This window comes from Pseudomonas entomophila, assembly GCF_029193575.1.
GTDB classification, from domain to species: domain Bacteria; phylum Pseudomonadota; class Gammaproteobacteria; order Pseudomonadales; family Pseudomonadaceae; genus Aquipseudomonas; species Aquipseudomonas entomophila_G.
Genome location: NZ_JARGCS010000031.1, coordinates 54,781 through 111,699 on the forward strand (window position 1 = coordinate 54,781; position 56,919 = coordinate 111,699).

52 protein-coding genes (2 of these 52 cut by a window edge) are annotated in these 56,919 nt (G+C 64.6%); 18 read left to right on the forward strand and 34 right to left on the reverse strand.

Features of this window, described 5'->3' with window-relative positions; genetic code table 11:
- The 14 genes from fliI to P0Y43_RS14460 form a co-directional block, all read right to left on the reverse strand.
- A protein-coding gene (gene fliI, locus P0Y43_RS14395; RefSeq protein ID WP_275637922.1) for a flagellar protein export ATPase FliI crosses the window boundary here: on the reverse strand, positions 1-48 show its 5' end (the start). Its footprint begins 1,311 nt before the window's first position; the window shows 48 of its 1,359 coding nt (coding positions 1-48); it begins with the start codon at positions 46-48; its stop codon lies beyond the left edge, outside the window.
- Positions 38-793 carry a flagellar assembly protein FliH gene (gene fliH, locus P0Y43_RS14400; RefSeq protein WP_275637923.1) on the reverse strand — a complete coding sequence of 252 codons (756 nt, stop codon included), beginning with the start codon at positions 791-793 and terminating at the stop codon, positions 38-40. The genes fliI and fliH overlap by 11 nt, the downstream gene beginning before the upstream one ends.
- A gap of 108 nt (positions 794-901) precedes the next feature.
- Positions 902-1,921 (reverse strand): flagellar motor switch protein FliG, encoded by a 1,020-nt coding sequence (fliG, locus tag P0Y43_RS14405; protein WP_275637924.1) that lies wholly within the window; start codon positions 1,919-1,921, stop codon positions 902-904.
- The gene (gene fliF / locus P0Y43_RS14410; RefSeq protein WP_275637925.1) at positions 1,914-3,692 is read right to left on the reverse strand and encodes a flagellar basal-body MS-ring/collar protein FliF; all 1,779 of its coding nucleotides are present in this window, start codon (positions 3,690-3,692) and stop codon (positions 1,914-1,916) included. Before fliF ends, fliG begins: the two co-directional genes overlap by 8 nt.
- A gap of 14 nt (positions 3,693-3,706) precedes the next feature.
- A complete protein-coding gene (gene fliE, locus P0Y43_RS14415) occupies positions 3,707-4,039 on the reverse strand; it encodes a flagellar hook-basal body complex protein FliE (RefSeq protein WP_275637926.1) in 333 nt (110 codons plus the stop codon).
- A 105-nt stretch (positions 4,040-4,144) separates the two neighbouring features.
- A complete protein-coding gene (locus P0Y43_RS14420) occupies positions 4,145-5,515 on the reverse strand; it encodes a sigma-54-dependent transcriptional regulator (RefSeq protein WP_275637927.1) in 1,371 nt (456 codons plus the stop codon).
- Positions 5,515-6,732, reverse strand: a complete 1,218-nt coding sequence (locus tag P0Y43_RS14425) for a sensor histidine kinase (protein WP_275637928.1) — start codon at positions 6,730-6,732, stop codon at positions 5,515-5,517. Before P0Y43_RS14425 ends, P0Y43_RS14420 begins: the two co-directional genes overlap by 1 nt.
- A gap of 111 nt (positions 6,733-6,843) precedes the next feature.
- Complete coding sequence (gene fleQ / locus P0Y43_RS14430) at positions 6,844-8,319, reverse strand: transcriptional regulator FleQ (RefSeq protein WP_275637929.1); 1,476 nt, start codon at positions 8,317-8,319, stop codon at positions 6,844-6,846.
- A 167-nt stretch (positions 8,320-8,486) separates the two neighbouring features.
- Positions 8,487-8,783 (reverse strand): flagellar protein FliT, encoded by a 297-nt coding sequence (gene fliT / locus P0Y43_RS14435; protein WP_275637930.1) that lies wholly within the window; start codon positions 8,781-8,783, stop codon positions 8,487-8,489.
- A gap of 16 nt (positions 8,784-8,799) precedes the next feature.
- Positions 8,800-9,195, reverse strand: coding sequence for a flagellar export chaperone FliS (gene fliS, locus P0Y43_RS14440; RefSeq protein WP_275637931.1), 396 nt, complete (start codon positions 9,193-9,195; stop codon positions 8,800-8,802).
- 133 nt (positions 9,196-9,328) lie between these two features.
- On the reverse strand, positions 9,329-10,747 hold the full coding sequence (gene fliD, locus P0Y43_RS14445; RefSeq protein WP_275637932.1) for a flagellar filament capping protein FliD: 1,419 nt from the start codon (positions 10,745-10,747) through the stop codon (positions 9,329-9,331).
- A gap of 80 nt (positions 10,748-10,827) precedes the next feature.
- On the reverse strand, positions 10,828-11,187 hold the full coding sequence (locus P0Y43_RS14450; protein WP_275637933.1) for a flagellar protein FlaG: 360 nt from the start codon (positions 11,185-11,187) through the stop codon (positions 10,828-10,830).
- 72 nt (positions 11,188-11,259) lie between these two features.
- Positions 11,260-12,102, reverse strand: a complete 843-nt coding sequence (locus tag P0Y43_RS14455; RefSeq protein ID WP_275637934.1) for a flagellin domain-containing protein — start codon at positions 12,100-12,102, stop codon at positions 11,260-11,262.
- Positions 12,103-12,452: 350 nt separating this feature from the next.
- Complete coding sequence (locus P0Y43_RS14460; RefSeq protein WP_275637935.1) at positions 12,453-13,388, reverse strand: ketoacyl-ACP synthase III; 936 nt, start codon at positions 13,386-13,388, stop codon at positions 12,453-12,455.
- 317 nt (positions 13,389-13,705) lie between these two features.
- Here P0Y43_RS14460 and P0Y43_RS14465 point away from each other — a divergent pair, with 317 nt between their 5' ends.
- From P0Y43_RS14465 to P0Y43_RS14500, 8 genes are read left to right on the forward strand one after another with little or no spacing between them, the layout of a single operon-like run.
- Entirely contained in the window at positions 13,706-14,473 is a 768-nt protein-coding gene (locus tag P0Y43_RS14465) for a class I SAM-dependent methyltransferase (protein WP_275637936.1), read from the forward strand.
- Positions 14,470-15,072 (forward strand): HAD family phosphatase, encoded by a 603-nt coding sequence (locus tag P0Y43_RS14470; protein WP_275637937.1) that lies wholly within the window; start codon positions 14,470-14,472, stop codon positions 15,070-15,072. The genes P0Y43_RS14465 and P0Y43_RS14470 overlap by 4 nt, the downstream gene beginning before the upstream one ends.
- On the forward strand, positions 15,048-15,719 hold the full coding sequence (locus tag P0Y43_RS14475; RefSeq protein WP_275637938.1) for an NTP transferase domain-containing protein: 672 nt from the start codon (positions 15,048-15,050) through the stop codon (positions 15,717-15,719). Before P0Y43_RS14470 ends, P0Y43_RS14475 begins: the two co-directional genes overlap by 25 nt.
- Positions 15,712-16,860: a CDP-glycerol glycerophosphotransferase family protein gene (locus P0Y43_RS14480; RefSeq protein ID WP_275637939.1), complete on the forward strand. Its 1,149-nt coding sequence runs from the start codon at positions 15,712-15,714 to the stop codon at positions 16,858-16,860. The genes P0Y43_RS14475 and P0Y43_RS14480 overlap by 8 nt, the downstream gene beginning before the upstream one ends.
- On the forward strand, positions 16,857-17,339 hold the full coding sequence (locus P0Y43_RS14485) for an acyltransferase (RefSeq protein ID WP_275637940.1): 483 nt from the start codon (positions 16,857-16,859) through the stop codon (positions 17,337-17,339). The genes P0Y43_RS14480 and P0Y43_RS14485 overlap by 4 nt, the downstream gene beginning before the upstream one ends.
- Entirely contained in the window at positions 17,323-18,459 is a 1,137-nt protein-coding gene (locus P0Y43_RS14490; RefSeq protein WP_275637941.1) for a DegT/DnrJ/EryC1/StrS family aminotransferase, read from the forward strand. Before P0Y43_RS14485 ends, P0Y43_RS14490 begins: the two co-directional genes overlap by 17 nt.
- Before the next feature lie 2 nt (positions 18,460-18,461).
- Positions 18,462-18,878 (forward strand): sugar 3,4-ketoisomerase, encoded by a 417-nt coding sequence (locus P0Y43_RS14495; RefSeq protein ID WP_275637942.1) that lies wholly within the window; start codon positions 18,462-18,464, stop codon positions 18,876-18,878.
- Positions 18,875-23,287: a glycosyltransferase gene (locus tag P0Y43_RS14500; RefSeq protein ID WP_275637943.1), complete on the forward strand. Its 4,413-nt coding sequence runs from the start codon at positions 18,875-18,877 to the stop codon at positions 23,285-23,287. Before P0Y43_RS14495 ends, P0Y43_RS14500 begins: the two co-directional genes overlap by 4 nt.
- Positions 23,288-23,376: 89 nt before the next feature.
- On the opposite strand, the gene P0Y43_RS14505 is transcribed toward P0Y43_RS14500, so the two are convergent.
- The 13 genes from P0Y43_RS14505 to flgB all read right to left on the reverse strand — a co-directional run bounded on the left by P0Y43_RS14505 (position 23,377) and on the right by flgB (position 38,727).
- Positions 23,377-26,946 (reverse strand): glycosyltransferase, encoded by a 3,570-nt coding sequence (locus tag P0Y43_RS14505; RefSeq protein ID WP_275637944.1) that lies wholly within the window; start codon positions 26,944-26,946, stop codon positions 23,377-23,379.
- Positions 26,947-27,020: 74 nt separating this feature from the next.
- The gene (locus P0Y43_RS14510; protein ID WP_275637945.1) at positions 27,021-28,589 is read right to left on the reverse strand and encodes a flagellar hook-associated protein 3; all 1,569 of its coding nucleotides are present in this window, start codon (positions 28,587-28,589) and stop codon (positions 27,021-27,023) included.
- Positions 28,590-28,602: 13 nt separating this feature from the next.
- Complete coding sequence (flgK, locus tag P0Y43_RS14515; protein WP_275637946.1) at positions 28,603-30,648, reverse strand: flagellar hook-associated protein FlgK; 2,046 nt, start codon at positions 30,646-30,648, stop codon at positions 28,603-28,605.
- Positions 30,649-30,660: 12 nt separating this feature from the next.
- A complete protein-coding gene (flgJ, locus tag P0Y43_RS14520; protein WP_275637947.1) occupies positions 30,661-31,854 on the reverse strand; it encodes a flagellar assembly peptidoglycan hydrolase FlgJ in 1,194 nt (397 codons plus the stop codon).
- A gap of 11 nt (positions 31,855-31,865) precedes the next feature.
- Positions 31,866-32,975: a flagellar basal body P-ring protein FlgI gene (locus P0Y43_RS14525; protein WP_430540252.1), complete on the reverse strand. Its 1,110-nt coding sequence runs from the start codon at positions 32,973-32,975 to the stop codon at positions 31,866-31,868.
- 12 nt (positions 32,976-32,987) lie between these two features.
- Positions 32,988-33,683 carry a flagellar basal body L-ring protein FlgH gene (gene flgH / locus P0Y43_RS14530; protein ID WP_275637949.1) on the reverse strand — a complete coding sequence of 232 codons (696 nt, stop codon included), beginning with the start codon at positions 33,681-33,683 and terminating at the stop codon, positions 32,988-32,990.
- 33 nt (positions 33,684-33,716) lie between these two features.
- Positions 33,717-34,502, reverse strand: coding sequence for a flagellar basal-body rod protein FlgG (flgG, locus tag P0Y43_RS14535; RefSeq protein WP_275637950.1), 786 nt, complete (start codon positions 34,500-34,502; stop codon positions 33,717-33,719).
- Between the two features lie 47 nt (positions 34,503-34,549).
- On the reverse strand, positions 34,550-35,290 hold the full coding sequence (flgF, locus tag P0Y43_RS14540) for a flagellar basal-body rod protein FlgF (RefSeq protein WP_275637951.1): 741 nt from the start codon (positions 35,288-35,290) through the stop codon (positions 34,550-34,552).
- A gap of 233 nt (positions 35,291-35,523) precedes the next feature.
- On the reverse strand, positions 35,524-35,709 hold the full coding sequence (locus P0Y43_RS14545; RefSeq protein ID WP_275637952.1) for a hypothetical protein: 186 nt from the start codon (positions 35,707-35,709) through the stop codon (positions 35,524-35,526).
- Between the two features lie 69 nt (positions 35,710-35,778).
- A complete protein-coding gene (gene flgE, locus P0Y43_RS14550; protein ID WP_275637953.1) occupies positions 35,779-37,131 on the reverse strand; it encodes a flagellar hook protein FlgE in 1,353 nt (450 codons plus the stop codon).
- Between the two features lie 31 nt (positions 37,132-37,162).
- Positions 37,163-37,858 (reverse strand): flagellar hook assembly protein FlgD, encoded by a 696-nt coding sequence (flgD, locus tag P0Y43_RS14555; RefSeq protein ID WP_275637954.1) that lies wholly within the window; start codon positions 37,856-37,858, stop codon positions 37,163-37,165.
- 15 nt (positions 37,859-37,873) lie between these two features.
- Complete coding sequence (flgC, locus tag P0Y43_RS14560) at positions 37,874-38,317, reverse strand: flagellar basal body rod protein FlgC (RefSeq protein WP_275637955.1); 444 nt, start codon at positions 38,315-38,317, stop codon at positions 37,874-37,876.
- Between the two features lie 2 nt (positions 38,318-38,319).
- Complete coding sequence (flgB, locus tag P0Y43_RS14565) at positions 38,320-38,727, reverse strand: flagellar basal body rod protein FlgB (protein WP_275637956.1); 408 nt, start codon at positions 38,725-38,727, stop codon at positions 38,320-38,322.
- Between the two features lie 347 nt (positions 38,728-39,074).
- Here flgB and P0Y43_RS14570 point away from each other — a divergent pair, with 347 nt between their 5' ends.
- Positions 39,075-41,684, forward strand: a complete 2,610-nt coding sequence (locus tag P0Y43_RS14570) for an autotransporter outer membrane beta-barrel domain-containing protein (RefSeq protein ID WP_275637957.1) — start codon at positions 39,075-39,077, stop codon at positions 41,682-41,684.
- Between the two features lie 79 nt (positions 41,685-41,763).
- On the opposite strand, the gene cheR is transcribed toward P0Y43_RS14570, so the two are convergent.
- Positions 41,764-42,591: a protein-glutamate O-methyltransferase CheR gene (gene cheR, locus P0Y43_RS14575; protein WP_275637958.1), complete on the reverse strand. Its 828-nt coding sequence runs from the start codon at positions 42,589-42,591 to the stop codon at positions 41,764-41,766.
- A 51-nt stretch (positions 42,592-42,642) separates the two neighbouring features.
- Positions 42,643-43,572, reverse strand: a complete 930-nt coding sequence (locus P0Y43_RS14580; RefSeq protein ID WP_275637959.1) for a chemotaxis protein CheV — start codon at positions 43,570-43,572, stop codon at positions 42,643-42,645.
- Between the two features lie 68 nt (positions 43,573-43,640).
- Between P0Y43_RS14580 and flgA the strand changes: the two genes are divergently transcribed.
- From flgA to P0Y43_RS14600, 4 genes are all read left to right on the forward strand, one after another.
- Entirely contained in the window at positions 43,641-44,393 is a 753-nt protein-coding gene (flgA, locus tag P0Y43_RS14585; RefSeq protein ID WP_275637960.1) for a flagellar basal body P-ring formation chaperone FlgA, read from the forward strand.
- Between the two features lie 162 nt (positions 44,394-44,555).
- The gene (gene flgM, locus P0Y43_RS14590) at positions 44,556-44,870 is read left to right on the forward strand and encodes a flagellar biosynthesis anti-sigma factor FlgM (RefSeq protein WP_275637961.1); all 315 of its coding nucleotides are present in this window, start codon (positions 44,556-44,558) and stop codon (positions 44,868-44,870) included.
- 47 nt (positions 44,871-44,917) lie between these two features.
- Complete coding sequence (locus tag P0Y43_RS14595; protein WP_275637962.1) at positions 44,918-45,385, forward strand: flagella synthesis protein FlgN; 468 nt, start codon at positions 44,918-44,920, stop codon at positions 45,383-45,385.
- 81 nt (positions 45,386-45,466) lie between these two features.
- Positions 45,467-46,210, forward strand: a complete 744-nt coding sequence (locus P0Y43_RS14600; RefSeq protein WP_275637963.1) for a flagellar brake protein — start codon at positions 45,467-45,469, stop codon at positions 46,208-46,210.
- Positions 46,211-46,292: 82 nt separating this feature from the next.
- On the opposite strand, the gene P0Y43_RS14605 is transcribed toward P0Y43_RS14600, so the two are convergent.
- The 3 genes from P0Y43_RS14605 to bkdR all read right to left on the reverse strand — a co-directional run bounded on the left by P0Y43_RS14605 (position 46,293) and on the right by bkdR (position 49,688).
- Positions 46,293-47,633: an MFS transporter gene (locus tag P0Y43_RS14605; protein WP_275637964.1), complete on the reverse strand. Its 1,341-nt coding sequence runs from the start codon at positions 47,631-47,633 to the stop codon at positions 46,293-46,295.
- Positions 47,634-47,757: 124 nt separating this feature from the next.
- Positions 47,758-48,999 carry a glutamine synthetase family protein gene (locus P0Y43_RS14610; RefSeq protein ID WP_275637975.1) on the reverse strand — a complete coding sequence of 414 codons (1,242 nt, stop codon included), beginning with the start codon at positions 48,997-48,999 and terminating at the stop codon, positions 47,758-47,760.
- 203 nt (positions 49,000-49,202) lie between these two features.
- Complete coding sequence (gene bkdR, locus P0Y43_RS14615) at positions 49,203-49,688, reverse strand: Bkd operon transcriptional regulator BkdR (RefSeq protein ID WP_275637965.1); 486 nt, start codon at positions 49,686-49,688, stop codon at positions 49,203-49,205.
- Positions 49,689-49,885: 197 nt separating this feature from the next.
- On the opposite strand from bkdR, the gene P0Y43_RS14620 reads away from it, so the two are divergent.
- The 4 genes from P0Y43_RS14620 to lpdA are packed head-to-tail and all read left to right on the forward strand — an operon-like array spanning position 49,886 to position 54,832.
- A complete protein-coding gene (locus tag P0Y43_RS14620; RefSeq protein ID WP_275637966.1) occupies positions 49,886-51,118 on the forward strand; it encodes a 3-methyl-2-oxobutanoate dehydrogenase (2-methylpropanoyl-transferring) subunit alpha in 1,233 nt (410 codons plus the stop codon).
- Between the two features lies 1 nt (position 51,119).
- The gene (locus P0Y43_RS14625) at positions 51,120-52,178 is read left to right on the forward strand and encodes an alpha-ketoacid dehydrogenase subunit beta (protein WP_275637967.1); all 1,059 of its coding nucleotides are present in this window, start codon (positions 51,120-51,122) and stop codon (positions 52,176-52,178) included.
- Positions 52,179-53,450: a dihydrolipoamide acetyltransferase family protein gene (locus P0Y43_RS14630; RefSeq protein ID WP_275637968.1), complete on the forward strand. Its 1,272-nt coding sequence runs from the start codon at positions 52,179-52,181 to the stop codon at positions 53,448-53,450. It begins immediately after the preceding gene.
- A 2-nt stretch (positions 53,451-53,452) separates the two neighbouring features.
- Positions 53,453-54,832: a dihydrolipoyl dehydrogenase gene (gene lpdA / locus P0Y43_RS14635; protein WP_275637969.1), complete on the forward strand. Its 1,380-nt coding sequence runs from the start codon at positions 53,453-53,455 to the stop codon at positions 54,830-54,832.
- A 97-nt stretch (positions 54,833-54,929) separates the two neighbouring features.
- Here lpdA and P0Y43_RS14640 read toward each other — a convergent pair whose 3' ends face one another.
- Positions 54,930-55,928 carry a sensor domain-containing diguanylate cyclase gene (locus tag P0Y43_RS14640; protein WP_275637970.1) on the reverse strand — a complete coding sequence of 333 codons (999 nt, stop codon included), beginning with the start codon at positions 55,926-55,928 and terminating at the stop codon, positions 54,930-54,932.
- A gap of 176 nt (positions 55,929-56,104) precedes the next feature.
- Between P0Y43_RS14640 and P0Y43_RS14645 the strand changes: the two genes are divergently transcribed.
- Positions 56,105-56,674: a hypothetical protein gene (locus tag P0Y43_RS14645; protein WP_275637971.1), complete on the forward strand. Its 570-nt coding sequence runs from the start codon at positions 56,105-56,107 to the stop codon at positions 56,672-56,674.
- A gap of 39 nt (positions 56,675-56,713) precedes the next feature.
- Here the strand turns inward: P0Y43_RS14645 and P0Y43_RS14650 are convergent, their stop codons facing one another.
- On the reverse strand, positions 56,714-56,919 hold the 3' portion of the coding sequence (locus P0Y43_RS14650; protein WP_275637972.1) for an Lrp/AsnC ligand binding domain-containing protein. The gene runs 82 nt beyond the window's last position; 206 of the gene's 288 nt are visible here — the last part of the coding sequence; the start codon falls outside the window, past its right edge — the gene reads right to left on this strand; it ends in the stop codon at positions 56,714-56,716.

Genomic DNA, 56,919 nt, shown 5'->3' on the forward strand with positions numbered 1-56,919 from the left:
GGCGTAGGTGCCCAGGCGCCTGGCGAAGCTGGTGCGGTCAAGGCGCATCTGTTGCGTCCAGGTCGATGGACAGGTCCGGCGCGGCCGGGTGCAGGGCCTGGTCGTGCAACTGGTCGAACAGCTGCGCCACGGCTTTCTCCATGCGCGTTTCCATGGTCGCGTCGATACGGCTGTGGGCGGTCTCGATGCGGCAACCGCCGGGCAGCAGGGCTTCGTCTTCGAGCAGCTTCCAGCTTTCCTCGTGACGCTCGCGCAGGGCCTTGGCCTGTTCGAAGTCCTGCGGATTAAGGTGGATGCGGATATTGTCGGCGCCCATCGGCAGCAGCTTCAGGGCCTCGCGTAGCACATGGGTGATCTGGCTGGAGTCGCTGCGCAACTCGCGGCCGATCACCTGGCGGGTGATGTGCGCGACCAGATGCACCAGGGTCTTCTCGATCTGCGTGTCCTGCTCGGCGATGGGCTCGAACAGGTGGCTCATCAGTTGCTCGAGGCTGGCCAACTTGGCGGCCAGTGCCGTTTCGGCCTCCTGGCGCACCTTCAGCTGGGTGCTGTGAAAACCCTCGCGCTCGCCGGTGGCAAAGCCTTCGTTGTAGGCCTCCTGGCGGATGGCTTCGAGCTCTTCGAGCGTCAGCGGCTGGACTTCCTCCAGCGGCACTTCCTCGACTTCTTCCTCGACAACCTCAGGCTCCGGCTCGGGCTCAGGTTCCGGGTCGAAGCTGGGTAGAGCCCAGACGTCGACGCCCTCGAGGTCGCGGGCGCGGATCAGGTCGCTGGGGTGTTCTTTCGTGGACATGCGTTCGGGTACTCGAAAACCGGTTGCAAGGGGAGCGAGCGCGCCGCCCTCCTGCAGGAGCGGGCTTGCCCCGCGCCTCCAGGGGTGGCGTCGGCATCAATCTCGGCGTCAGATCATTTCCTCGGCGCCCTTGCCGCCGAGCACGATCTCGCCGGCCTCGGCCATACGCCGGGCGATGGTGAGGATTTCCTTCTGCGCCGTCTCCACGTCGCTGACGCGCACCGGGCCCTTGGCCTCGAGGTCGTCACGCAGCAGCTCCGAGGCACGCTTGGACATGTTCTTGAAGATCTTGTCCTTGACCTTCTCGTCGGCGCCCTTGAGCGACACCACCAGCACGTCCGAGGACACCTCGCGCAACAACGCCTGGATGCCTCGGTCGTCGACGTCGGCCAGGTTGTTGAAAACGAACATCAGGTCTTCGATCTGCTCGGACAGGTCGGCATCGATCTCGCGGATCGAATCCATCAGCTGGCCTTCCACGGAGCTGTCGAGGAAGTTCATGATGTCGGCGGCGCGCTTGATGCCACCCAGGGTGGTGCGCGCGGCGTTGGAGTTGCCCGAGAACTGCTTCTCGAGGATCTGGTTCAGCTCCTTGAGCGCCGCCGGTTGCACGGTATTGAGCGACGACACGCGCAGGACGATGTCCAGGCGCACCTTGTGGTCGAAGTTGCTCAGCACCTCACCGGCCTGGTCGGGGTCGAGGTAGGCGACCACGATGGCTTGGATCTGCGGGTGCTCGTAACGGATGACATCGGCCACGGCGCGCGGCTCCATCCACTTGAGGCTGTCCAGGCCGCTGGTGTTGCCACCGAGCAGGATGCGGTCGATCAGGCCGTTGGCCTTGTCCTCGCCGAGGGCCTGGTTGAGCATCTTGCGGATGTAGCCGTCGGAGCCAACGCCCAGGCTGGTCTGGTCGCCGACGATCTCGACGAACTCGCTCATCACCTGCTCGACCTGCTCGCGGTGCACGTTGCCCATCTGCGCCATGGCCACGCCGACCCGCTGCACTTCCTTGGGCCCCATGTGGCGCAGCACCTGGGCCGCGTCGGTCTCGCCCAGGGACAGCAGGAGAATCGCCGCCTTGTCGACGCGGCTCAGCTTGGCGGTAACGGCTCGGTTGTCACTCATCGGCGTTGATCCACTCTTTCACGACCTGGGCCACGCGGCCCGGGTCTTCGGCCACCAGGCCCTTGATTGCGTTCAGTTGCGCCTCATAGCCTTCGCTCGGGCTTGGCAGCAGGATGCTGCTCGGGCCGCCGAGGCTGACGCGGTCGTTGCCCAGCTCGCCATCCAGGCCGATCATGCCGCCCAATTCCATGTCGCTGTCGCTGGCCGCACTCTTGTTGCCGCCGGTGATGTTATTGAGCACCGGACGCAGCACGCCGAACACCAGCACCAGGATGAACAGCACACCCAGCAACTGCTTGACGATGTCCCAGAACCACGGCTGCGAGTAGAACGGAATGTCGGCCAGCTCCTCGCCACGGTCGGCGGCGAACGGCACGTTGATCACGGTCACGCTGTCGCCACGGCTGGCATCGAAGCCTACGGCGTCCTGCACCAGTCGGGTGAAGCGCGCCAAGTCCTCGGTCCCCCACGGCGCACGGGTGGCGGCGCCGGTGGCGGCGTCGAGCTTGACCTGGTCGTCGACCACCACGGCCACCGACAGGCGGGTCAGGCGACCCTGCTGCTGGCGGGTGTGGCTGATCGAACGGTCCAGTTCGAAGTTCTTGGTGCTCTGGGTGCGCTTGTCGGCCGGGTACGGCGCCAGCATCGGCTGGCCCGTGGCCGGGTCCATGATCTGCTGGCCGTTGGCGTCGACCAGTGGCTGGCCAGGCTGAATGGCACCTGCGGCCGACGCGGCGGTGGTGGCGTTTTCCGGGGCGTTGGCGCCGGTCGGCGGCTGGTTGCTCAGCGCGCCCGGCACGCCTTGCGGGCCCTGGCTGCTGGAGCGTTGTTCGTTGACCGACTGCTCGCTGCGCAGGGCCGGCTGGTCGGGGTTGAACTGCTCGGAGGTGGACTCCACGGCGCTGAAGTCGACGTCGGCGGACACTTCCGCCTTGTAGCGGTCGTTGCCCAGCACCGGTTGCAGGATATTGTGCACGCGCTGGGTCAGCAGGCCTTCCATGCGGCGGCTGTAGTCGAACTGCTTGCCGGCCATGGTCAGCGCGGTGTCTTGCAGCTGGTCGGAGAGCAGGTTGCCTTTCTGGTCGACCACGGTGACCTGGGACTTGTCCAGCTCCGGCACGCTGGTCGCCACCAGGTTGACGATGGCCATGACCTGCCCGGCTTCCAGGGCACGGCCCGGGAACAGCTCGACCAGCACCGAGGCGCTGGGCTTGCGCTCGTCGCGCACGAACACCGAACTTTTCGGAATCGCCAGGTGCACGCGGGCGGCCTTGACGTTGTTCAGGCTGGAGATGGTGCGCGCCAGTTCGCCTTCCAGGCCGCGCCGATAGCGGGTGGCTTCCATGAACTGGCTGGTGCCCAGGCCCTGTTCCTTGTCGAGGATCTCGAAACCGATGTTGCCGTCACTGGGCGCGACGCCCGCGGCGGCCAGTTTCAGGCGGGCGCGGGAAATATCGTCAGCCTTGACCAGCAAGGCGCCGGAGTTCGGCTCGACGGTATAGGGGATGTCGGCCGCGGCCAGGGTTTCCATGACCTGCTTGGTGTCCATCCCGGCCAGGCTGCCGTAAAGCGGCCGGTAGTCCGGCTGCTGCGACCACAGCACCACGGCGAAACCGATCGCCACGCTGGCGGCCAACCCGACCAGCAGGCCGACCTGACGCAGCATGGGCATCTGCGAGATGTTTTCCAGGAACGCCATGCCGAACAGCGGTGGCTTGGCCACGGGCGGGCCACTCTTGGCGGGGGCGTTATCGACGACTGCTTCGGCCATGACTCAATTCGTCCTCAAACCGGCATCTGCATGATGTCCTGGTACGCCTGCACCAGCTTGTTGCGCACCTGGGTCAGGGCCTGGAACGACACACTGGCTTTCTGTGAGGCGATCATCACGTCGGTGAGGTCGACGCCACCCTTGCCGATCTCGAAGGCGTTGGCCAGCTGGCTGGAGGCCTGCTGGGTATCGCTGACCTTGTTGATGGCCTGGCCGAGCATGTCGGCGAAGCTGCTTTGCCCTGGCGCCAGTTCCGGCGCGGCGGAAACCTTGGGCAGCGACATGGCGTCGGCCTGCATGGCGCGCATGTCCAACATCAGACGATTGAATTCAACACCTTGGCTCATGAACTTCTCTCTCCGGCGGCCGCATTTTCTTGACGCTCATGCGGCGGATACCCAGAGCTAGCAACAAAAATGCCAGCCCCCGGCAACTCCCTTGAAAACTGTGTTTCAGCCGTACAGGCTGGCTTCGACGTCAAACCCCGCGTCACGCATCTGCGCCAGCTTGTAGCGCAAGGTGCGCGGGCTGATGCCCAGGCGTTCGGCGGCCTCCTTGCGGCGGCCGCGCTCGGCGCGCAAGGTATCGATGATCATCTGGAACTCGTGGCGGCGCATGTCATCGCCCAGGCCACTGGACTCGGCGGGCGTTTCAGAGGATGATGGCTCAATGACATCATTCCTTGCATTCGCCAAGGGAATGACGCCCGCCAGACAGAAATCCGCCGCCTCGATCACCCCGCCCTGCTGCAGGATCAGCGCCCGCTGCAAAGCGTTGTCCAGCTCACGCACGTTGCCCGGCCACGCATAGCCCTGCAGGCACGCGCGCGCCTCGACGCTGAGTCGTACCGGGGCATGCTTCATCTTGCCCACATGGCGTGCCAGCAGGCGCTCGGCCAGCGGCAGGATATCGGCGCTGCGCTCGCGCAGTGGGCGCCAGGCCAGTGGAAATACCGACAGGCGGTAGTAGAGGTCTTCACGGAAGCGCCCGGCAGCGACTTCGCCAGCCAGGTCGCGGTTGGTGGTGGCCAGCACGCGAATGTCCAGGGCGATCGGCTTGCGCCCACCGACCCGCTCCACCTCGCGCTCCTGCAGCACGCGCAGCAGCTTGGCCTGAAGCCCCAGGGGCATTTCCGAGATCTCGTCGAGCAGCAGGGTGCCCCCTTCGGCCTGCTCGAATTTGCCGGCCTGGGCGGCGATGGCACCGGTGAAGGCGCCCTTTTCATGGCCGAACAGGGTGGCTTCGAGCATGTTGTCGGGAATCGCCGCGCAGTTGATCGCCACGAATGGCTGCGCCGCCCTCGCCGACCGCTGGTGGATGTAGCGCGCCAACACTTCCTTGCCGGTGCCCGACTCGCCGGAGATCAGCACCGTGGAATCGCTGCGCGCCACCCGTGCGGCCAACTCCAGCAACTGTCGACTGGCCGGCTCGAACGCCACCGGCCCCTCCTCTTCACCTGCCGCCCGCCCTGCGCCATGGCGCTCGACCAGGCTGAGCAAGGCCTTGGGCTCGAAGGGCTTGACCAGGTAATCCACCGCGCCCTGGCGCATGGCCTCCACCGCGCGCTCCACCGCCGCGTGGGCGGTCATCAGCAGCACCGGCAGTTGCGGGTGGTGGCGGCGCAGTTGCGCCAGCAACTGGTGACCGTCCATGCCCGGCATGTTCACGTCGCTGACCACCAGGCCATAGATGTCGGCGCTCACCGCCTCCAATGCTTCTTCGGCACTGCCCACGGCACGGTAATCGAAGCCACCGATCTCCAGGGTGTCGGACAGCGCCTGGCGCAGGACCCGATCGTCCTCTACCAACAATACCTTGAGCATTACGCCTCCTGCGCCGGTTGCGCATCGATCAGCGGCAGCACAACGCGCACACGGGTGCCACGCCCGACCTTCGAACGCAGTTGCAGATCACCTTGGTGCGCACGCACCACGGCCTTGACCACCGCCACCCCCAGACCTGTGCCGGTGGCCTTGGTCGTGAGGAACGGCTCGCCCAGGCGTGCCAGCAACGACGCCTCGATACCGCTGCCGGCATCGGTGACGCAGAGGTGCACGCTCGCCCCACGGCGGTACAGGTGCACCTTCAGGCGCGCAGGCTCGGCACTGGCCTGCAGGGCGTTGTCGATCAGGTTGAGCAAGGCGCCGACCAGGGTGTCGCGGTTGCACAGCAACTCACCCAGGTGGGTGTCGCACTGCCAACGCACCGAGTGCCCTTGCACGTGAGACTGGGCGGCCTGCTGCAAGGCCTGGAACAGCGCCTTGGGCGTCAGGCGGTCACCCAGTGGCAGCTCGCCACGGGCGAACACCAGCATGTCGCGCACCTGGTGCTCCAGTTCGTGCAAGCGCTCCTTGAGGTTGCCGGCGAAGCGCAGGCGGGTTTGTTCAGGCAGCTGTTGCTGCTCGTCGGCCAGGTGACTGGCGTAGAGCATCGCGGCAGACAACGGGGTGCGGATCTGATGGGCCAGCGAGGCGACCATGCGACCCAGTGACGACAGGCGCTCGTGGCGCGCCAACTGATCCTGCAGGCGGCGGGTTTCGGTAAGGTCGTTGAGCAGCACCAGTTGCCCGGGCTCGGCATCCAGCGAACGGGTCGCGATGGACAGGCGCCGGCCATCGCGCAGCGACACTTCATGGCCGTCGTCCTTGCGCGGGGCGAAACTGCGGGCGATCACCTGACGCCACAGCTCGCCTACCAACGGCTCACCCAGCAACTCCACGGCCGCCGGGTTAGCCTCGCGCACCCGGCCTTGGCCATCGATGACGATCACCCCACCTGGCAGCAGGTCGAGCAGGTTCTGCAAACGATTGGCCAGACGCTCCTTTTCATCCAGTTCGGCCATGCGCTGGGCACTGACCACCGCCAACTCGCCCTTGAGCTCGCTGACCCGCGCTTCCAGCATGTTGTAGGACTCGCTGAGCTGGGAAGACACCTGGTTGAACAGGGCGAAGGCCTGCTCCAGGCCCTGGCGGCTTTCCTGCTCGACCGGGGTGCTGCCCTGTGGGTCGGCGGCTCGGGAAATCTGGGCGAACTGGGGCATCGTGCTCTCTCGCGTGGCCAACCGTCATAAAAACGGTATGTTGCCTGCGGTGAAGCAAAGGGCGTGCCGGACACCAAAAAGCACTGGGGCCGCCAAGCGGCCCCAGGCACTTCAGTCTTCCGCCTGTTCCTCGCCGTCGCGTCGACTCATGCCGTACTTGCGCATCTTCTCCACCAGGGTGGTGCGGCGGATGCGCAGGCGCTCGGCGGCACGGGCAACGATGCCGTTGGCATCGTCCAGCGCCTGCTGGATCAAGCCCTGCTCCAGGCTGCCCAGGTAGTCCTTCAGGTCCAGGCCTTCGGGTGGCAACATGGCGTGGTTGGCGAAGTTCGGCGCATGGCCATTGATCGCCACGCGCTCTTCAAGGTCGGTACGCAGGCTGTCGACCAACTGCTCGTCCTCGTCATCGACGTAGCGGAATTTCTTCGGCAGCTCAGCGACACCGATCACGCCATAGGGGTGCATGATCGCCATGCGCTCCACCAGGTTGGCCAACTCGCGCACGTTGCCCGGCCAGCCGTGGCGACACAACGACATGATCGACGCCGAATTGAAGCGGATCGAGCCACGTTTCTCGTGCTCCATGCGCGAGATCAGCTCGTTCATCAGCAACGGGATGTCCTCCACCCGCTCGCGCAGGGGGGCCATCTCGATGGGGAAGACGTTGAGGCGGTAGTACAGGTCCTCGCGGAAGGTACCCTCCTCGATCATGGTCTCGAGGTTCTTGTGGGTCGCGGCAATGATCCGTACGTCGATGCTCTGGGTCTTGTTGCTGCCCACCCGCTCGAAAGTGCGCTCCTGCAGCACACGCAGCAGCTTGACCTGCATCGGTAGCGGCATGTCGCCGATCTCGTCGAGGAACAGCGTGCCGCCATTGGCCAGCTCGAAACGCCCGGCACGGCTGGTGATCGCCCCGGTAAAGGCGCCCTTCTCATGACCGAACAGCTCGCTCTCCAGCAACTCCGCCGGGATCGCCCCGCAGTTCACCGGCACGAACGGCGCTTCACGGCGCTTGGAGTGGTAGTGCAGGTTGCGCGCCACCACCTCCTTGCCGGTGCCGGACTCGCCGAGGATCAGCACGCTGGCGTCGGTATCGGCCACCTGCTGCATCATCTGGCGCACATGCTGGATCGCCCGGCTGGTGCCGACCAGGCTGCGGAACAGGTTAGGCTCGCGCTGGCGGCCGCGTTCGCGGGCCTGGTCGTACATTTCGCGGTAGACCTGGGCACGGTGCAGCGAATCGAGCAACTGGCTGTAGCTCGGCGGCATTTCCAGGTTGGAGAGCACGCGGCGGCGAAGGTCTTCCGGGAACTCCACAGAAGAAATTTCACCCAGAAGCAGAACGGGAAGGAACTCGTCCCAGGCAGCCACTGTCTTAAGCAGGCCCAAGACCCCTGCCGGTGCGTTCACCGTGCCGATCAGCACGCAGAGGACTTCCCGACTCGAAGACAATGCCTCGACCGCCTGCTGCCAATCGGTGCTCGAGCAGGAAAGGTTCTCTTCGCCGAGAAAATTCAGGACCACCGCCAGATCGCGGCGGCGTTCGCTGTCGTCATCGATCAGGAGGATCTTGGTTTCACGCCACATTCAATAGCAACTTCCCTAGTCATATCGGCGCCCGCAGGCGTTCTCGACATCATTCCGACTGAATGGTCAGTGTTCGGACGTCTGAATTTCGAAAACAGCCACTAGTTAAGTCAAAAAACGGCCCATAGTCAAATTTATGGCGCGAAGCTTTTTGCATTCATCCAGCGTCAGCTGAACAGATGGTAAACCTTTGCCGCGTTTTTCGCCTGACGTATCTGCGCCATCTCGTCGGCAATCGATTGACGTTCACCACTTGCAACCTCAATCAACCGCCGGTAGACGCCCAGCAACTCCTCCAGACTACCCCGCACTGCCGCTTCGTTGTCCAGCGCTTCGGCCAGAACATCCTCCACGCACAGCCTGCACTCCAGATCGAGCTCGCCGACCGCGTCCCAGTCGCGACTGGCCAACGCCGCCAGCAAGGCTTCACGGGTCTGCTCGATACGCTCGATCACTTCACTCATGGCAACTCTCCTGGCCTTACACCGCCGGCGCCTGTTCGCCGATCGCGTCCCAACCTTCCTTGACGGTGATCAGCAGACGGGCGACCTCATCGATGATCGCTGGGTCACTGTTGACGTTCGCCTCGATCAGACGACGACTCATGTATTGGTAGAGGTTATCCAGATCCGTCAGGCTGTCGGCATGATTTTCCAGGTCCAGCCCTTCACGCAGGCCACCAATGATGTCGATGGCCTTGCCGATCAGAATGCCCTTCTGTGCGATGTCGTTGCGCGCGATGGCGCCCTTGGCCTGGGCCAGGCGATCGAGGCCGCCCTGCATGAGCATCTGCACCAGGCGGTGCGGGCTGGCTTCGGACGTCTGCGCCACGCCATTGACTTTCTGGTATTGCCGAAGGGCCAACATCGGGTTCATGGATCTACCTCGTTGCAGCAAAATAGGTTGCGTATACCTGCTGTATCGCCGCCATGGCGGAAAACTTTAGCGGCAAGACAAAAGGCCCGGGGCGCCAATATGACGCCACCGGGCCTGTGTCACAACCGCGGGATCAGCCGTTCTTCTGCTGCGCGTTGAGCGCCTCGAAGATCGAGTTGATCTGGTTGGCCTGGGCTTTCATCTTGCCCAGGGCGGTATCCAGCGCGACGTACTTGCGGGTCAGTGATTCGGTCAGCGACGCGGTGCGGCGGTCGAGGGCGGCCTGCTGATCGCTCAGGTTCTTGGCCACCTTGTCCAGGTTCGACTTGCGCGATGCCAGGCTACCGTCGGTGCGATTGTACGGGTCGATCGCAGCGTTCATCCGCTCGAAGATACCGCCTTCGCCAGTGAACAGGGTCTGTACGTCGCCGCCCAGCTTCTTGTCGTTCATCGCCGCGGTGAACTTGACGCTGTTGAACTCCAAGGTACCGTCCTTGGTGGTGTTGATACCCAGCTGACTAAGGCTGGTCAACTGACCGGTACCTCCCGCCTGACTGAGCACGCCACGGACGTCACTGAGCAGCGAACGGGTGGTAGGGTCGTTGGTCAACGGGCCCAACACGGTATTGTCATTGGCGTCCTTGCTGGTGGACGTCAGCGAAGTGACGGCCTTCTGCAAGGCGTTGTAGGCATCGACGAAGCTCTGGATGTTCTTCTTCAGGCCATCGTTGTCCGCCGCCACGGTGAGCTTGGTGGACGTCTTCGGCCCACCGCCGCTCGGCGTCGGGCTGACACCCGTAAGCTCCAGGGTCATGCCACTGATCGCCTTGTCGACGGTGTTCGAGGCGCTGGTGATCTTCAAACCGTCGATGCTCAGTTCGGCATCCTGCGCCAACGCGGTGATGTAACCCGCACCGGAGCCGGAGATCTGCTGGGTGCCATCGATGGCCAGCTCAGGGATGCCGCTGACCGAGATGTCAGTGCCCGCCCCTGTCTTCGTGGAACTGAACACCAGGCGCGAGCCACCCGCCTCGTTGACGATGTTCGCGGAAATGTTGTTCGCAGCCATTTCCTTGTTGATCTGGTCACGCACGCTTTGCAACGTCGCGCCGCTGGCGATATTGACCGTGTACGTCTTGCCGCCCTGGCTGATGGTCATCTCGCCTTCGCTGATGGCGCTGGATGCGCCACCGGCGAACTGCTGGCTGGCGACCTTGGAACTGGTGGCCAACTTATCGACGATGATGTCGTAGTTACCCGCCACAGCAGTGTTGTTCGACTTGACCTTGACCACCGCCTCGTTGCCCGAGGTGGCGGCAAAGGCACTGAACGAGGGCGCGTTCTTGTCGTTCAGCTTCTTCATGGCGTCCTGGAACGCCGTCAGGGCACTGCGCAGGGAGCCGATACCCGAGATCATCGCACTGTTGTTGCTGGTCTGGCGCTTGATCTGCGCCTGCTTCGCGGCGGTATCGGAAGTAACCAGCGCCTCGACGATCTTGCCGATCTCAAGGCCTGACCCCAGGCCAGTGGAAGGAATAATCGGGCTTGCCATGCTGCGGTCCCTCTCGTTGAAGCGTCACCCCTGCTCCTGCAAGGCTGACATGAATCATTTGGGTTGATGCTCTTCGCCGCTCAGACCTTGGCGTCGAACAACACACTCTTGACATCGCTCAAGCTATGGGCGATGCGCAACGCCTCCTCGGAAGGAAGCTGCCGGATCAGCTCGCCGGTCTCGCTGGCGATGACCTTGACCACGATCTTGCCGGATTCCTCGTCAGTGGAGAACTCCAGATTGCGCTGGGTCTCTTTAAGGAACTTTTCGATCTCCGAGACGGCTTTCTTGACCTTGTCGGCATCGTCGACCCGATTGACAGGTTCTTTCTTCTCGCTATCAGCAGAAACTTCCGTCGGTCGGGTAACCGGCTTGTCGGTAACCTGCTCGGCCGGGCGTGCGACCGGATAAGACAGGTTCAACTTGACGCTCATGTCCATATCCACCACCTCGTAACGAAAAGGCGAGGAAGTGCCCGCAGAGCACTCCCCCGCCACAAGCTATCAGGCAGATTAGCCCAGCAGCTTCAGAACTGCCGATGGCAGCTGGTTGGCCTGGGCCAGAACCGAAGTCGAAGCTTGCTGCAGGGTCTGCTGCTTGGTCAGCTGGGCAGTTTCAGCAGCGAAGTCGGTGTCCTGTACACGGCCACGAGCAGCTTCGGCGTTCTCGTTGATGTTTTGCAGGTTGTTGATGGTGCTGGTCAGACGGTTCTGGGCGGCACCCAGGTCGGCACGAGTCGAGTTGATGCTCTGCAGAGCGTTGTCGATCGCGCTCAGAGCGGCGCTGAAGTTGGCGTTGATGTCGGCGTCAGCACCGGAAATGGCGATGGTGCCGCTGTCCACACCCAGGGTCGCAGCAGTCATGTCGGCCAGGGTGATGGAGATCTGGTTGTTGGAACCGCTCTCGGAACCGACCTGGAAGGTCATGGTGATGCCGGAGTTCAGCAGGTTCTTGCCGTTGAGCTGGGTGCTGTTGGCGATACGCGACAGCTCGGAAGACATTTGGCTGAACTCTTTGTTCAGTGCTTCACGATCTTTCTCGCTGTTCGAGTCGTTTCGCGACTGAACGGCCAGTTCACGCATACGCTGCAGGATGTTGGTCTGCTCTTGCATCGCGCCTTCAGCGGTCTGGGCGATGGAGATACCGTCGTTGGCGTTTTTGATCGCCATGGTCTGACCGCGGATCTGCGAGGTCATGCGGGTAGCGATCTGCAGGCCGGCGGCGTCGTCTTTGGCGCTGTTGATTTTCAGGCCGGAGGACAGACGGGTCATCGAGGTGCTCAGCGCGTCGGAAGCACGGTTCAGGTTTTTCTGAACGCCCAGAGAGGTGGTGTTGGTGTTAACGGTCAAAGCCATGACGAATTCCTCGTTGGATTGGGTACTACGGCTTCCGGCCTTGGCAATTCGCCGGGTGTGTGGCCTAGAGAACCTTCGTAATGGTTATCGTCGTCGGGGCGGTTTGCTTTAGGGCTTTTCAGAATTTTTTTACTGGCGCTCTGCCACCCCAATGAAATCAAGGGTTTGACGCCAGAAAACCAACACCCAGGCCGCCGGGGGCGCAACCATTTTGCAAATCCCGCAGGAGCTGGCCTGCTAGCGACACCCGGGGCTTGCGACAGTCGATGGCATTGCATCACCGCAAAATAAAGAAAGCGCTGACCGGAAACCGGGCAGCGCCTTCTTTAATGCCTTCCAAGGAGTCGAGGTCAATCGACGCGTTCGATAACCGCCGAGCCCCACGACAGACCAACCCCAAAGCCACTGAGCACGACACGCTTGTTACGCGAGCCGATCACGTGCTTCTCCAGCAGCAGCGGAATGCTCGACGACACCGTGTTGCCAGTCTCCAGCATGTCCTTGACGAAGCGGGCCTTGTGCTCACCCTCCTCGAAGCGCTGCGAGACCGCGTCGACGATCGCCGCGCTGCCCTGGTGCAGGCAGAACAGGTCGATGTCGGCAGCCTTCAGCTGGCTGGCCTCGAGCAGCTGCGCAAGATGCGCCGGCACCTTGACCAGGGCGAAGTTGTAGACCTGGCGGCCGTTCATGTAGAACTTGCCTTCGGTGGTGCGCAGGTGCTCGGCACCGGCACCGTCGCTGCCGAACAGCGACTTGCCCAATCGCCAGGCAGCGCCCTCGCCCATCCAGGTGGCGGTGGCAGCATCGCCGAAGAGCATGGTGGTGTTGCGATCTTCGGGGTCGACGATCTTCGAATACGGGTCAGCGGTGATCAGCAGGCCATTTTTCAGACCCGTGGCTTCCATGAAGCCCTTCATCGCGTACAGACCATAGACATAGCCCGAGCAGCCGAGCGAAACATCGAAGGCGGCGACCTGGGTCGACAGGCCCAGCTTGTGCTGGACGATCGCGGCAGTATGCGGCAACCCCTCGGCATCGCCGTTCTGGGTCACGACGATGACGACATCGATGGCGGCCGGATCGAGGGCTGGATTGGCAGCGAACAATGTCCGGGCCGCCTCGACACACAGGTCGGAGGTTTCCTGGGCGGCCTCCTTGCGCGGCAGGAAGGTGGAGCCGATCTTGCCGAAGATGAAATCCTGGTCCTTGCCGAATTTCGCACCCTGGGCGTAGTTGTCGACGCCTTCGACAGGTACGTAACTGGCGATGCTTTTGATGCCAATCATTGTGGCTTCCCGATAGACATGGCGAATATTCGCGGACTGCAGACCCTGGTGGCTGGCCCTGCGCACCGTGGTGACGGTCTTGCCCGCTGACTCAATAGATTAAAGATGCGCGTTTCGACTGCCAAGTCACGTCGCGCACTCAAAGACCACATTCCTGGCGATCGCCCGCCCGGCCCAGCCCCGCCGTGCCAGCCCGACGGTCGGGCCTGGAGGGTTGGCAGACCTTTTGCTTGCCCTCGCCCAACGTCGGAAGACTGACGCGCGGCGAGCCACAAGCACAGCAATGGCCACCTACATCCACCTGTACGAGAACGACTATGACCACCCAAGGCCGATCGAAAGGTGAGCGGATTGATATCGACTACAGCTCGACCCAGGCCTTTTTCGACAAGCGGGGCAAGGCCGAGTATGCCAACGTGCTCAGCGCCACCATGTATCAGGACAACCATCCCGAGTTGGTCGAACGGCGCGACGCGACGGAGAAAAGCGTGCTGGCGCCCCAGCTGAGGCTGGGCATCGGCAGCCGCGTCCTGGATATCGGCAGCGGCATTGGCCGCTGGGGGTGGTTCGTGCATGACCAGGCGCCTGAGGCGCACTACCTGGGCATCGATTTCTCCGCCTCGCTGGTCGAGAAAGCCGAGGCCGAGGCGATACGCCGCGGCAAACCCCAATTGCGCTTCCAGGTGATGTCGGCCACTGCCATCGCGCCGGACGCCCTGGCACTCGCCCCGCCCTATGACCTGGTGATCATTTCAGGGCTGCTGATCTACCTGAACGACCAGGACTGCCTGAAGCTGCTCGCCCAGGCGAGCCAGCTCTGCGCACCTGGCGGCCAGATCTACCTGCGCGAACCCGTCGGCGTTTCCGATCGCTTCACCCTCGACCGCTTCTACTCCAGCGAATTGCAGCACGAGTACTCGGCCATCTACCGCACCATCGACGAACTCGACCAGTTGCTGGCGCGCGCCCTGGAGCCCGGCCAGTTCAGCGTGCGCGCCGCTGATTTCCTGTTCGCCGCGGAACTGGAGAAGCGTGCCGAAACCCGCCAGTACTACACCATTGTGCAAAAGGCAGCACAGCCATGACCACCGCCTATTGTTTCGACCTCGACGGCACGCTGACGCGCCAGGAGCTGCTGCCGCTGATCGCCTCTTCAGTGGGGCTTGAGGACGAGATATCCGTCCTCACACAGGCCACCATCAATGGCGTCCTGCCATTCGACAAGTCCTTCAAGCTGCGCGTGCGCCTGCTGCGCGATGCGAGGCTCGACTGGATTCACGCCGCCCTGCGCGAACAGGTGGAGTTCGACCAGCACATGCTCGAGTTCATCCTGCAGCGGCCAGAGCAGTGTTTCGTGGTCACCGGCAACCTGGACGTCTGGGTCCGCCCGATACTGGATCGCCTGGGCATCCAGAGTTTCACCTCCACTGCGGAAATGGAGGATGGCTGCCTCACCGGCATCGCCCATGTGCTGCACAAAGGCGACGCGATCGATAGCCTGCGCGACCGCTTCGATCGGGTGATCGCGGTCGGTGATGGCATGAACGATGTGCCGATGTTCGAGGCCGCCAACTGGCGCATCGCCTTTGGCGGCACCCATGCCCCGAACCCCCTGCTGGTCAAGCTCAGTGATTTCGTCATCAACGACGGTAGAACCCTATGTCGCCTATTAAGCATGTTGTGATCTGCGCCGCCGGGATCGGCTCGCGGCTGGGCCTGAACAAACCCAAATGCCTGGTGGAAGTCAGCGGCCGCTCGCTGCTCGACTATCACCTGGAGCGCCTGTCCTGGGCTGAAACCGTGTGGTTGGTCGTAGGCTTCCAGGAAGAAGACGTCATTGCCCATGCCATGGCCCTGCGCCCGGACCTGATCGTGGTGCGCAACCCGGACTACCTGCGAACCAATACCTTGCAGAGCCTGCACCTGGTCGCGCGGCACCTGGACGAGCGCTTGCTGATGATCGACGCCGACACCTTGGTGGAAGACGCTTCGTTCCGCGCGTTCATCGAAGCGGCGAACGAACACCCGCAACTGATCGGCATATCCCGCTACACCACCAGCGATGGCGTGCGCGTGACCTTGGACGCGGCAGGCGAAGCCGTCGTCGGCTTTACCCGCACGCCTCAGCCGGAGCACGAATGGACCGGCATCGCCGTCATCGAGCCGCACCTGGTGGTCGACCAACCCAAGTTCGTCTACCAGGCGATAGAGCCCTTCCTGCCGATACGTGCGATGGAACTGAAAGCCTTCGACATCGACACCACCGCCGACCTGGACATGGCTTGCCAGGTGCTGGCCAGTGGTTGGAAATCCAGGACCGAACATGCATAACGACACGCCCGTGACGGGCAAGCGCCGCATCGCCATCCTCTATCAGTTGCCCGAGTCGTGGGGCAACGTCCGCACGCTATGGGAGGCGGCCCGCGACGACGCGGATATCGAGGTGACGGTCGTGATGCTGCCGTTCATCCACAACGATTACCAATGGAAGCGCGAGACCTGCGAAGCGCATTTGAACGAATCAGGCGTGCCTTTCGTGGCCTGGGATGCGTTCGAGCTGCAAGACGCTCGCTTCGACGCGGTGATCTACACCTCCCCCTACGACGAAACCCGCCCGCCCGCCTATCGCTTCGCCAACCTGCGCCAACAGGTGGGCTGCACGGCCTACATTCCCTATGGGCTGGAGGTCGGGGGCGGCGCGCACAACTATGTCTACCAGTACGGCCAGCCGGTCATCGCCGGTGCCACGGCGGTGTTCGTGCGTTCCGAAGGTGTGCGCGAGATGTTCGCGCGCCATTGCCCCAGCGGCGCTGGGCATGTCCACGTCACCGGGCACCCACGCATGGATGGCCTGGCGAACCTGGAGGCTTTCCCGGTCGACCCGGCACTTCGGCAGGCCATCGGCGATCGCCAAGCGGTGCTGTGGAATGCGCATTTTTCCATCGACGGTGATTTCTGGTCGACCTTCGACGTGCTCGCCGCCGACATCTTCGAGGCCTTCGCCCAACGCCCTGAGCTGGCGTTGATCTTCCGTCCGCACCCGCTGCTCTGGAAGAAGCTGAGCAACCTCAACATCCTCGACGCAGCCGGCATCGACGCGCTCAAGCAAGCGTTGCAGGCCCGTGGCGTCATCATCGACGAGCACACCGACCATCGCCATGCCTTCGCAGCCAGTGACGCACTGCTCAGCGATGTCGGCTCGTTCCTGATGGAGTACCTGGCCACCGGCAAGCCGGTGCTGTACCTGCACAACCCGCATGGCCTTGGGCTCAACGAAGAGGGCCGCAGCGTGGTCCGGCATTACCAGTCGGCCAGCAGCGCTACCGAGGTCGCGCACTTCCTCGACCAACTGCGCAGCGGCGAAGACCAGCTCGGCGAGCGCCGCCGTGCGGCGATCGAGGAGTTCTTCCACGGCTTCGATGGGCAGGCCGGGCAGCGCGCCCTGAACGTGCTCAAGGACCTGATGGCATGAGCGCTCACCACCCCCTGGCCGACGTGCAAAGCAGCGCGATCGGCGACGGCACCCGCATCTGGCAGTTCGTCGTGGTCCTGCCGGGGGCCCGCATCGGCCGTGACTGCAATATCGCCGCACATTGCTTCATCGAGAACGATGTGCAAGTGGGCGATCGGGTCACGGTCAAGTGCGGCGTGCAACTCTGGGATGGGCTTCGCGTGGCCGATGATGTGTTCATCGGCCCCAACGCGACGTTCACCAACGATCGCTTCCCGCGCTCCCGGCAATGGCCGGAGCGCTGTCCCGAAACCCGCATCGAGCGCGGCGCCTCCATCGGCGCAGGCGCGGTGATCCTGCCGGGCCTGACCATCGGCGAGCACGCCATGGTCGGCGCCGGTTCCGTCGTGACCCGAGACGTACCGGCACGGGCATTGGTGGTCGGCAACCCAGCCCGCATCGTGCGCTATATGGATGATGACCATGCATCGTTTTCTTGACCTGCAACTGCTCACGGCACGCGATGAAACGCAACTGACCGAGGCCTTCGTCAGGGTCCTGCGTTCCGGCTGGTACGTGCTGGGCCAGGAAGTGTCGGCCTTCGAGCGGCAGTTCGCGGCGCTGTGCGGCGTGGAGCACGCAATTGGCGTGGGCAACGGCCTGGATGCGCTGACCTTGATCCTCAAGGGCTACCAACAGCTGGGCCGGCTCGCGCCTGGGGCACAGGTGATCGTACCCGACAACAGCTTCGTCGCCACCGCCCTGGCGGTGAACGCGGCCGGCTGCATACCGGTGCCCGTGGACCCCGAAGAAAACAGCTTCGTGATCGACCCATGCCGCGTGGAGGCGGCGATCACCCCGCACACCGGGGCGATCATCGCCGTTCACCTGTACGGGCAACTGGCCGATATGGCCAGGCTGCGCGCGATCGCCGACGCCCACGGCTTGCTCCTCATCGAGGATGCCGCGCAGGCGCATGGCGCACAGGATGCGCAGGGCGTGTCGGCGGGTGCGCTGGGGGATGCCGCGGGCTTCAGCTTCTTCCCGGTCAAGAATGTGGGCGCCCTGGGCGATGCGGGCGCGGTGACCACCCAGGACAAGGCGCTGGCCGATGAGGTACGCCGCCTGGGGAACTACGGTTCCAGCGAGAAGTACGTGCATACGGTCAAGGGCACCAACTCGCGCCTGGATGAGCTGCAAGCGGCGCTCCTTAGCGTGAAACTGGGCCGGATGAACGACGACGCCAGGCAAAGGGCCGACCTGGCCCTGCGCTACCTGCACGGCATCGACAACCCGTCGATCACCCTGCCCAAGCTCAGCGAACCCCGGCAAGCCCATGTATGGCACCTGTTCGTGGTGCGCTGCGCCCAGCGCGATGCGCTGCAGGCGCACTTGCACGCCTGTGGAGTCCCCACCTTGATCCACTACCCGATCCCGATCCACCGGCAAACCGCCTATGCCGAACTGAGCGGCGCGCACTTGCCGGTCGCCGACCGACTCGCCGCACAGGTCCTGAGCCTGCCGTTGTATCCCGGTATGCCCGAAGCGCTGGTCGAGGCGGTCATCGATGCCTGCAACAGCTTCACCGGCCCCGCTGCCTCGTCCCTGCCAAAGGAATAGTCATGTCACTGAAAGACTGCAAGATCATCGATCTGCCCAAGATCGAGGACCCTCGAGGCAACCTGACGTTCATCGAGTCCGACCAGCACATTCCCTTCACCATCGAACGCGTCTACTACCTGTACGACGTGCCGGGCGGCTCGCACCGCGGCGGCCACGCACACAAGGGCCTGCACCAGTTGCTCATCGCCATGTCCGGCAGCTTCGACATCCTGCTCGATGACGGCCGCACATGCTTCAAGTACCACATGAACCGCTCGTACTACGGGCTCTACATACCGCCAATGATCTGGCGCGAGATCGACAACTTCTCCAGCGGTTCGGTCTGCATGGTCCTGGCCTCCGAGCGCTATGACGAAAACGACTATTACCGGGACTACGACGCGTTCCGCGCCGCTGTGCAGAGGGGGCAGGCATGACGCAGTCGAACATTCAGGACGCAGCCCTGGCGCGCTTGTTCAACGGGCTGGCACAACTGCGGGAAATCAAGGCCCGCCAGCGCAAGCCGAAGGTGTCCGACGTGGATGTCACGGTAGCGGTGATGTCCTACAACAATGCCGCCTTCATCGGGCAAACCGTCGAGTCGGTCCTGGCTCAGGAAGGCGTCCGTCTCGAGCTGCTGGTGTTCGACGATTGCTCGCCTGACGACAGCCTGGAGGTGCTCGAGCGCTATCGCCAGGACCCGCGCTTCAGCTACAAGGTCAACCCACGCAACATGGGCATGATCGGCAACTACAACCAATGCCTGCACGCCGGCAGTGGCCGCTACGTGGTGGTGCTGGGGTCCGACGACGTGATCTACCCGGGCCACCTGCGCAGCCTCGTCGAGGCCATGGACCAGCATTCGCAGGTGGCACTGGGCTACACCCAGTGCCTGTGGATCAACGAGCACGGCCAGTTGCTCAAGCACGCCGTGCACCCGGGGCATCGCGACAGCAGCTACGTGGGTGGCCGGGACGAGCTGGTCGACCTGCTGACGCATGACAGCTACATCACCCCTTCAGCGGCCATCTTCAGACGCAGCGCCCTCCCTCGCTTCACCCTCGAGGACGGCTACGTCCACCGCGACGAGATGTTGGCCGGCGACTGGGAACTGTGGACACGCATCGCCCAGGCCGCACCGGATTTCCTGTTCCTGCACCAGGCAACCGTTGGCTACCGTATCCATGGCGGGCAGATCTCGCAGAAGTTCTACGCCTCCGACAAACCCCTGGCCGAGCATACCCGCATCCTCGAGCTGAACCTTGCCGTGCCCGAGGCACGCAGGCGCATGCAGCAAGGCGCCGGTGGCATCTGGCAGCTCTACCTCAGGCGCCTGGCGGGTTACCCGAGCGAGGTGCAGGCACGCTTCGCAACACGCAAGGAAGCGATCCGCCAGATGCTGTTCGAGGCGCCGCGCCTGACGGTCGAAGCCGACACCCTGTTCAGCGTGATCCTCACCACGTTCAATCGCCCGCGATTGCTGGTCGATGCGCTCGACAGCCTGGCAAACCAGACCTGGAAGGACTTCGAGGTCATTCTGGTCAACGACAAGGGTGCGCCGGTCGAATCCCTGCTCGACGACTACGCGTTTCCCATTACCTACCTGCGCCAGGGGCGCAACCAGGGGCCGGCGGCCGCTCGCAACGCTGGCCACCGCCTGGCACGGGGCCGTTACGTGGTGTACCTGGACGATGACGACCTGTACCTGCCGCACCACCTGCAGACCCTCGCCGAGGCGATCGAGCGTCATCCCGGGGAGGTGGTCTACACCGACGCCGTACTGGTCACCGAAACGCTGGAGGGTGACGCCCGGGTCGAGCAGCGCCGCGAGCAGCGCTATCGGCATGGTGAGTTCTCCAAGGAATGGCTTTTCTATAACAACTATATTCCGGTCAACACCTTCGCCTGCCCGCGCGAGCTGATCGGTGCCGTAGGCGGGCTCGATGAGCAATTGCCGGCATTCGAGGACTGGGACTTGCTGATGCGCCTGGCGCTGCGCGCCAGCTTCCGGCACGTGCGCCGCGAAACGGTGGAGGCACGCATGCGCGCCGCCCAGTCCGACCCCACGCGACGCTCGGATCAAGCCTTCAAGGACTACCCCGCGCTTTACCAGCAGCTCTATGCCCGCCACTGGGACCTGGACAGCGACACCGTCCGCGCCGGGCGCCACAAGATGCTGGTACGCCTCGGCCTGATCGAGGAAGACCAACCCGAGGCGCCCGATGTGCAGGACTGGTTCGCCCAACGCGCCCTGTCACCGCAACAGCGTGAACGGGTCGAACAGCGCCTCGAACAGCACGGCCAAGGGCCACGCTTCGGCATCCTGGTACTCGACCTCGAAGGCTCCCCGGCCAAGGTAGCCGCGACGCAGGCGTCCCTGGCAAGGCTGGCCTATGGCAACGTCCATGCGCTGTTGCTCACGGTGGCTGAGCGCGATACCCAGGACTTCGCCGGCCAGGTCATCCAGGTGACCGCGGACAACTGGATGGCGCAACTCAACCAGGTGCTCACGCAGCCTTCCTTCGACTGGTTCTGCCTGCTCGATGCCGGGGACGAAATGACCCCCGCAGGCCTGCTCGTCGCCGGCCTCGAGCTGTTGAACGCCCCCGATTGCCGGGCCCTTTATTGCGATGGCCTGTATCGTCAGAACGAGGGCCAGGTCGGTGCGGTGCTGCGGCCAGACTTCAACCTCGACTACCTGTTGAGCCTTCCGGCCTCGATGGGGCGCCACTGGCTGTTGCGCCGCGACGTCGTGGTCGCGGCCGGCGGATTCGATACGCGCTATCGGCAAAGCCCGGAATTCGAATTGATCCTGCGCCTGATCGACCTCGGCGGCCTGGATGGCCTGGGGCATATCGCCGAGCCACTGCTGATCAGCGACTCACCGCAACTGGCCGACGTAGCGGACGAGAGGAACGCCATTACCCGCCACCTGCACGCACGCGGGTACGAGTCGCCCGAGGTCCTTTGCGACAAGCCCGGCCAGTACCGGATACGCTATGGCCATCGACAGCAACCCCTGGTGTCGATCCTGATCCTCGCCGGCAGCGACCTGAACTACCTGCAGCGCTGCGTCGAAAGCGTGCTTCAGCACACCCGCCACCGCCACTACGAACTGCTGTTGATCGAGAGCGACCCTGCGGCAGCCGAAGTCAACGGCTGGCTCAACGCACTCGCCCAACTGGGCGAGGCGCGCCTGCGCCCGCTGGGCTACGCCGCGGCGCACGCCAACCCGGCAACGGCGCTCAACAGCGCCGCCGAACAGGCCCGCGGCGACTACCTGCTTTTGCTTTCCCCACGCGCCGCCGTCTACGACGAAGACTGGCTGGATGAAATGCTCAACCACGCCCAACGCCCGGAAGTCGGCGCCGTCGGCGCCAAGCTGCTGTCCGCGGACGGCAAGATCAGCCACGCCGGCTTGATCCTCGGTCTGCAGGGGCCAGCCGGGCGCCCCTTCGTCGGCATGGCCGCGGACGCTCCAGGCTACATGCAGCGGATCCAGGTGGACCAGAACTACAGCGCGGTCAGCGGCGAGTGCCTGTTGATCGCCCGCGAGCTGTACCAGGCGCTCGACGGCCTGAGCGAAGCCATCCCCGCACGCTACCAGGACGTCGACCTATGCCTGCGGGCCAGGCAGGCAGGTTACCTGAACGTCTGGGCCGCCAATGCGCAGCTGCTGCTCAGCGGCCAGGTCGCGGATGCCGCTGCGCCGGAAGAAGAAGACGCGATGTACGAGAAATGGCTGCCGGTACTGGCCAGGGACACCGCGTACAACCCCAACCTCTCGTTGATCCAGAAGGGTGGCTTCCAACTGGCCGGCTCGGCGCTGTCCTGGCGCCCGCTGTCCTCCTGGAAACCGCTGCCGACGGTGCTGGCGCACCCTGCGGACCTGTCCGCGGCCGGGCACTGCCGGGTCGTGCAACCTTTCACCGCCCTGCAACAGGCCGCACAAGTCGAAGGTGCCCTTTCGCTGGGGCTGATGCACCTGCCGGACCTCGAGCGCTATGAGCCCGACAGCATCATCCTGCAGCGGGAAATCGGTGACCCGCGCCTGGCGGCCATGCACCGGATGAAAACCTTCTCCCGGGCGTTCAAGGTATTCGACCTGGACCTGTATCTGCCTGAGCTGCCGGTCGAACTCCGGCAGGCCATGGACATGCCAGGCGATATTCCCGCGGCGTTGCAACGCGCGCTCGGCCTGGTCGACCGCCTGGTGGTGCCCACCGCCTCGCTGGCCGAAGCGTTCAGCGGGCTGCACAAGGACATCCAGATCATCGAGAGCCGCCTGCCAGTGCCCGCATGGGCCTCGCTGCAGGGCCAGCGTCGAGCCGGCCAGAAGCCTCGCGTCGGGCTGGTCGGAGGGGCGCACGACGGCCACGACCTGCTGATGCTCCGTGAAGTGGTCAAGGCATTGGCTGGCGACGTGGAATGGGTCTTGCTCGGGGTTTGCCCGGAGCCTTTGCGGCCCTACTTGCACGAACTGCACGGCGAAGTGCCGGCCGAACGCTACCCGGCGTTGCTGGCCGCGCTGAACCTCGACCTGGTGCTGGCGCCACGGGAGCAGAACGCGCTCAACGAGCACAAGGACAACCTGCCTCTGCTGGAATTCGGTGCCTGTGGCTACCCGGTGATCTGCAGCGACGTGCGCGGCTATCGAACCGCTGGCCTGCCCGTCACCCGGGTGGGTAATCAGGACGAGGCATGGTTGAGTGCCATCCGCATGCACCTGGACGACCTGGAGGCCGCTGCACGCCTGGGTGACGACCTGCAAGCCAAGGTACGCCGGGACTGGATGCTGGATGAACGCCACCTGGATGCCTGGCGCCGCGCTTGGTTGCCCAACTGAGGCTCACACCAGGCAAGCCTGCCGCCCACCGTCCTTGTGGGCGGCAGTAGGGCCTTCGCGGGCTCGCCCGCGAAGGCCCTACTGCCGTATCAGTCGGCCAGCCAACCCCACTCCCAGGCAGCCAGGGCATCGCCCCGCAGCACATGCTCGCGCAGCACCCGTTCGCGCAGCGCGTCGCCCATCTGGTAGCTGGCCACCGGATCGCTCAGGTGCATGCGGATAGCCTCCAGCCATTCGCCGGTGCTATTGCTGCGCACCCGGGTACAGGGCAAGTCGCCCCGGTAGGCTTCGGTATCGGAACACACCACCGGGTAGCCGCAGGCGCCATACTCGAGCAGCCGCAGGTTGCTCTTGCAGTCGTTGAAGATATGGAACTCCAGCGGCGCCAGGGCGAGGTCCAGGTTCAGGCTGGCCAGCTTGCGCGGGTAATCCTGCAAGCCGATCGCCGGATGGAACTCATGGACATAGGGCAGCAGGCCTTCCGGACACATGCCGAAGAATACCCATTCGACATGCTCGGCCAGCTCCTTCACGACCTCCGCGATCACTTCCAGGTCCCCGGTATGACTGGTTCCGCCCCCCCAGCCGATGCGTGGCTTGGAGGACGTTCCCCGCAGGCTTTGCAAGCCTGTCCACAAATGCGGTGCCAGCGTGTTCGGCACCACGCGAATATCACGGTGCATGCTCGACAGCGCGTTCGCCAACGCGTGGGTGGTGACGACCACGCGGTCGCACAAACCGATGCTCCTGCGCAGGTGCTGCTCGATGTCCGCAGGCTTGTTGCGTGCATGGCTGTTCTTGGACGGCGCCGCCAGGACATAGTCGTCGATCTCGAAGACCCGTCGTGCCTGCGAAATCCGTGCGATACGTTCGATATCCTGCGCCGTTCCTGCGGTATGGCGAAGCTGCAGGACAATGACGTCCGGGTTCATCCGCGCCAGTTGCACGGTATTGGGAGACTCATGGGCCACGTGCCCGATCACCCTCCCCGCGGCCTCGAGCTCGATGAACGGCTGCAACACGCGGTAGTGGCCCACCGCAGAGGCGTTGATCGGCAAGCCCAGCACCGACGGCACCACCCTGGCGCACAGCGGGTTCCAGCTGCCTCGAAGCATGGGCTCAACGGCGAAATTAGCCGCTGTCAGGTTCAGGCTGGGGTTGTAGGCCGGGTCATTGATCAACCGGGGCAGCCACTGGTCGACGAACGCGCGCGTCTCGACTTCGCGTTTCGGTGCGACCTCGAGCGCGGCGTCGCCCGGCACCGAGCGCATGTGCACATAGGGCGTCCAGACCACCAGGTAGCCTTCTGCGGTCACCCTCAGGCACAGGTCGATCTCGCTCAACCCGGAGGAGAACTGCCGAGCGCGCAGGCCTCCCAGGCTGTCCCACAGCGACTTGCGCACAAGCAGGCAGTCACCGGACACCGCGCTCCAGTTCTGCACCACCTGCAGACGCTGCAGGTAGCCCCGCGCCTGGACATCTTCACCGACGAACGCCGGGCCAACCGCCTGCTCGACACCCAGCACCATGCCGGCCTCGACCACGCGGTCGAAGCGGTCGATGATCTTGGCCCCCACCACACCGACCTCGGGACGTTGCGCCTGCTCGAGCAGCGCATCGAGCCAGTCGGGCTGGGTCACGCGCAGCGCGCTGGACAGCTTGAGCAGGTAGTCACCCGCGGCATGCCTGGCGGCGCCGTCGAACAGCGTACCGTCGTCGCCGCGCAGTGGCAGCCGCACCACCCGCAGGATACCGCCGCCGATTTCGGCCATCGCCTCGAGCCATGCCGCCGTTTCCGGGTCGACCTCGCCACCGGCGACGACAACGACCTCGTAGCAGGGGTACGTGGTCTGTTCGATCACGCTCTGCACGGATTGCTGCAGGCTGCCCAGGTCATCGCCGCAGGCCACGATGATGGAGACCATGGGCTGTTCCGCGTGGAGATACTCCACACGGTGCAACAGCGGCAAGGCGCCTTGGTGAAGGCGATGCTCGATACCCAGACGGGTCAGGTGCGCCTGCACCAGCGGGCCATTGCCCTCGAGCACCGCCGTCGACGACATCCATTGCGCGTAGCTGAACCCGCATTGCACCTGCACCTCGGCGATGTGCCCGATCACCTGTGGGCCTCGGGTCTCCACCAGGCGCCAGAGCAGGTCATGCGGAGCCAGTTCGCCGAACGCAGGGTCGAAACCGTCCAGTGCCCTGAGCTCGGAACAGGCGAATGCCAACGTGCGCCCGACAAACGGATAGCTGCGGAACAAGTCGATGTTGAAGTCCGGCTTGAACACCGGCTCCTGCGATCGCCCATCGAGCCAGGTCGCCTCATCGCTGTAGAGACTGGCCAGGCCCGGGAACAATGCGATGCGCTCGGCCAGGATCAACAGCGCCGACTCGCTGAGCAGGTCACCGGCCCGCAGCATGTAGACCCAGTCGTCGTCAGAAAGCGTCTCGACTTCGCGGTTGACCTGCGAGACCCAATCCTGCTCCAGCTCAAGATACGTCGCGCTGGCGTCGAGCGTCTGCCCGGGCGCCGCGCTCAAAACCCGACAGGTTGCCGCCGGGTAGATCTGTGCGGCAAGGCTGGCCAGGGTTTCCCGCACTGCTGCGGCATCGCCCTGGGGGTCGAGAACCAGCGTGACGATCCGAGGCTGGCGTGGCCATGCCGACAACACCTGCGGCAGTTGGCGACGCTGGACGTCAGTGAAGCGACGCGCCTGTAGCCACTGTTGGTAGAACTCATCGTAACTTTCGCATTCACTGCCCACGCGCCCTAGCATGCAGGTCTGCCAGTTGCTCAGCAGCAGCTTGAGGTTGGTTTCCTGCCATTGCCTCGGCGCCAGCCCCGCCAAGGCCAAGGGCACCTGCCGCACCCAGCCGCTCGCGGGGGCGGCTTCTCCGCCCCGCGCCACCAGCATCTGCTGCAGCCAACCCCACTCCACGGCAACGGCCTGGGCCACTTCCGGCTGCTTGCTCAGCCGCTGCGGGTGCAGACGCTCGACCGCCAGGGCGTCGGCGATCATGACCATGTTGCCGCGGCGCATCAGGCAACTGAACAGCGCCTGATCCAACAGCGCGACGAAGCCCTGCCCGTCCTGGGTCAACGCCCGCAGCAGCTCGAGCGCCTGCGCACGGCGCATCAAGGCCGCGGAGAAGTTGCCAAGGAAGCTGAATGCATGGCCATCCTGGAAGCCCAGCATGTCATCACCCTTGAACAGGGTGTCGGTGCTGACGAAGCGCGCGTTCGACAGACGCATCGGAAGCATGCAGTTATCGCCATCGGAGAACACCCGCTGGGCGATCACCAGGCTGGTGTCGGCATGCGCCTGGAGCACGCTCGCCTGGCGGGCGATGCAATAGGGAAACAGCCGGTCGTCGTCGCACAGCACCTTCACAAGGTCCCCGCTGGCCAACGCCACGCCCTTGATCAGGTTGCCAACGAAGCCAAGGCGGGTGTCGTTGCGCACATACCGCACCGGCACGATGCCAACCCCCTCGAAGGAATCGACAATCGCCTTGATGTCCTCGCCTTCACTGTCATCGCACACCAGGATTTCCAAGCGCTCGTAGCTTTGCGCCAACGCGCTCTGCAAGGCCATGGCGAAGAAACGCGGATTGAAGGCGGGAATGACGATGCTGACGTCGGGATGTGCGTTCACGGCGGGGAACCTTCAGCGGGCGGTACGCCAGGCCGAAGGGGCCTGGCGCACGGGAAATGAAGCAGGAGGGGGAATCAGATGTAGTTGACCAGCGACAACCCGGCGATCTTGGCGTACGACTGCAGCGACGCCTGGAGCATGTTGGTCTGCATCTGCAGGCGCAGCATCACCGTGGCCGGGTCGCTTTCGCGGATCGAGCTCTGGGTCTTGGTGTTCTCGGTGCCCAGCGCCTCGTTGGTCTCGGCCTGCACGTCGAGCGCCGCCCCGCGCCCACCGATCGAGCTGATCGACGAGCTGACCTGGTTGGTGGCGCTGCGGATATTGCCGATCGCCGAATCCAGCGCGGCCTGGAAGTTCTGCTTGGCCTGCGGGTCGTTGTCCACCGGGCTGCTCAACGCCGCGCGCAACTGGCCGATGGTGTCGAGGATGTTCTGGGTCTGGTGGGTATCGACCTTGATGGCGAACGAGTCACCGGCATTCGGCGCACCGGACAGTTGGAAGCTCACGCCCGAGGCGGTGGCGGTGTTGCCCGCCAGGGTGCCGGTGGAAATCGGTCGACTGCTGTCGGTGAGCGGTGCCGCGTACAGCTCGAAGTCGGTGGCACTGGTGAACTTGAGAATCGCGCCACCGCCCGGGAACGAAGCGTTGTACTGGCCCTGGTTGGCAATGGTCGCGCTGTCGATCTGCGCCGCCGAGGTATTGCCCGCGCTACGCGTACCGCCGATGGCGTCGGGCTTGGAGCTCAGCGCGAAGCTGTGGCCGGCGATGGCGGCGTCGGGGTTGGCCTCGTCACCGGCCTGGAAGCTGATCTTCAGGCGCAGGTCGACGCCCCGGAAGGAGACGGTGGTGTTGTCGCCCTTGGGGTCGAACTTGCCACCCTGGGACGCTTCCAGGGTCACATCGTTGCCCCCGGCGTCGAGGATGCGGTACTGGGTGCTGCTGAGGAACTCGACGCTGTACGGCTCGCCACTGCGAAAGCGATCGTTGTAGGTGGCGCTACCGGAAACCTGGCCGTTGGACAGGCTGACGCGGCCATCGTCGACCGCCGGGGCGGTCAGGCGGGTCTGGCTGCGGCTGGTGTTCAGCGCCTGCTCGAAAGCGTCGTAGCCCGTCTCGTTGGCGGCCAGGCTGAGCATGTCGCCGACCTGCAACTTCAACTGCCCCTGGTCACCCTGGTAGCTGTAGGTGCCATCGGCGTTGCGCAGGTAGGGTTGGGTATCGCCCTTGGAGCCGGAGAACAGGTACTTGCCGTTCTCGTCCTTGCTGTTCATCAGCGAGAACAGTTGCTCTTCCAGCGACGCCAGCTCGTTGGCGTTGGCCTTACGGTCGGCATCGGTGAAACCGGCGTTGCCGGAGCTGATGGCCAGCTCGTTGACGCGCTGCAGGATGCTGCCGATGGCGTTCAACGTACTCTCGCTGGTACCCAGCGCATTGCGCACGTTGGTGATGTTGCCGCTGTACTGCTCGAGCATGTTCTGCTGCTGTTCCAACTGCAACAGGCGCGCCGCCCCCACCGGGTCGTCGGCGGCAGTGCGCACGCGGATGCCGTCGCTCGACTCCTGCTGGGTCTTCACCAGGTTCGAGAAGCTGCGCTGGTAGTTGGTGCTGCTGGTGTTGTAGAACTGCGAAGTGGAGATGCGCACGGTCTACGGCTCCTTAAAGACTGTTGATCAAGGTGGCGAAGGTTTCCTGGGCCGCCTTGATGATCTGCGACGACGCGGTGTAGTACTGCTGGAACTTGACCAGGTTGCCGGTCTCTTCGTCGATCGATACGCCCGACACTGCGTCGCGGCCATCGGTCGCCGACTTGTGCAGCGCCGTGGTGGCGTCACTGTCCATGCTCGCCTGGGCGGCCTTGCCGCCAACATTGGACACCAGCTTGGCATAGGCATCGGTCAGGCTGATGCCCTTGCCGTCGGCGCCCACCTCGACAGTGGACTTGGTCTGCAGGTCGATCACCGACTTGGCGTTGCGGTTGTCGGCGGAGCCTGCGCCGGTCAACGACACGGTGAAGCTGTCACCGTCCTTCGGCGCGCCGGAGACGTCCATCTCGAAGGTGAAGGTCTTCTGCGTGGCACCGTCCATGATCGGGTTGCCGGCACCGTCGACCATCGGCACCGACAACTGCAGCTTGTTGCTCTGGCCGGGAATGATGGTGCCGGTGCCGATCGCGTTGCCCTTGGCGTCATAAAGCGTGTAGGCCTGCGGCGAGGCGGTGTCGTTACCGAACACCAGCTTCACGGGGGTGGAATACTTCAGGCCCGTCTGCAGGTCGGCGCTCTGGGCCGGGTTGTAGATGTCGAACTGCGAGGTCAGGGTCGGCGGAGTGACCGCGCCGGTGCCCTTGTTGCCAGCGCCGTTGGTGGCGTTCAGTGGCGCCGACAACGCCAGGCGCTTGGGGTCGATCAAGGTCGTGTCGATGGTCGCCGCGGCATTGCGCGTGGGGGTGATCTTGAAGCTGTCACCGGCGCTCAACGGGCCGCCATTGAGGGCCAGGGTAAAGCCATCGATCACCGGCGGCGGGTTGTCGTTGAGGTCGAAGCTGCCCATGTCGGTGCCTTCCGGCAGCTTGCGCACGTTGTAGCCGGTGGCGCTGGTGAAGGTCACCTGGTAGTCGCTGGTCGACAGCTTGCCGGTGTCCTTGATGGTCACGTTCAGGTTGCCGGAACCTGCGCTGTTGCCCAGGCGTGCGACGCTGCGCTCGCTGATGGCCTTGGCGCTGTTGATGTCGCCGAACAGCATGGCGCCGAACTCGCCGTTCTTGTCGACGCCCTGGGCCAACTGCTTGTTGATCGCGTCCGACACCACCAGGGCCACACGGCCCAGCTCGTTGAGCGCCGGGTCCAGGGTCTCCTTGCGGTAGCGCAGCAGGCCACCGAGCTCGCCACCGGTGGTGCTGTCGGTGATGTCCATCTTGGTCGAGCCGCGGTTGAGCATCAGCGCCATGCGCGTCGGGTCGTTGCGGCTAGGGCCTACTTCCAGGGTCTGGGTGGTCTTGCCCAGCACCAGGGCCTGGCCGTTGGGCAGGTAGATGTCATAGTTGCCTTCGCGCTCGACCACCTCGGTGCCGACCAGCTTGTTCAGCTCGCGCACGGCGGCGTCACGTTGGTCGAGCAGGTCGTTGGGCTTGCCCTGGATCGCCGACACACGGGCGATCTGCTCGTTGTACTGGGCGATGGTCGAGGTGAGCTTGTTCACCTGCTCGGCGATCGAGCCCATGTTGGCGTTGATGTTGCTGTTCTGCTGGTTGAGCTGCGCCGACAGGGTGTTGAAGCGCTTGGCCAGGGTTTGCGCGCTGGTCAGCAGCAACTGCCGCGAAGCATCCTCGTTGGGCTTGGCCGCGGCGTCCTGCATGGCGGTGAAGAAGTTCTTCAGCGCGGCGGTGATACCGGTGTCGCTGCTCGACAGGGCGGTGTCCAGCGGGTTGATCTGGTTCAGGTACGCGTTGGCGTCGCTGGACAGCGAGGTGGTGGTGCGCAGCTGGTTCTCGAGGAACGAGTTGTACACCCGGCGCACGTCGGCCAGGGTGGTGCCGCTGCCCATGAAGACCTGCCCGTACTGCTGCGAGCCTTTGGTCCTCTGCACGTTCTGCTGGCGGGAATAACCTTCCACATCGGCATTGGCGATGTTGTTACCCAGGGTGTACATCCCCGACTGGGCCGCTCCCAGCCCCGACATGCCAATGTTGATCAAACTCGCCATGGTTGCGTGTCCTTAAAGTTGCGTGGTGGTCCCGAGCATTGCGTAGCTCGTGTCCGACTTCATCTGTCTTGCGATCTGCGAGATCTTGCTGGCGTAGTTCGGGTCGGTGGCGTACCCGGCTTTCTGCAGCTCCCGCACGAACTGTTCTGGGTTATCGGCGGCCTTCACCGCATCTTGATAGCGCGCGTTGCTCTGCAACAGGCTGACCAGGTCGTGGAAGCTGTCCTGGTAGGAGTCGTAGGAGCGGAACGCCGCGGTCTCCTTGACGAACTGACCGCCGCGGAATTCGCTGGTGATCGCCCGCGCCTGATCGCCCTGCCAGTTGCCAGTGGCCTTGATGCCGAACAGGTTGTGGCTGCTGCTGCCGTCGGCGTTGCGCATGACCGACTTGCCCCAACCGGTTTCCAGGGCGGCCTGGGCCACCAGGTAACGGGGGTCGACACCGATGCGCTTGGCGGCCTCTTCGGCCATCGGCAGCATGGTGGCGACGAACTCGTCGCTGTCGCCGAAGGCTTTGTTCGGTGCCAGTGGCGGCTGGGCCACGGCACGGCCGAGGATGCGCATGCCGGCGCCTGGCGCGGCAAAGGCCTGGGCCGGCTCCCAATCGCCCGTGGCGACGCCGCCCGGCGGGATGTCGCCACGGCCTGGCAGCCTGTTGTTCGAGGCGTCCGCCACTGCGCCGGCAGACGGTACGATACCGGCCAGCAAGCGGTCGGTGAGCTTGCCCGGCAACGCCAGGCGTCGTGCATTGAGCGCGGCCACGTCGTTGTGCGCGGCGCCGCTGTCGCTGGCACGCTCGGGCTCGGCGACGCGCGCGCCCCACAGCGCCGGCGCGGCGCCGTCGGTGCGCGGGAACGGGCTGGTGTTCGGTGGCGTGGCCTTGTTCTTCGACAGCTGACGCACCAGCACGTCCTGCAGGCCAATGCCGCCCCCCTCGCGGGACATGCTCACGGCCAACTGCTGGTCGTACATGTCGCGGTACTGTTTGACCGTCTCGGTGTTCATCGGGTCGCCGTCGGCGAGCACGTCGCCAGCCTTGCGCGAGGCCTTGAGCATCTCGCTGATGAACAGCGACTCGAACTCCTGGGCCACCTTGCGCACGTTGGCGTCGCTGTCGCGGTCACCATGCTTGAGCGAGCTCAGGCGGTTGAGGTCGGTGTAGGCACCGCTGTCGGCGTGACTGGAAACCAGGCTCTTGGAATTCATCCGTGGCGTCCTCAGATCACGATCAGGTCGGCTTGCAACGCGCCGGCCTGCTTCAAGGCTTCGAGGATGGCCATCAGGTCGCCGGGGGCGGCGCCGACCTGGTTCACCGCGCGCACGATCTCGTCCAGCGTGGTGCCCGGGCCGAACTTGAACATCGGCTTGGCTTCCTGCTCGGCGTTGATCCGCGAGCGCGGCACCACGGCGGTCTGGCCATTGGAGAACGGCCCCGGCTGGCTGACGATCGGGTCTTCGGTGATGGTCACGGTCAGGCTGCCATGGGTCACCGCCGCAGGCGAGACCTTGACGTTCTGGCCGATCACGATGGTGCCGGTGCGCGAGTTGATGATCACCTTGGCCACCGCCTGGCCCGGGTCGATCTCCAGGTTCTCGAGGATCGACAGGTAGTCCACGCGCTGGCTCGGGTCCATGGGCGCGGTCACCCGCACCGAGCCACCGTCGATGGCCTGGGCAACGCCCGGGCCGAGCAGGTCGTTGACCTTGTCGACGATGCGCTTGGCGGTGGTGAAGTCGGGGCGGTTGAGGTTCAGGGTCAGGCTGTTGCCCTGGTTGAAACCGCTCGGCACCGCGCGCTCCACCGAAGCGCCACCGGGAATACGACCAGCCGACGGTACGTTGACGGTGATCTTCGAGCCATCGCGGCCTTCGGCATCGAAACCGCCCACCACCAGGTTGCCCTGGGCGATGGCGTAGACGTTGCCGTCGATCCCCTTGAGCGGGGTCATCAACAGGCTGCCGCCGCGCAAGCTCTTGGAGTTGCCGATCGACGAGACGGTGATGTCCACCTGCTGACCTGGTTTTGCGAAGGCCGGCAGGTCGGCATGCACCGACACCGCGGCGACGTTCTTCAACTGCACGTTGCCCGAGCCCGGCGGCACCTTGATGCCAAACTGCGAGAGCATGTTGTTGAAGGTCTGCAGGGTGAACGGCGTCTGGGTGGTCTGGTCACCCGTGCCGTTCAGGCCCACCACCAGGCCGTAGCCGATCAACTGGTTGGTGCGCACGCCAGAGATGCTGGCGATGTCCTTCAGGCGTTCGGCATGAGCGCCGAACGCACAGGACAGGAGCAGGGTCGCGGCAATCAGCTGCCTTGCGTTGAACATGGTCATCCGTACTCAGAAAGGCCAAAGCGGGCTGATGAAGAAGCGGTCCAGCCACCCAGGCTGGCTGGCGTCAGCGAACGACCCGGTGCCCGAATAGGTGATGCGCGCATCGGCCACGCGGGTCGACGGCACGGTGTTGTCGGTGGCGATATCGTCGGCACGCACCAGGCCGGCGATGCGCACCAGTTCCTCGCCGGTGTTCAGGGTCATCCATTTCTCGCCGCGCACGGCGATGATGCCGTTGGGCAGCACCTCGGCCACCGTGACGGTGATCGAACCGGTCAAGGTGTTGCCCTGGCTGGCGGTGCTGGCGCCCTTGGTGTTGCGCTCGCCCTTGTAGCCAGCCTCCAGCGACAAGTCACCGCTGCCGAAGGGGTTGTTGGTGTTCGGGTTGGTGCCGAACAGCGAGCTCAAGCCGAGGTTCGCCTCGCTGTTCTTCTGGATCTGCGAGCCGGCGTTCTTGCTCGCCGAGGTGCGTTCGTTGAGGGTGATGGTGATGATGTCACCGACGCGGAACGCCTTGCGGTCGCCATACAGGTTCTGCTCGAACCCGGCCTGGTAGATCGAACCGTTGTTGGCCGATGCCGGCAGAGGGGTGCGCGGCAATACCGGCGCATAGTACGGGTCGTTGGGCTTGGGCGTCGGTGCGACGCAACCGGCCAGCAACACCGCCCCCCCGAGGGCGAAGACGGACAACAGACGATTCATGACGCATACCTCACGGTGTAACGGGCAAAGGGCTTACAGCTGCTGGGTAACGAACGACAGCATCTGGTCGGCGGTGGAGATGACCTTGGAGTTCATCTCGTAGGCGCGCTGGGTGGTGATCATGTTCACCAGCTCTTCCACGGTGCTGACGTTGGAGTTTTCCAGGGTTTTCTGCAGGGTGGTGCCGAAGCCGTTGAGGCCCGGGGTGCCGATCTGTGGCGCGCCGCTGGCGGCGGTTTCCAGGAACAGGTTGTCACCGATGGCCTGCATGCCGGCCGGGTTGATGAAGTCAGCGGTCTGGATGTTGCCGATGACCTGGGCGGCCGGGTTGCCGGCGGTGGTGATCGACACGGTGCCGTCCTGGCCCACGGTGAAGGTCTGCGCGTCCGGCGGCACGACGATGGCCGGTTCCAGGGCGAAGCCGTTGGCGGTGACGATCTGGCCGTCGGAGTTCAGGTGGAAGGTGCCGTCACGGGTGTACGAAACGGTGCCGTCCGGTTGCAGGACCTGGAAGAAACCGCGACCGTTGACCGCCATGTCCAGCGGGTTCTCGGTGGTCTGCAGGCTACCGGTCTGGAAGTTCTTCTGGGTACCGACGATGCGCACACCGGTACCGACCTGCAGGCCCGAGGGCAACTCGCTGTCCTGGGTCGACTGGGCGCCGGGCTGACGCTTGGTCTGGTACAGCAGGTCCTGGAACTCGGCGCGGTCACGCTTGAAGCCGGTGGTCGAAACGTTGGCCAGGTTGTTGGAGATGACCGTGAGGTTGGTGTCCTGGGCGGACAGGCCGGTTTTAGCGACCCAAAGAGCCGGAAGCATTGATGTTCTCCTCGTGCGCCTGTTTTACGGCACCCGTTCAAAAGTGATTAGCTGATTTGCAAAACCCGAGCCATGGCTTCGTCGCCCTGCTCAGCTGTTTTCATCATCTTGACGTGCAGCTCGAACTGCCGGGACAGCGCCAGCACCGAGGTCATTTCCTCGACGGCATTGACGTTGCTGCCCTCAAGGAAGCCCGACACCACCTTGACGTTCACATCGGCATCGGCGGGCTGGCCGCTCTTGGTGTGGATGAGGCCGTCGGGCCCCTTGGTCATGCCACGGATGTCCGGGTTGACCAGCTTGATACGGTCGACCTCGGCCATTACCCGCGGGTCTTCGCCCATCGCGCGGATGCTGATGGTGCCGTCCTGGCCGACCTCGACCTTCTGCTCCGGCGGAATGGCGATCGGGCCGCCGTTGCCGATCACCGGCATGCCATTGCCGGCACGCAACACACCCAGGGCATCGATGTTCAAGCTGCCAGTACGCACGTAGGCTTCGCTGCCGTCGGGCGCCTGCACGGCGATGAACCCCTCGCCGGACACAGCCACGTCCAGCTCACGACCGGTCTCGACCATCGGGCCTGCGCTGAAGTCGGTGGCTGGCCGCTCGCTCATGGCGAAGGCCCGCGCCGGAAAGCTGTCGCCGAACACCGGCATCGAGCGCGCCTGCTCCAGGTCGCGCTGGAAGCCGTTGGTGGAAATGTTCGCCAGGTTGTTGGCGTGGGCCTTTTGCGCCAGCGCGTTCTGGCTGGCGCCGGTCATGGCCACGTAAAGCATCTTGTCCACAGTCATCCTCCGCTGCACTGGCGATCGATTGCCGCTCGCCGTTGCTTTACAGGCACTGAAGCAAGTTCCGAACCAACTTTTCAAAGGCATGAAAAAGCCCGTGAATACGGGCGTTTGGGGAATACCGCGGGAAGCTGAACGTCGGATATCCGGCGGGAGTTTGCCGCTGTCGGCAAGGCTGGGCTGTTTCTGTGGCGACCTCATCGCGGGGCAAGCCCACACAACCCAAACCTTCAGGGTTCGCGACACCCACCATTGCTGTACGGCCCGGCGAAGCGCTTCCACCCTTCCCCCGGCGACCACTGCGAGCACACAAGGCGCCCGTCGACCTGGCTTTCCCAGCGCCACCAGGGCGCCATGCCCGCCTGGGCCTGCAACAGGCACAACGCTGCGGCGCAGGCAACGATCCACTTCTTCATGATGCCCTCCCGGAAACGACAGACCCCTTCGCGAAGGGGCCCGTGTAGCGCAAGACCGACCAGCGACCATCAGGTCATCTGGATGATGGTCTGCATGATGGTGCTTTCGGTGGAGATGGTCTTGGCGTTGGCCTGGTAGTTGCTCTGCGCCTTGATCAGCTCGACCAGCTCCTGGGTCAGGTTGACGTTGGAGGCTTCCAGCGAGTTGGACTCCACCGAACCGAGTGTGCCGGTCTTCGGCGCGTCGATACCCGGGATGCCCGAAGCGAAGGTCTCGGTCCAGCGGGTGCCGCCGATCTGCTGCAGGCCCTGCTCGTTGGTGAAGCTTGCGATGGCCACCTGGCCGATGGCGCGCGACTGCTGGTTGCTGAAACTGGCGAACAGCACGCCGCTGGAGTCGATCGACAGGCTCGACAGGATACCGGTGGCGTAGCCGTCCTGGTTCTGCGACAGGCGCGCGGTCTCGGTGTTGTAGGAGGTGGTGCTGTTCATGCCCAGGCGCATGCCGGCAGCGTTGCCAGCGGCGCCGTTCGGCCCCCAGTTGCCCGCGGCGTTCTTCGACGCCGGGATCCAGCCCACCATGCTGAAGTTGTTGTTGGTGACGGTCCACGAAGCACCCGCCGGCACGCCCGTGGCGCTTGCGGTCATGGTATCGACCGAACCATCGCTGTTGAAGCTGATGGTGCCGGACAACGGAGTGGTGCTGGTCGGGTCGAACGGGTTGCGGCCGTCGACCAGGGTGTACATGGTCCACTCGTTGGTGCCGGTCTTGCGGTAGAACTGCTCCATGGTGTGCTCGTTGCCCTGACTGTCGTACACCTTGGTCGGGAACGACTTGGTGTAGGTGGTCTGGTCAGCCGGGTCGAAGGCCTTGTTCGGATCGTTCGGCACCGGCGGCACGGCAGGCAGCGGGATATCGGCAGCGGAGGAATTCAGGTTGATGCCCTGGTCGATCAGCGTGGTGGCCTTGGGCGCCAGCGCCGAGGTATCGATCTTCAGGTCGGTCAGCACGCCGCGCTGGATCTTACCACTGGAGTCGGCGGCATAACCTTGCAGGCGCAGGCCATCCGAGGTGACCACGTGGTTTTCCTTGTCGGTCTGGAAGGCACCGGCACGGGTGTAGCTCAGCGCGCCATTGTCGGACAGCACGAAGAAGCCCTGACCCTGGATGCCCATGTCCAGTACGTTGCCGGTGTTGTTCACGTCACCCTGGCCGAACTGCTGCGACACGGCGGCCAGGCGCACGCCATTGCCGATCTGGTTCTTGCCCACGCCCAGGCGGTTGGCGCCGGCGTAGACGTCGGCGAACTCGGCACGCGAGGACTTGAAGCCAGTGGTGTTGACGTTGGCGATGTTGTTGCCGGTGACGTCCAGTTGCTTGTTGGCTGCGTACAGACCGCTAAGGCCGATATTGAAAGACATGCGTTCGCTCCTTCTGCCGAATTAGCCGGCCTTAGATTCCGATGGTTTGTACTTTGGAGATGCCGATCTTGCCGATACCGGCCAGGTTGAGCATCATCTCGCCGCCGTTGCCACCGACGGTGACGCTGGTGACGGTGGCGGGCAGCAAGGTGTACATCTCGACCGACTTGCCATCGACCGTGGTGGTGGCGGTGAAGGTGTAGTTGCCCGGAGGGGCCACTTCGCCCTTGTCGTCCTTGCCATCCCAGATGAAGTCGGAGGTACCCTTCTGCTGCTCGCCCAGCTCGATGGTCTTGACCACCTTGCCGTCCTTGTCCTTGATCGTGACCTTGGCGTCGCTGATGCTCTGCGGCACCACGATCTGGCCGGTGAAGCTCTTGGAGGTGTCGACCACCGCCTTGTCGTTCTGCACGATCACCGAGCGGCCGACCAGCGCCGACGCCTGCAGGGCCTGGGACGAGCCCAGGGCGCCGGCGATGTTGTTGACCGTGTCGTTCAGGGTGGTGATGCCTTCCAGGCTGCTGAACTGCGCCAGCTGCGCCACGAACTCGCCGTTGTCCTGCGGGTCGAGCGGGTTCTGGTGCTGCATCTGGGTGACCAGCAACTGCAGGAATGCATCCTTGCCCAGGGCATTCTTGTCGGTGTTCTGGGCCTTGGGCTTGTTGGTGCCATCGCTGACACCGGAACTCTTGAGGACGTCGTTGAGGCTGCTGTTGTCGATTGCCATGATCTGTCTTCCTTATCACTGACCCAGGGTCAGCACCTTCTGCATCATGGTCTTGGCGGTGTTCATCAGCTCGGCGTTGGTCTGGAACGCGCGGCTGGCGGAGATCATGTCGGCCATCTCCTCGACCACGTTGACGTTCGGGTAGTACACGTAGCCGTCCTTGTTCGCCGCCGGGTGGTTCGGCTCGTAGCGCGCCTCGAGGTTGCTCTGGTCCTCGATGATGCCCTTGACCTGCACGCCCTGCCCGGCCTGGCCCTGGTCTTCGAACAGCGACTGGCCGGCGCCGTTCTGCGCCTGCTCGAAGGTGGTGGCGAACACCGGGTGGCGGGCGCGGTAGGTCTGGTCGATGCTCGAGGAAACGGTCTCGGCGTTGGCGATGTTCGAGGCGACGGTGTTGAGGCGGGTGTTCTGCGCGCTCATGCCGCTACCGGCGATGTTGAAGACACTGGCAAGGGACATGGTCACTCTCCACGCAGGGCCGAAACCAGCCCTTTGAATTTACTGTTGAGCAAGGTGAAGCTGGCCTGGAAGCCGATGGCGTTCTCGGCGTAGTTCGATTGCTCGATCTGCGCGTCGACGGTGTTCTGGTCGATCGACGGCTGCATTGGCGTGCGGTACTTGAGGCTCTCGTCGCCCATGGCCAGGCCTTCGGCCTCGATGTGGTGGCCGTTGGTGCGGGTCAGCGAGATACGCCCGCTGTTCTGCTTCTCGGCCTCGGCGGCGAGCACCGAGGAGAAGTCCATGTCACGCGCCTTGTAGTTGGGCGTGTCGGCGTTGGCGATGTTGTTGGCCAGCACCTCGGCGCGCTGGGCGCGAAAGCCCAGTGCCTTTTCATGGATGCCGAGTGCCTTGTCGAAGCTGATGCTCATGTCGGGGAACCTTCAAAGGTTGGCCACAGTTGCGTTGAGCGAGCTATAGCAAGGCTTGTGCCAAACGAAGGGAAGCCAGTGATTATGGGGCTTTAGCTACTTTGGCGCGGCACTCGATGCCAGAAAAGCGGCAAAGTGCTTCCGCCTGAACGCAGGCGAGCGGCAATTCTTCAGCGGCAAAAGCGGCAATCCAAAAAATTGACGTCAAGCGGCGAATGTCAATTTGCCATGCCCTCGGGTAGCATGCGCCCCTGCGCAGAGGCGTGGCCTCAGCCACCACCGATGGTCCGAACGCGCCAGGCCAACGCATGGATGCGCACCTCTAGAATCACAAAGGAATGAGCTTCGTGGCACCTGTGACCCTTCGTCGAACCTTGCTGTCTCTCGCCCTCTCCAGCGGCACCCTCGCCGCCCACGCCCAGACCGTGACGCTGACCGACGCCGGCTTCGCCAGCCAGCGGCAGGCCTTCACCGGCGACCTCGAATTCACCGGCAGCTATCGCGGCAGCCAGGCCCTTCAGGCGATCTACCTGCAGGGTGCCAACGTGCCCGGCAAGCTGACACTCGCCAGCCACATCGACAACACGGGCGACCTGGCCACCGGCGCGACGCTGGGCGAATGGTTCCAGCCGCCGCAATGGTCGCCCACCCAGGTGCAGGGCGACCTGGTCAACCAGGGCAGTATCACCGTCAGCGGCCGCGGCGCCGTGGCGCTGCGCCTGGACCCTGTGAAGGTCACCGGCAACCTGATCAACAGCGGCCTGCTGTCCGCCAGCGGAGAACCGCTGGACGATGGCAACGGCCACCACGTGGCCCGCGCCTTGCACTTCGACGGTGACAGCGAGGTCGCCGGCGACCTGATCAACACCGCCAGCGGCCGCATCCTCGCCAGCGGCAGCGAAGCGCGCGGCATCACCCTCGCCGGCCAGAGCCTCGGCGGCCGCCTGGTCAACCAGGGCCTGGTGCAGGCACAAGGCGTGGGCGCCATCGCCGTCGAAGCGCCGGTCACGCCAGGCGCCAACCCTTATCACGTGGAACTGGCGGGCATCGACAACCAAGGCCGCATCATCGCCCTCGGCGACAACGCCAAAGGCATCGTCCTCGATGGCGCCACCCTGGTCGGCAGCCTCGGCCAGCACCTGGTCAACAGCGGCACCATCGAAGGCCAGGGCACGGCGATCATGATTGGCCAGGTCGGCTTCGACGGACCGGGCCTGCAGCCCTGGTACAAAGCGCATGGCGACCTGAACCTGTTCAACAGCGGCGCCATCCTCTCTGAACACACGGCCATCGACGCCTCCCAGGCCAACCGCCCGGTGGAGCTGATTCTGCGCAAGGGCAGCCAGATCGTCGGCGACCTGATCGGCATCGCCAACATCGAGGTCGAAGGCGACACGTCCTTCACCAGCCATGCGGGCAAGGACGCGACCATCCGCCTGAGGCCCGATGGCTTTGTGGAGGTCGGCAGCCTGACCGACAACCTGGCCACCACCCTGACCCTCGGTGCGCCCCACACCCTGATCGACGGCAGCCTGTATGTCGCCGGCAACTCGGGCCTGGCGCTCTCGCTGGGCAACGACACCAACCCCGCCAGGCCGGTACTCAAGGTCAGTGGCGCTGCCGAGTTCGGCAAGGGCGCACAGTTGCAGTTGGCGGCCCGCGGCGACGACTTCCGCGCCGGCGGCAACCGCTACACCCTGGTCGAGGCGGGCTCGTTGAAACTGCTCGATGCCGATGGCGAGCACATCGACCCCAACGGCACCCTGCGCGTCACCAGCAGCTCAGCGCTGCTCAAGGTCGACAGCAGCGTGATCGAGGGCAACCGCGTGGTGGCGGTGGTGACCACCCAGGATTCGCAAGGCATCGACCGGATCATCGACCCGCAGGGTGGCTCGACCGGCCAGAAACGCGCACTGGGCGCACTGCTCGCCGACGGCGTACTGGGCAAGCTGGCCGACAGCGACCCACTGCTGCAAGCCGCGACCCATGGCGATAGCGCGCAGATCGCGCGCCTGGCCGAACAACTGACACCGAACGTCAACGGCGGCGCGACCCAGGCCGCGACGCAAAGCCAGAGCCTGGTCAACAACGTCACCACTGGCCGCACCAGCGCCTTGCGCGGCGCCTCCTCTGGCGATGGCTTCAGCCAGGCCGGAGTGTGGGTGCAGTCGCTGTACAGCGACGCCACCCAAGGCCGTCGCGACGGCATCGCCGGCTACAACGCCTACAGCCACGGCATCGCCGTCGGCGCCGACGCCAAGCTCGACGAACAGACCACCCTGGGCCTGGCCTACAGCTTCATCGACACCGACGTGAACGGCAAAAGCGGCAACAAGACCTCGGTCCAAAGCCATGCCTTCACCCTGTATGGCGGTTATGAGCTGGGCAACTACTTCGTCGACGCCAGCCTCACCTATGGCCTCAACGACAACCAAGGCAAGCGCGAAATCGCCGGCAGCCGGGCCAAGGCCGACTACGACAGCGACCTGCTGGGGCTGAACCTGGTCGGCGGCTACACCTGGCGCATCAGCCCGGGCCTGCTGCTGGAGCCGCGTCTGGCAGCGCGCTACAGCCGGGTTGACATCGACGGTTATCGCGAGAAGGACGCCTCTGCCGCGCTCAAGGTCGACGACCAACGCTACGAGGCCATCGAACTGGGCGCCGGCGTGCGTGTGGCAGGCAGCCATGCCCTGGGCGCCGGCACCCTGGAGCCACAGGCCAAGCTGATGGCCTACCACGACTTCGCCGCCGACCAGGCGCAGAGCACCTCGACCTTCCTGCTCGGCAGCACGCCGTTCGTGACCCAGGGCGCCACTGCGGCGCGCAACAGCTATGAGGCTGGCGTCGGCGCCGACTACAAGCTCGGCGCGGTGACCCTTGGGGTGAATTACGACTACATCGGCAAGTCAGGCTTCGATGCCGACGTGTTCAGCGCCAAGGTTCGCTACGACTTCTGAGCCCAGGGCCCCGCGATAGGGCCGATACAGACGAACGAAAAAGGCCGGTGTCTCACGACACCGGCCTTTTCATCCCGCCTCACTTGGCCTGGTAGATGATCCCCGGGCTGCACTGGACCATCTGGTAGTGGTCCGGCAACCCGTTGAGCGCCTCCGACGCACCGAGGAACAGGTAGCCCCCCGGCTTGAGCGTGCCATGGATACGCATGAGGATGTCCTTCTTCACCTGCGCCGAGAAATAGATCAGCACGTTGCGGCAGAACACGATGTCGAACTTGCCCAAGCTCGCATAGCTGTCGAGCAGGTTGAACGAACGAAACTCCACCCGGCTGCGGATCGGCGCCTTGATCGCCCAGCGTCCCGGCCCCTTGGGGTCGAAGTAGCGCTGCAGGCGCTCCTGGGAAAGCCCACGGGCGATCGCCAGGCTGTCGTACTCGCCGGTCTTGCAGTTGGTCAGCATCGCGCCGGACAGGTCGGTGGCGACGATCTGCGCCCCCATCTTCAGCTGGCCCAGGTTGCTGCGCTCGAACTCGTCGATGGCCATGGAGATGGAATACGGCTCCTGCCCCGACGAACAGGCCGCCGACCAGATACGCAGGCGCTGGCCCGGGTTGCCCTTGATGAACTCCGGAATGACCTTGTTCTTCAACACTTCGAAGGGGTAGGTGTCGCGAAACCACAGGGTCTCGTTGGTGGTCATGGCGTCGACCACCTGCTCGCGCAGGCCGCCGCGCGGCTGGGTCTGGATGCGTTGCACCAGCTCGCCAAGGCTCTTGATGCCCTGCTGCTCCATCAGCTTGTTGAGACGGCTGGACACCAGGTACTGCTTATTCTCGCCCAGCAAGATGCCACAGGCTTTCTCCAGGAAGACCCGGAACTGTTCGAAATCCAAATTACCCGTAGACACTGCTGCCGCCTCTTTTCAATCGCTTGCGCCGGGGGCTGGCCCCCGGCAATTTCAATGCGTCGCCTTGATCCGGTCGACCACCCGCTGGGCCAGGTCGTCCGGCCTGAACTTGGCCAGGAAGTCATCGGCGCCCACCTTCTTGACCATCGCCTGGTTGAATACCCCGGACAGCGAAGTATGCAGGACGATGTGCAGCTTTTGCATGCGCGGATCGCTGCGGATCTCCGCGGTCAGCGTATAGCCGTCCATCTCTGGCATCTCGATGTCCGAGATCATCATCAGGAACTCTTCGTCCGGGCGCTTGCCCTCGTCCACCAGCTTGCGCAGGTAGTCCAGGGCCTGGCGGCCGTCGTTGAGCGCCACCACCTCGACGCCGACGGTCTGCAGGCATCGACTGACCTGCTTGCGCGCCACCGACGAATCGTCGACGGTCAGCACCCGCAGCATCACCGCCTTGTCCTGCACCTCGGCATCCACCACCCCGGCCGAGACCTGCTCGGACGACGGCGCCACCTCGGCCAGCACCTTCTCCACGTCGACGATCTCGACCATACGGTTGTCGACGCGGGTGACTGCGGTGAGGTAGTGATCGCGCCCGGTGCCCTTGGGTGGCGGGTGGATCTCTTCCCAGTTCATGTTGACGATGCGCTCCACCGAGTGCACCAGGAAGCCCTGGGTCTTGGTGTTGTACTCGGTGATGATCACGAAACTGTTACGGGTTTCCTCGCGCAGGCCCGGCAGGCCGGTGGCCATCGACAGGTCGAGGATCGGGATGGTCGCCCCGCGAATGTTGGCCACACCGCGCACCACTGGGTGGGACTTGGGCAACAGCGTCAGCTCCGGGCACTGCAGCACCTCCCGGACCTTGAACACGTTGATGCCATAGAGCTGCTCGCCATTGAGGCGGAACAACAGCAGTTCCAGGCGATTCTGCCCCACCAGTTGCGTGCGCTGGTTGACCGAATCCATAACACCAGCCATGCCAGCCTCCTTCTATTTTTCAGCCCGAATGCCAACAAGTCGGCACGGGCTTTGCTTTTTTGAGCGTTATGTACACGAAAACGACATTTTTCCGACGACTGACGCGCCTGCTGGCCATCCCCATGGCCGCTTTGTGCTTATTGACACCCGGCGCTCGTACACTGGCAGATGCGGCTACCTTGCCTGAACAGCTTATCGGTGTCACCCAAGGCTTTCTTGAATTCACCGTCGAAGACTACCTGGCCACCACCCAGACCGCCGGGCGCTACGAGATCCAGGTCAACACCCTTGACCCGCGCCTGCGCATGCCGTTGTGCAGCCAGCCACTGGACGCCTCGCTGGAGAGCCCGGCGCAACCGCTGGGCCGGGTCACCGTGCGGGTGCGCTGCGACAGCGCGGCGCCGTGGACGGTGTTCGTCCCGGCGCAGGTCAAACTGTTTCGCGAGGTCGTGGTGATGACCCGCCCACTCAAGCGCGAAAGCGTGATCGGCGAGGGCGACGTGGCCTTGCGCGAACGTGACGTCGGCACCCTCGGGCAAGGCTTTTTGACCGAGCTGGAGCAGGCCGTGGGCATGAAGCTGGTGCGCCCCACCACCCTCGACCAGGTCGTGACCTTGCAGCACATGGAGCAGGCCGAGGTGGTGCGCAAGGGCGATCACGTGGTGATCACCGCGCGCAGCGGCGCCTTGAGCGTGCGCATGCCGGGCGAAGCGCTGAGCAAGGGCGGGCTGTCTGAACAGATCCGCGTGCGCAACCTCAACTCCAAGCGCGTGGTCAAGGCCCGAGTGGTCGGGCCCGGGCAGGTGGAGGTGGCCATGTAGGTCAGTGTGACCGGGGGCTGGCGGTGAGGAACCGCTTTTCCTAAACTGTGTCGAAATCGGGTCCAGCGAGCTTGCTGACAGGCGGCAGTGCATTTGAGCCTAAAGTTTATTTCGGGTTGGCCGAAAACAAGGCAAGCGTCCTATTACCCAGAGGTTTCGATCATGGTCATCGACTTCAGTCGTTTGAATAACTCTCCGTCCGCCACGGGCGGCGTGCGCGGCAACAGCGCTTCCGGCAATGCCGAGAAGGCCGAACAAGCCAGCGAGGCCCCCAAGCAGGCCAGCGCCAGCGGAGAGGCAGTACACCTCAGTCAAGAGGCCCAGCAGTTGCAGAAGATCAGCGACAAGCTGCGCGACCAGCCGGAAGTCAACAGCGCCCGTGTGGCCCAGTTGAAACAGGCGATCGCCGATGGCAGCTATCAGGTCGATGCCGGCCGGGTCGCCAGCAAACTGCTTGATTTCGAAGCCCAGCGCTAACCCCAGGGCGCGCTGAGTTCCAGGACGCTACAAGCCAAGAGCCAGCCATGCACGACACCACCCTGCTGCAACTGATCGAAGACGACATCGCGCCCACCCAGGAGCTGCTCGACCTGCTCCAGCAGGAAACGGTCGCCCTGCATGGCCGCGACATGCCGCTGCTGGAGACACTCCTGGCACGCAAGCAGTCACTGGTCGTATTGCTCGAACAGCAGGGCATCCGCCGCAACCACCTGCTCAACAGCCTCGGTCTTTCCGCCGACCGCGCGGGTGTGCAGGCCGTCGCCGCGCAATCGCCCAACGGCGAGATCATCCTGCAGCAACTCGATGCGCTCACCCAACTGATGGACGCCTGCCAGAGGACCAACGAGACCAACGGCCGGATCATCCAGGTTCAGCAGCACGCCACGGCCAACCAGATCCGTATCCTCATGGGCGGCGATTCGCCGTCGCTCTATGACAGCCGTGGCGCCACCGCGCCCATGGACAAACCCCGGGCCATCAGCCAGGTGTGATTATTCCTATTCAAGGCACGGAACATACTGGCAAAATGCCGTTACTTGCGTGTGTCGTTTTTGCCTGGAGATTGAAAACCCGTGTTCAATGAATCCGATGCTCCCCAGCCCCCCAAGGTGCTGACCACGCCTCTGGAGATCTCGGCCAACCTGCGCCAGCTGCTGGATAGCCACGATCCGCTGATCATCACCTTCCATGAGCGCAGCCAGCGGTTCCAGAGTTACGTGGTGCACGCCGACAAGGACAAAGACGTTCTGGCGCTGGACGAGATGATTCCCCGAGATGGCGAGAAATTCATCGAGAGCGGTGAGCCCTTCCGTGTCGAAGGCTTCCACGATGGCGTGCGCATCGCCTGGGAATGCAACACCCCGCTGACCATCACCGAGATCGACGGCCACCGCTGCTACCGCGGCCCGATGCCCAGCGAGATGACCTACCACCAGCGCCGCAACGCCTTCCGCGCCGCGCTGAAGCTGTCGCAATTGGTCGACACCACCCTCGATGGCACCCACCTCAAGGGCGGCGGCGCGTTGCGTGGCAAACTGCTGGACATTTCCGCCACCGGCTGCAAGCTGCGCTTCGAAGGCAACGTCGAGGAGCGCCTGCAACTGGGCCAGGTGTACGAGCGCTTCAAGACGGGTAACCCGCTGGGGCTGTTGGATGTGATGGTCGAGCTGCGCCACCTGCACTTCGAGGAGCGCATCAACACCACCTTCGCCGGGGTGCGCTTCCACAACCTCAACGGCCAGAGCCAGCGCAAGATCGAGAGTTTCGTGTACCAGCTGCAACGTGAAGCGCGGCGGTTCGACAAGGACGATTATTGATCGCCTGCCAGAAATGAGAAACGCCACCGTCGGGTGGCGTTTTTGTTTGCGGTAGCGGGCCCGCGACAGGGCCGGCACAGCCTCAAATCGACTTGTCCACCTCGGCCTGCGGTTCCTTGGCAACCGCGCCCTTGTCTTCCTCCGCCTCGGTATCCTCCGCCGCCACTGGCGCCTGCATCACATCCTGCACGGTCTGCTCGTCGACCCGAGGGTCCAGTGCCGCCGACAACGGCGACCCCGCCGCCGGCATCGCCACGTGGTGCAACGGCGCATCCTGCACCTGGTGCAGCCCGGTGACCGCCTTCGGCCGAATGCGCCACACCAGCACCAGGGCGAAGAAGGTGAAGAAGGCATAGAGCATCTGCGCCCCGAGCACCTTCATCAACACCCCCGCCACCAACGGCCCGATGCTCGCCCCCACGCCATAGGTGACCAACAGCATCGCCGTCAGCGACACGCGCCGCTCGCTTTCCACATGGTCGTTGGAAAACGCCACGGCCAGCGGGTACAGGCAGAACTGCAACAGCGAAATGATGAAGCCCACGGCGAACAGCAACTCCAGCGGCACGCTCGGCAGCAGCGCCAACGGCAACGACGCCAGCGCCAGGCCACCCGCCGACCCGCGGATCAGCACGGCACGGTCGTAGCGGTCCGACAGCCAGCCCAGCGGCCACTGCACCAACAACCCGGCAAAGATGCAGCAGCCCATGAACAGACCCACCTGCTCGGTGGTGAGCCCCTGCCGCGCCGCGTACAGCGGCGCCAGGCCATAGAACGAGCCGACGATCAGCCCCGCCCCGAGCACCGTGCTCAGCGACTGCGGCACGCGCTTGATGAAGAACTTCGGCTCCATCGGCGCCGGGCGCAGCGGCGCCGGGTGGATGCGCCGGGTCATGGCCACCGGCACCAGGCACAGGGCGAAGCACATGGCGACCAGCATCAGCAGCTCAGGGCCCAGTTGCGGGTGCGCCACCAGGATCAACTGGCCGAGCACCAACCCCAGGTACGAGGCGATCATGTAGCCACTGAACACCGCGCCGCGCTGCTTGGCATCGGCCTGTTCGTTGAGCCAGCTCTCGATGACCATGTACTGGCACATCATGCCGAGGCCGACGATCATCCGCAGCCCGACCCATGCCGGCACGAAGCTGGTCAGGCCATGGCCGAGCACCGCCGCGCCGACGATGCCCGCGCACGTGGCGTAGGCGCGGATATGCCCGACCCGGGCGATCAGCCGGTGGCCGACCTTGCCGCCCACCGCCAGGCCGAAATAGTTGGCCGCCATCAGCGCACCGACCCACAGGCTGTCGACGTGGTCGGCGGCCAGGCGCAGGGCCAGGTAGGTACTCAGGAGACCGGAGCCGATCAACATCATCAGCGCGGCGAAATACAACGAGCGAAAAGACTTCCAGATCTGGTGCATGCGTCCCCGCGGGTTTCCAGGGCTAGTGAACGGTGCTAGCAAGCATAAGGGGAATTTCCAGAGCGCGGTGGCGGGACGGCAAAAAAATCCCGCCCATGGCGCGCTCGGAAAACGCCTGTCGTGATCAGGCCTGCGCGGCCAGCACACGTCGCTCCCAAGGGGTGATCTCGTCGAAGAAATCCGTCAGTTCCATCGTTTTGGTCGCGACGTAGCCTTCGATGAACTCGTTGCCGAACAGTTCCCGCGCAAGGCTGCTGCGCTTGAGCCGCTCCAGCGCCGCATGCAGGGTGCACGGCAGGCTCAGGTGCTCAGGCACGCTGAACTCGCCCTGGATCGCCGGCGTCGGTTGCAGGCGGCGCTCGATGCCGTGCAACCCGGCGGCAAGGCTCGCGGCGATGGCCAGGTACGGGTTGGCGTCGGCGCCCGGCAGGCGGTTCTCCACCCGCCGAGCCACCGGTGAGCTGGCCGGGATGCGCAGGCCCGCGGCGCGGTTGTCGTGCGACCAGCAGGCGTTGTTCGGTGAGGCATAGGGGTGGCACAAGCGCTGGTAGGAGTTGACGTTGGGCGCGAACAACGCGGTGAAGTCGGCCATGCACGCCTGCTGGCCGCCAATGAAGTGATGGAAGGTGTCGGTGGCCTGGCCCTGCTCGTCGCTGAACACGTTACGACCATTGTCGACCTGCACCAGGCTCTGGTGGATGTGCATCGAGCTGCCAGGGGTGCGCGCCAGCGGCTTGGCCATGCACACCACGATCAGGCCGTGCTTGAGCGCGACTTCCTTGAGCAGGTGCTTGAACAGGAAGGTCTGGTCGGCCAGCAGCAGCGGGTCGCCATGCAGCAGGTTGATCTCGAACTGGCTGACGCCCATCTCATGCATGAAGGTGTCACGCGGCAGGCCGACGGCGGCCATGCACTGGTACACCTCGCTGAAGAACGGACGCAGACCGTTGTTGGAGCTGACACTGAACGCCGAATGGCCGAGTTCGCGGCGCCCGTCCTTGCCCACGGGCGGCAGGAACGGCTGGCCCGGGTCGGGGTTGGCGGCGAAGACGAAGAACTCCAGTTCAGTGGCCACCACCGGCGCCAGGCCCAAGGCGGCGTAACGGGCGATCACCGCCTTGAGCTGGCCACGGGTCGAGAGGCCCGACGGCGTGCCGTCCAGTTCGAGCGCATCGCAAATGGCCAAGGCTCGCGGGGTTTCGCTCCAGGGCAGGACATGGGTTTGCGCAGGGTCGGCGACCAGTGCCAGGTCGCCGTCATCACTGCCATAGAACTTCGCCGGCGGGTAGCCGCCCATGATGCATTGCAGCAGCACGCCCCGCGCCATCTGCAGGCGGCGCCCTTCCAGGAAGCCCTCGGCGGTCATCACCTTGCCGCGCGGAACACCGTTGAGGTCGGGGGTGACACATTCGATTTCGTCGATGCCCGTCAGGCGCTCGATGCTCATGACACTGGTCCTTGTTGTTGTCGGCAGGCCGCGAACGGCGACAGGAACAACATAGGCCGGGGGTGTTTAAAATATCAAGCACCCTGAGCGGGCTTGCCCCGCGATAGGGCCGGCATAGCCAACTACTCCCGCAACGTCATGCCATTGGCCGGCAACGGCAACGCGGTCTTGTAGCGCACCTGCTTGAGGGCGAAGCTCGAACGGATGTTGGCCACCCCCGGCAGGCGCGTCAGGTAATCGAGAAACCGCTCCAGCGCCTGGATGCTCGGCAACAACACGCGCAGCAGGTAATCCGGGTCGCCGGTCATCAGGTAGCACTCCATCACCTCGGGCCGTTCGGCGATCTCCTCCTCAAACCGATGCAGCGACTGCTCCACCTGCTTCTCCAGGCTCACGTGGATGAACACGTTGACATCCAGACCCAGCACCTGCGGCGACAACAGCGTCACCTGCTGGCGGATCACCCCCAGTTCCTCCATCGCCTTGACCCGGTTGAAACACGGCGTCGGCGACAGGTTCACCGAGCGCGCCAGCTCCGCATTGGTGATGCGGGCGTTTTCCTGAAGGCTGTTGAGAATGCCGATATCCGTGCGATCGAGTTTGCGCATAAGACAAATTCACCGGTTTTTTGTGGTTATGCGGAATGTTTATCTTCACCGTAGGGCAAAGGCAACCAACTTGAGAGAAAAATTCTCCCGCCGCCCCTCTACTATTTAGAGGACGCTGACCTGCCAGTCACAAGCCGGTATTCAGCAGCGACCGCTTCAGAGCTCACAAAAACAACACCCGAGCGAGCGTAAAAAGCATGAACGAGTACGCCCCCCTGCGTTTGCATGTGCCCGAGCCTACAGGCCGGCCAGGCTGCCAGACCGATTTCTCCTACCTGCGTCTGAACGATGCCGGTCAAGTCCGTAAACCCCCTATCGATGTGGAGCCCGCCGACACCGCGGACCTCTCCTACAGCCTGGTGCGCGTGCTGGACGCTCACGGCAACGCCGTCGGCCCCTGGGCCGAGGGCATCGACCCGCAGGTGCTGCGCCAAGGCATGCGCGCCATGCTCAAGACGCGCATTTTCGACAGCCGCATGGTGGTCGCCCAGCGCCAGAAGAAGATGTCCTTCTACATGCAGAGCCTGGGCGAGGAAGCCATCGGCAGCGGTCAGGCGCTGGCGCTGAACCGCACCGACATGTGCTTCCCCACCTACCGCCAGCAAAGCATCCTCATGGCCCGCGAGGTGTCGCTGGTGGAGATGATCTGCCAGTTGCTGTCCAACACCCGCGACCCGCTCAAAGGCCGCCAGCTACCGATCATGTATTCGGTGCGCGAGGCCGGCTTCTTCACCATCAGCGGCAACCTGGCCACCCAGTTCGTGCAGGCGGTCGGCTGGGCCATGGCCTCGGCGATCAAGGGTGACACCAAGATCGCCTCGGCGTGGATCGGCGACGGCGCCACCGCCGAGTCCGACTTCCACACCGCCCTGACCTTCGCCCACGTCTACCGCGCCCCAGTGATCCTCAACGTGGTCAACAACCAGTGGGCGATCTCCACCTTCCAGGCCATCGCCGGCGGCGAGTCGACCACCTTCGCCGGTCGTGGCGTGGGTTGCGGCATCGCCTCCCTGCGGGTCGACGGCAACGACTTCATCGCCGTCTACGCCGCCTCGCGCTGGGCCGCCGAACGTGCCCGTCGCGGCTTGGGGCCGACGTTGATCGAATGGGTCACCTACCGCGCTGGCCCGCACTCCACCTCCGACGACCCGTCCAAGTACCGCCCCGCCGACGACTGGAGCCATTTCCCGCTGGGCGACCCGATCGCCCGTCTGAAGCAGCACCTGATCAAGGCCGGCCACTGGTCCGAGGACGAGCACCAGGCGGTCACCGCCGAACTCGAAGCCGAGGTGCTCAAGGCGCAGAAGGAGGCCGAGCAGTTCGGCACCCTGAGCGACGGCCACATCCCGAGCGCCGCCTCGATGTTCGAGGACGTGTACAAGGAAATGCCCGACCACCTGCGACGTCAGCGCCAGGAACTGGGGGTGTGAAATGAACGACCACAACAACAGCATCAAGCCGGAAACCGCCATGTCCACCACCACCATGACCATGATCCAGGCCCTGCGCTCGGCGATGGATGTGATGCTCGAACGCGATGACGACGTGGTGATCTACGGCCAGGACGTCGGTTACTTCGGCGGCGTGTTCCGCTGCACCGAGGGCCTGCAGAACAAGTACGGCAAGTCGCGGGTGTTCGATGCGCCGATCTCCGAGAGCGGCATCGTCGGCACCGCCGTGGGCATGGGTGCCTACGGCTTGCGCCCGGTGGTGGAAATCCAGTTCGCCGACTACTTCTACCCGGCCTCCGACCAGATCGTCTCGGAGATGGCCCGCCTGCGCTACCGCTCGGCCGGCGAGTTCATCTCGCCACTGACCCTGCGCATGCCCTGCGGCGGCGGCATCTACGGCGGCCAGACCCACAGCCAGAGCCCGGAGGCGATGTTCACCCAGGTCTGCGGCCTGCGCACGGTGATGCCGTCCAACCCGTATGACGCCAAGGGCCTGCTGATCGCCTCGATCGAATGCGACGACCCGGTGATCTTCCTCGAGCCCAAGCGCCTGTACAACGGCCCGTTCGACGGCCACCACGACCGCCCGGTGACACCGTGGTCCAAGCACCCGCACAGCGCCGTGCCGGACGGCTACTACACGGTGCCGCTGGACAAGGCGGCGATCACCCGCCCCGGCAACGACGTCACCGTGCTGACCTACGGCACCACGGTCTACGTGGCGCAGGTGGCCGCCGAGGAAACCGGCGTCGACGCCGAGGTCATCGACCTGCGCAGCCTCTGGCCGCTGGACCTGGAAACCATCGTCGCCTCGGTGAAGAAGACCGGGCGCTGCGTGGTGGTCCACGAGGCCACCCGTACCTGTGGCTTCGGCGCCGAGCTGGTGTCGCTGGTGCAGGAGCATTGCTTCCATCACCTCGAGGCGCCGATCGAGCGCGTCACTGGCTGGGACACCCCCTACCCCCACGCACAGGAATGGGCCTACTTCCCCGGCCCTTCACGGGTAGGCGCGGCATTGAAACGGGTCATGGAGGTCTGAATGGGCACGCACGTCATCAAGATGCCGGACATCGGCGAAGGCATCGCGCAGGTCGAGTTGGTGGAATGGTTCGTCAAGGTCGGCGATGTGATCGCCGAGGACCAGGTAGTGGCCGATGTCATGACCGACAAGGCCACGGTGGAGATTCCCTCGCCGGTGAGCGGCAAGGTGCTGGCCCTGGGCGGGCAGCCCGGTGAGGTCATGGCGGTCGGCAGCGAGCTGATCCGCATCGAAGTCGAAGGCAGCGGCAACCATGTCGACACACCGCAACCCAAGCCCGCCGAGGCGCCGGCCGCTCCGATCGCGGCAGCGCCCGCGCCACGCATCGAAGCGCAGCCCGAGGCCACGCAACCCGTGACCCGCCGCGAGGCCGTTCCCATCGTGCCGCGTGAGGCCCACGACAAGCCGCTGGCCTCCCCCGCCGTGCGCAAGCGCGCCCTGGACGCCGGTATCGAGCTGCGCTATGTGCACGGCAGTGGCCCGGCCGGGCGCATCTTGCACGAAGACCTCGACGCCTTCATCAGCAAGCCGCAAACCCACGCTGGGCAGGCGCCGGGCGGCTACGCCAAGCGCACCGACAGCGAACAGGTTCAGGTGATCGGCCTGCGCCGCAAGATCGCCCAGCGCATGCAAGACGCCAAGCGCCGGGTCGCGCACTTCAGCTACGTCGAGGAAATCGACGTGACCAACTTGGAAGCCCTGCGCCAACAGCTCAATGCCAAGCATGGCGAAAGCCGCGGCAAGCTGACCCTGCTGCCGTTCCTGGTGCGCGCACTGGTGGTGGCGCTGCGTGACTTCCCGCAGATCAACGCCACCTACGATGACGAGGCCCAGGTCATCACCCGCCATGGCGCGGTGCACGTGGGCATCGCCACCCAGGGCGACAACGGCCTGTTGGTGCCGGTGCTGCGCCACGCCGAGGCCGGCAGCCTGTGGGCCAACGCCAGCGAGATCGCGCGTCTGGCCCATGCCGCGCGCAACAACAAGGCCAGCCGCGAGGAACTGAGTGGCTCGACCATCACCCTGACCAGCCTCGGCGCGTTGGGCGGCATCGTCAGCACGCCAGTGGTCAACACCCCGGAAGTGGCGATCGTCGGCGTCAACCGCATGGTCGAGCGGCCGATGGTGATCGACGGCCAGATCGTCGTGCGCAAGATGATGAACCTGTCCAGCTCGTTCGACCACCGCGTGGTCGACGGCATGGATGCCGCCCTGTTCATCCAGGCCGTGCGTGGCCTGCTGGAACAGCCCGCCTGCCTGTTCGTGGAGTGAGCATGCAACAGATCGTCAATACCACCCTGCTGATCATCGGTGGCGGCCCCGGCGGCTACGTGGCCGCGATCCGCGCCGGGCAACTGGGCATTCCCACCGTGCTGGTCGAAGGCCAGGCGCTTGGCGGCACCTGCCTGAACATCGGCTGCATCCCGTCCAAAGCCTTGATCCACGTGGCAGAGCAGTTCCACCAGGCCAGCCGGCATACCGGCGACTCGCCGCTGGGCATCAGCGTCGACGCGCCGCGCCTGGATATCGGCCGCAGCGTCGAATGGAAGGACGGCATCGTCGACCGCCTGACCACAGGCGTCGCCGCGCTGCTGAAGAAGCACGGGGTGAAGGTCGTCCATGGCTGGGCGCAGATCCTCGACGGCAAGAACGTCGAGGTCGACGGCCAGCGCATCCAGTGCGAGCACCTGCTGCTGGCCACCGGCTCCAGCAGCGTCGAGCTGCCGATGCTGCCGCTGGGCGGGCCGGTGATCTCCTCCACCGAGGCCTTGGCGCCCAAGGCGCTGCCCAAGCACCTGGTGGTGGTTGGCGGCGGCTACATCGGCCTGGAGCTGGGCATCGCCTACCGCAAGCTCGGCGCCCAGGTCAGCGTGGTGGAGGCGCGCGAGCGCATCCTGCCGACCTACGATGCCGAGCTCACCGCGCCCGTGGCCGAGTCGCTGAAGAAACTCGGCATCACCGTGCACCTGGGGCACAGCGTCGAAGGCTACGACAGCGGCAACCTACTGGCCCGCGACGGCCAGGGCGGGCAACTGAAACTGGCCGCCGACCAGGTGCTGGTGGCCGTGGGCCGTCGCCCGCGTACCCAGGGCTTCGGCCTGGAAAGCCTGGCGCTGAAGATGAACGGCAACGCCATTGCCATCGACGAACGCTGCCAGACCAGCATGCGCAACGTCTGGGCGATCGGCGACGTGGCCGGTGAGCCGATGCTGGCGCACCGCGCCATGGCCCAGGGCGAGATGGTCGCGGAAATCATCGCCGGCAAGGCGCGGCGCTTCGAGCCTGCGGCCATCGCCGCGGTGTGCTTCACCGACCCGGAGGTGGTGGTGGTCGGCAAGACCCCGGAGCAAGCCAGCACGCAGGGGCTGGATTGCCTGGTCGCGCAGTTCCCCTTCGCGGCCAATGGGCGCGCCATGAGCCTGGAGTCCAAGAGCGGGTTCGTGCGCGTGGTGGCGCGGCGTGACAATCACCTGATCGTCGGCTGGCAGGCAGTGGGGGCGGCGGTGTCGGAACTGTCCACGGCATTTGCGCAATCGTTGGAGATGGGCGCGCGACTGGAAGATGTCGCGGGCACCATCCATGCCCACCCGACCCTGGGCGAGGCGGTGCAGGAGGCGGCGCTGCGGGCGCTGGGGCATGCCCTGCACATCTAGACACTGAAGCGGACATTTGACCCGCTGCGATACCAGGCGCCGCGGGTCTTTTTTGTCTGGGCGGACCTCGCGACAGGGCCGACAATGCCTCCCCCACTCACTCGGAGATCGCATTCTTCCCCGCCGCCTTGGCCCGATACAGCGCCTGGTCAGCCCGTGCCAATACCCCCACCGGGTCATCTCCTTCCTGCCATTGCACCACGCCATAACTCATGGTCAAGCGGCACTGCCCGATCGGCGCGAACGCCGCCATGCTCCGGCGAATCGCCTGCGCCACCTGCAACGCCTCGGCAAGCCCGGTGGCCGGCAACACCACGGCGAATTCGTCACCGCCCCAACGCGCCGGCAGGTCCTGCGGACGCAGGCAGGCGCGAATGCGCTCGGCCACCTCGATCAACGCCGTATCACCACGCGCATGACCATGGCAGTCGTTGATCGGCTTGAAATCGTCCAGGTCCATCGCCAGCAACGCGAACGGCTGACGGTAGCGCCTGGCGCGCTCGCATTCCTGCTGCAGGGTCTTCTCCAGGCGATAACGGTTGGCCATGCGCGTCAACGCGTCGCGCTCGGCCAGGTCGCGGTTTTCATCCAACTGGCGCTGCAATTGCTCGTTGACCCACGACAGCTGGCGGGTCCGCTCGGCCACCTGGGCCTCCAGCGACAGGTTCTTCTGCTGCAACTCGGCCACCAGGCGCTTGCCCGCGTCGATGTTGCGGTGAGCGCCGAGCATGCGCGCCACCGAACCATCTTCGTTGTGCGCGATGATGTGGCCACTGTCCTCGATCCACAGGTAACTGCCGTCCTGGCACCGGCAACGGTACTCGATGCGGTAGCGCTCGTTACGCCGGTTGATGTAGGCCTCGAAGTGCGCCATCACCCGCGGGTAGTCCTCCGGGTGAATGACGCTTTCCCAGGTCAACACGGTATTGGCCATCGAATGCGCCTGGTAGCCGAGCATCGCGTACCAGCCCGGGTTGCGGTAGACGTAGCCGCTGTTGGCATCCCAGTCCCAGATGCCATCGCTGACCAGCTCGAACAGGGTATGCATCTGCTGGTCGCTGAAACCGGCCGGTGTCGGCCTGGATGTGTCGTTCATGAACGCTCCCCCTGTCGCGTTTGCCGCTAGCGGCAAACGCGTTCCCCTCACAGGCAAACATGCCCATCGAACTATCACCCAGAATAGCCGCAACCCCCTGACTTGCCTGCTGACACGACGCTGGCACGGGTTTTGCGCCACAGCCTTCGCTTTACTACACCAAGGAGACGAGAGTCATGATCAGTATCAATGGACTGGGCTGGCAGAACCCCGTGCAGCAGCCGAGCCGCAGCGGCAACGAGCAGCCGCTGGCCGAGGCCCTGCAGTTCCGCACGCCGATGGCGACCAGCAAAACCGCCACCGAGCAAAACAGCCAGGGCAATACTTCCCAGCAAAACGCCGAGGACGCCCGCCAGGAGGCCTTCGCGAAGCTCAAGGTGCTGCTGCAGAACCCCGACGTCGCCGCGCGCCAACAGGCCAGCGCAAGCACGCCCAAGCTGCCCGCCACCAGCGCCACCGAAGCGTTCCGTGACTACATGGACAAAACCCCGGAGGAGAAGATCAAGGCCAAGTTCCTCGCGGAAATGGGCCTGACCGAGGACGAGTACAACGCCTTGCCGCCAGAGCAAAAGGAAAAGATCGACAACCAGATTGCCCAGCGCATGAAGGACGAGATCGAGCTCAAGACCCAGGCCAAGGTGCAGCAAGCCGAAGCCGCCAGCCAGGCCAACCAACTGGGCAGCCTCACTGATCCCGCCCAAGCCCGCAAGCAGAACGAAGACAAGCAGCAAGCCGTCGAGGTTTGACCTGCCCGACCTGGGGTGGCCGGCGCAACGCCGGGCGCCTCAGGGTTCTTCGATCGGCAGGGTGAAACCGGCCTTGACCCGATCCATCACCCCCATCGTCTTGAAGCTCTTGATGTCGCTGTTCTCGTAGAAGAAACGGCGCGTGAAATGCTCGTAGTCCTCCATGTTCCTGCACGTCACCACCAGCATGAAATCGGCATCGCCGGTGATGTAGAAGCCGCTCATCACCTCGGGCGTGTTGCGGA

What these genes read in the sequence shown, in the direction of transcription:
- fliH (WP_275637923.1), bottom strand. Translation starts at nt 793, where the DNA reads ATGTCCACGAAAGAACACCCCAGCGACCTGATCCGCGCCCGCGACCTC.
- fliG (WP_275637924.1), bottom strand. Translation starts at nt 1,921, where the DNA reads ATGAGTGACAACCGAGCCGTTACCGCCAAGCTGAGCCGCGTCGACAAG.
- fliF (WP_275637925.1), bottom strand. Translation starts at nt 3,692, where the DNA reads ATGGCCGAAGCAGTCGTCGATAACGCCCCCGCCAAGAGTGGCCCGCCC.
- fliE (WP_275637926.1), bottom strand. Translation starts at nt 4,039, where the DNA reads ATGAGCCAAGGTGTTGAATTCAATCGTCTGATGTTGGACATGCGCGCC.
- P0Y43_RS14420 (WP_275637927.1), bottom strand. Translation starts at nt 5,515, where the DNA reads ATGCTCAAGGTATTGTTGGTAGAGGACGATCGGGTCCTGCGCCAGGCG.
- P0Y43_RS14425 (WP_275637928.1), bottom strand. Translation starts at nt 6,732, where the DNA reads ATGCCCCAGTTCGCCCAGATTTCCCGAGCCGCCGACCCACAGGGCAGC.
- fleQ (WP_275637929.1), bottom strand. Translation starts at nt 8,319, where the DNA reads ATGTGGCGTGAAACCAAGATCCTCCTGATCGATGACGACAGCGAACGC.
- fliT (WP_275637930.1), bottom strand. Translation starts at nt 8,783, where the DNA reads ATGAGTGAAGTGATCGAGCGTATCGAGCAGACCCGTGAAGCCTTGCTG.
- fliS (WP_275637931.1), bottom strand. Translation starts at nt 9,195, where the DNA reads ATGAACCCGATGTTGGCCCTTCGGCAATACCAGAAAGTCAATGGCGTG.
- fliD (WP_275637932.1), bottom strand. Translation starts at nt 10,747, where the DNA reads ATGGCAAGCCCGATTATTCCTTCCACTGGCCTGGGGTCAGGCCTTGAG.
- P0Y43_RS14450 (WP_275637933.1), bottom strand. Translation starts at nt 11,187, where the DNA reads ATGGACATGAGCGTCAAGTTGAACCTGTCTTATCCGGTCGCACGCCCG.
- P0Y43_RS14455 (WP_275637934.1), bottom strand. Translation starts at nt 12,102, where the DNA reads ATGGCTTTGACCGTTAACACCAACACCACCTCTCTGGGCGTTCAGAAA.
- P0Y43_RS14460 (WP_275637935.1), bottom strand. Translation starts at nt 13,388, where the DNA reads ATGATTGGCATCAAAAGCATCGCCAGTTACGTACCTGTCGAAGGCGTC.
- P0Y43_RS14465 (WP_275637936.1), top strand. Translation starts at nt 13,706, where the DNA reads ATGACCACCCAAGGCCGATCGAAAGGTGAGCGGATTGATATCGACTAC.
- P0Y43_RS14470 (WP_275637937.1), top strand. Translation starts at nt 14,470, where the DNA reads ATGACCACCGCCTATTGTTTCGACCTCGACGGCACGCTGACGCGCCAG.
- P0Y43_RS14475 (WP_275637938.1), top strand. Translation starts at nt 15,048, where the DNA reads ATGTCGCCTATTAAGCATGTTGTGATCTGCGCCGCCGGGATCGGCTCG.
- P0Y43_RS14480 (WP_275637939.1), top strand. Translation starts at nt 15,712, where the DNA reads ATGCATAACGACACGCCCGTGACGGGCAAGCGCCGCATCGCCATCCTC.
- P0Y43_RS14485 (WP_275637940.1), top strand. Translation starts at nt 16,857, where the DNA reads ATGAGCGCTCACCACCCCCTGGCCGACGTGCAAAGCAGCGCGATCGGC.
- P0Y43_RS14490 (WP_275637941.1), top strand. Translation starts at nt 17,323, where the DNA reads ATGCATCGTTTTCTTGACCTGCAACTGCTCACGGCACGCGATGAAACG.
- P0Y43_RS14495 (WP_275637942.1), top strand. Translation starts at nt 18,462, where the DNA reads ATGTCACTGAAAGACTGCAAGATCATCGATCTGCCCAAGATCGAGGAC.
- P0Y43_RS14500 (WP_275637943.1), top strand. Translation starts at nt 18,875, where the DNA reads ATGACGCAGTCGAACATTCAGGACGCAGCCCTGGCGCGCTTGTTCAAC.
- flgK (WP_275637946.1), bottom strand. Translation starts at nt 30,648, where the DNA reads ATGGCGAGTTTGATCAACATTGGCATGTCGGGGCTGGGAGCGGCCCAG.
- flgJ (WP_275637947.1), bottom strand. Translation starts at nt 31,854, where the DNA reads ATGAATTCCAAGAGCCTGGTTTCCAGTCACGCCGACAGCGGTGCCTAC.
- P0Y43_RS14525 (WP_430540252.1), bottom strand. Translation starts at nt 32,975, where the DNA reads ATGTTCAACGCAAGGCAGCTGATTGCCGCGACCCTGCTCCTGTCCTGT.
- flgH (WP_275637949.1), bottom strand. Translation starts at nt 33,683, where the DNA reads ATGAATCGTCTGTTGTCCGTCTTCGCCCTCGGGGGGGCGGTGTTGCTG.
- flgG (WP_275637950.1), bottom strand. Translation starts at nt 34,502, where the DNA reads ATGCTTCCGGCTCTTTGGGTCGCTAAAACCGGCCTGTCCGCCCAGGAC.
- P0Y43_RS14545 (WP_275637952.1), bottom strand. Translation starts at nt 35,709, where the DNA reads ATGAAGAAGTGGATCGTTGCCTGCGCCGCAGCGTTGTGCCTGTTGCAG.
- flgE (WP_275637953.1), bottom strand. Translation starts at nt 37,131, where the DNA reads ATGTCTTTCAATATCGGCCTTAGCGGTCTGTACGCAGCCAACAAGCAA.
- flgD (WP_275637954.1), bottom strand. Translation starts at nt 37,858, where the DNA reads ATGGCAATCGACAACAGCAGCCTCAACGACGTCCTCAAGAGTTCCGGT.
- flgC (WP_275637955.1), bottom strand. Translation starts at nt 38,317, where the DNA reads ATGTCCCTTGCCAGTGTCTTCAACATCGCCGGTAGCGGCATGAGCGCG.
- flgB (WP_275637956.1), bottom strand. Translation starts at nt 38,727, where the DNA reads ATGAGCATCAGCTTCGACAAGGCACTCGGCATCCATGAAAAGGCACTG.
- P0Y43_RS14580 (WP_275637959.1), bottom strand. Translation starts at nt 43,572, where the DNA reads ATGGCTGGTGTTATGGATTCGGTCAACCAGCGCACGCAACTGGTGGGG.
- flgA (WP_275637960.1), top strand. Translation starts at nt 43,641, where the DNA reads ATGTACACGAAAACGACATTTTTCCGACGACTGACGCGCCTGCTGGCC.
- flgM (WP_275637961.1), top strand. Translation starts at nt 44,556, where the DNA reads ATGGTCATCGACTTCAGTCGTTTGAATAACTCTCCGTCCGCCACGGGC.
- P0Y43_RS14595 (WP_275637962.1), top strand. Translation starts at nt 44,918, where the DNA reads ATGCACGACACCACCCTGCTGCAACTGATCGAAGACGACATCGCGCCC.
- P0Y43_RS14605 (WP_275637964.1), bottom strand. Translation starts at nt 47,633, where the DNA reads ATGCACCAGATCTGGAAGTCTTTTCGCTCGTTGTATTTCGCCGCGCTG.
- P0Y43_RS14610 (WP_275637975.1), bottom strand. Translation starts at nt 48,999, where the DNA reads ATGACCGCCGAGGGCTTCCTGGAAGGGCGCCGCCTGCAGATGGCGCGG.
- bkdR (WP_275637965.1), bottom strand. Translation starts at nt 49,688, where the DNA reads ATGCGCAAACTCGATCGCACGGATATCGGCATTCTCAACAGCCTTCAG.
- P0Y43_RS14620 (WP_275637966.1), top strand. Translation starts at nt 49,886, where the DNA reads ATGAACGAGTACGCCCCCCTGCGTTTGCATGTGCCCGAGCCTACAGGC.
- P0Y43_RS14625 (WP_275637967.1), top strand. Translation starts at nt 51,120, where the DNA reads ATGAACGACCACAACAACAGCATCAAGCCGGAAACCGCCATGTCCACC.
- P0Y43_RS14630 (WP_275637968.1), top strand. Translation starts at nt 52,179, where the DNA reads ATGGGCACGCACGTCATCAAGATGCCGGACATCGGCGAAGGCATCGCG.
- lpdA (WP_275637969.1), top strand. Translation starts at nt 53,453, where the DNA reads ATGCAACAGATCGTCAATACCACCCTGCTGATCATCGGTGGCGGCCCC.
- P0Y43_RS14640 (WP_275637970.1), bottom strand. Translation starts at nt 55,928, where the DNA reads ATGAACGACACATCCAGGCCGACACCGGCCGGTTTCAGCGACCAGCAG.
- P0Y43_RS14645 (WP_275637971.1), top strand. Translation starts at nt 56,105, where the DNA reads ATGATCAGTATCAATGGACTGGGCTGGCAGAACCCCGTGCAGCAGCCG.